Annotated in this window: 54 protein-coding genes, 3 pseudogenes and 1 riboswitch (1 of these 58 only partly in view); of the genes and pseudogenes, 25 read left to right on the top strand and 32 right to left on the bottom strand. The window is 73.5% G+C overall.

Features of this window, described 5'->3' with window-relative positions; translation table 11 throughout:
* Positions 1-1,170, bottom strand: partial view of an MFS transporter gene (locus BU52_RS17110; RefSeq protein ID WP_037935038.1) — the 5' portion only. 132 nt of this gene lie to the left of the window's left edge; the window shows 1,170 of its 1,302 coding nt (coding positions 1-1,170); it begins with the start codon at positions 1,168-1,170; its stop codon lies off the left edge, out of view.
* 60 nt (positions 1,171-1,230) lie between these two features.
* Positions 1,231-2,238 carry a hypothetical protein gene (locus tag BU52_RS17105; protein WP_037935035.1) on the bottom strand — a complete coding sequence of 336 codons (1,008 nt, stop codon included), beginning with the start codon at positions 2,236-2,238 and terminating at the stop codon, positions 1,231-1,233.
* A gap of 133 nt (positions 2,239-2,371) precedes the next feature.
* Between BU52_RS17105 and BU52_RS17100 the strand changes: the two genes are divergently transcribed.
* The 4 genes from BU52_RS17100 to BU52_RS17085 all read left to right on the top strand — a co-directional run bounded on the left by BU52_RS17100 (position 2,372) and on the right by BU52_RS17085 (position 7,271).
* On the top strand, positions 2,372-2,809 hold the full coding sequence (locus BU52_RS17100) for a DUF4442 domain-containing protein (RefSeq protein ID WP_037935032.1): 438 nt from the start codon (positions 2,372-2,374) through the stop codon (positions 2,807-2,809).
* Between the two features lie 200 nt (positions 2,810-3,009).
* Positions 3,010-3,915, top strand: a complete 906-nt coding sequence (locus tag BU52_RS17095) for a universal stress protein (RefSeq protein WP_037935029.1) — start codon at positions 3,010-3,012, stop codon at positions 3,913-3,915.
* A 243-nt stretch (positions 3,916-4,158) separates the two neighbouring features.
* A complete protein-coding gene (locus BU52_RS17090; RefSeq protein WP_037935025.1) occupies positions 4,159-6,537 on the top strand; it encodes a phosphoketolase family protein in 2,379 nt (792 codons plus the stop codon).
* Positions 6,538-6,641: 104 nt separating this feature from the next.
* On the top strand, positions 6,642-7,271 hold the full coding sequence (locus tag BU52_RS17085) for a DedA family protein (RefSeq protein WP_037935199.1): 630 nt from the start codon (positions 6,642-6,644) through the stop codon (positions 7,269-7,271).
* A gap of 50 nt (positions 7,272-7,321) precedes the next feature.
* Here BU52_RS17085 and BU52_RS17080 read toward each other — a convergent pair whose 3' ends face one another.
* Positions 7,322-7,852 carry a gamma carbonic anhydrase family protein gene (locus BU52_RS17080; protein WP_037935022.1) on the bottom strand — a complete coding sequence of 177 codons (531 nt, stop codon included), beginning with the start codon at positions 7,850-7,852 and terminating at the stop codon, positions 7,322-7,324.
* A 108-nt stretch (positions 7,853-7,960) separates the two neighbouring features.
* Between BU52_RS17080 and BU52_RS17075 the strand changes: the two genes are divergently transcribed.
* A complete protein-coding gene (locus tag BU52_RS17075; RefSeq protein WP_037935018.1) occupies positions 7,961-8,779 on the top strand; it encodes an acyltransferase in 819 nt (272 codons plus the stop codon).
* Between the two features lie 84 nt (positions 8,780-8,863).
* Here the strand turns inward: BU52_RS17075 and BU52_RS36385 are convergent.
* Positions 8,864-9,083: pseudogene (locus BU52_RS36385) on the bottom strand (hypothetical protein); the annotation flags it as partial.
* A 76-nt stretch (positions 9,084-9,159) separates the two neighbouring features.
* Here BU52_RS36385 and BU52_RS17070 point away from each other — a divergent pair.
* Both BU52_RS17070 and BU52_RS33700 read left to right on the top strand, forming a co-directional pair.
* Positions 9,160-9,732 (top strand): helix-turn-helix domain-containing protein, encoded by a 573-nt coding sequence (locus tag BU52_RS17070; RefSeq protein ID WP_037935196.1) that lies wholly within the window; start codon positions 9,160-9,162, stop codon positions 9,730-9,732.
* 39 nt (positions 9,733-9,771) lie between these two features.
* Positions 9,772-9,964 (top strand): annotated as a pseudogene (locus BU52_RS33700) (YbaK/EbsC family protein); the annotation flags it as partial.
* 25 nt (positions 9,965-9,989) lie between these two features.
* On the opposite strand, the gene BU52_RS17065 reads toward BU52_RS33700, so the two are convergent.
* Positions 9,990-11,027, bottom strand: coding sequence for a cation diffusion facilitator family transporter (locus BU52_RS17065; protein WP_037935015.1), 1,038 nt, complete (start codon positions 11,025-11,027; stop codon positions 9,990-9,992).
* Positions 11,028-11,097: 70 nt separating this feature from the next.
* Here BU52_RS17065 and BU52_RS17060 point away from each other — a divergent pair, with 70 nt between their 5' ends.
* On the top strand, positions 11,098-11,457 hold the full coding sequence (locus tag BU52_RS17060; protein WP_037935013.1) for an ArsR/SmtB family transcription factor: 360 nt from the start codon (positions 11,098-11,100) through the stop codon (positions 11,455-11,457).
* 51 nt (positions 11,458-11,508) lie between these two features.
* Here BU52_RS17060 and BU52_RS17055 read toward each other — a convergent pair whose 3' ends face one another.
* Positions 11,509-11,916, bottom strand: a complete 408-nt coding sequence (locus BU52_RS17055; RefSeq protein WP_037935011.1) for a CoA-binding protein — start codon at positions 11,914-11,916, stop codon at positions 11,509-11,511.
* Between the two features lie 195 nt (positions 11,917-12,111).
* On the opposite strand from BU52_RS17055, the gene BU52_RS17050 reads away from it, so the two are divergent.
* From BU52_RS17050 to BU52_RS17035, 4 genes are all read left to right on the top strand, one after another.
* Entirely contained in the window at positions 12,112-12,837 is a 726-nt protein-coding gene (locus tag BU52_RS17050; protein ID WP_200881206.1) for a hypothetical protein, read from the top strand.
* 225 nt (positions 12,838-13,062) lie between these two features.
* The gene (locus tag BU52_RS17045) at positions 13,063-13,689 is read left to right on the top strand and encodes a YigZ family protein (RefSeq protein WP_037935006.1); all 627 of its coding nucleotides are present in this window, start codon (positions 13,063-13,065) and stop codon (positions 13,687-13,689) included.
* 114 nt (positions 13,690-13,803) lie between these two features.
* Positions 13,804-14,967, top strand: a complete 1,164-nt coding sequence (locus BU52_RS17040) for an exonuclease SbcCD subunit D (RefSeq protein ID WP_037935004.1) — start codon at positions 13,804-13,806, stop codon at positions 14,965-14,967.
* Positions 14,964-17,957 (top strand): AAA family ATPase, encoded by a 2,994-nt coding sequence (locus BU52_RS17035; RefSeq protein WP_037935002.1) that lies wholly within the window; start codon positions 14,964-14,966, stop codon positions 17,955-17,957. Before BU52_RS17040 ends, BU52_RS17035 begins: the two co-directional genes overlap by 4 nt.
* Positions 17,958-17,963: 6 nt before the next feature.
* On the opposite strand, the gene BU52_RS17030 is transcribed toward BU52_RS17035, so the two are convergent.
* Positions 17,964-18,410 (bottom strand): Lrp/AsnC family transcriptional regulator, encoded by a 447-nt coding sequence (locus BU52_RS17030; protein ID WP_037935000.1) that lies wholly within the window; start codon positions 18,408-18,410, stop codon positions 17,964-17,966.
* A 94-nt stretch (positions 18,411-18,504) separates the two neighbouring features.
* Here BU52_RS17030 and BU52_RS17025 point away from each other — a divergent pair, with 94 nt between their 5' ends.
* The 3 genes and pseudogenes from BU52_RS17025 to BU52_RS33690 form a co-directional block, all read left to right on the top strand.
* Positions 18,505-18,978, top strand: a complete 474-nt coding sequence (locus BU52_RS17025) for a rhodanese-like domain-containing protein (protein ID WP_037934998.1) — start codon at positions 18,505-18,507, stop codon at positions 18,976-18,978.
* 44 nt (positions 18,979-19,022) lie between these two features.
* Positions 19,023-19,535, top strand: coding sequence for an immunity 21 family protein (locus BU52_RS17020; protein ID WP_037934995.1), 513 nt, complete (start codon positions 19,023-19,025; stop codon positions 19,533-19,535).
* Positions 19,536-19,541: 6 nt separating this feature from the next.
* Positions 19,542-19,763, top strand: a pseudogene (locus BU52_RS33690) (SDR family oxidoreductase); the annotation flags it as partial.
* 7 nt (positions 19,764-19,770) lie between these two features.
* On the opposite strand, the gene BU52_RS17015 reads toward BU52_RS33690, so the two are convergent.
* Together BU52_RS17015 and BU52_RS17010 are read right to left on the bottom strand one after the other, a co-directional pair.
* Positions 19,771-21,459 carry a DUF885 domain-containing protein gene (locus BU52_RS17015; RefSeq protein ID WP_037934992.1) on the bottom strand — a complete coding sequence of 563 codons (1,689 nt, stop codon included), beginning with the start codon at positions 21,457-21,459 and terminating at the stop codon, positions 19,771-19,773.
* 32 nt (positions 21,460-21,491) lie between these two features.
* Positions 21,492-21,983, bottom strand: coding sequence for an Lrp/AsnC family transcriptional regulator (locus tag BU52_RS17010; protein ID WP_037934991.1), 492 nt, complete (start codon positions 21,981-21,983; stop codon positions 21,492-21,494).
* Between the two features lie 72 nt (positions 21,984-22,055).
* Between BU52_RS17010 and BU52_RS17005 the strand changes: the two genes are divergently transcribed.
* A complete protein-coding gene (locus tag BU52_RS17005; RefSeq protein WP_235216363.1) occupies positions 22,056-23,237 on the top strand; it encodes a trans-sulfuration enzyme family protein in 1,182 nt (393 codons plus the stop codon).
* A 67-nt stretch (positions 23,238-23,304) separates the two neighbouring features.
* On the opposite strand, the gene BU52_RS17000 is transcribed toward BU52_RS17005, so the two are convergent.
* The 3 genes from BU52_RS17000 to BU52_RS16990 form a co-directional block, all read right to left on the bottom strand.
* Positions 23,305-24,564, bottom strand: coding sequence for a GNAT family N-acetyltransferase (locus BU52_RS17000; protein WP_037934988.1), 1,260 nt, complete (start codon positions 24,562-24,564; stop codon positions 23,305-23,307).
* A 98-nt stretch (positions 24,565-24,662) separates the two neighbouring features.
* Positions 24,663-26,249, bottom strand: a complete 1,587-nt coding sequence (locus tag BU52_RS16995) for an alkaline phosphatase D family protein (RefSeq protein WP_037934987.1) — start codon at positions 26,247-26,249, stop codon at positions 24,663-24,665.
* A gap of 311 nt (positions 26,250-26,560) precedes the next feature.
* On the bottom strand, positions 26,561-27,391 hold the full coding sequence (locus BU52_RS16990) for an alpha/beta fold hydrolase (RefSeq protein WP_037934984.1): 831 nt from the start codon (positions 27,389-27,391) through the stop codon (positions 26,561-26,563).
* Between the two features lie 166 nt (positions 27,392-27,557).
* Between BU52_RS16990 and BU52_RS16985 the strand changes: the two genes are divergently transcribed.
* The 3 genes from BU52_RS16985 to BU52_RS16975 all read left to right on the top strand — a co-directional run bounded on the left by BU52_RS16985 (position 27,558) and on the right by BU52_RS16975 (position 30,633).
* A complete protein-coding gene (locus BU52_RS16985) occupies positions 27,558-28,445 on the top strand; it encodes an RNA polymerase sigma-70 factor (RefSeq protein ID WP_037934980.1) in 888 nt (295 codons plus the stop codon).
* Between the two features lie 174 nt (positions 28,446-28,619).
* Entirely contained in the window at positions 28,620-29,381 is a 762-nt protein-coding gene (locus BU52_RS16980; RefSeq protein ID WP_037934976.1) for a GntR family transcriptional regulator, read from the top strand.
* Positions 29,382-30,135: 754 nt separating this feature from the next.
* Positions 30,136-30,633, top strand: a complete 498-nt coding sequence (locus tag BU52_RS16975; protein ID WP_037934972.1) for an allene oxide cyclase barrel-like domain-containing protein — start codon at positions 30,136-30,138, stop codon at positions 30,631-30,633.
* A gap of 296 nt (positions 30,634-30,929) precedes the next feature.
* Here BU52_RS16975 and BU52_RS16970 read toward each other — a convergent pair whose 3' ends face one another.
* From BU52_RS16970 to BU52_RS16960, 3 genes are all read right to left on the bottom strand, one after another.
* Positions 30,930-32,102 carry an ROK family transcriptional regulator gene (locus BU52_RS16970; protein ID WP_037934966.1) on the bottom strand — a complete coding sequence of 391 codons (1,173 nt, stop codon included), beginning with the start codon at positions 32,100-32,102 and terminating at the stop codon, positions 30,930-30,932.
* A 107-nt stretch (positions 32,103-32,209) separates the two neighbouring features.
* Complete coding sequence (locus tag BU52_RS16965) at positions 32,210-32,872, bottom strand: response regulator transcription factor (protein ID WP_037934963.1); 663 nt, start codon at positions 32,870-32,872, stop codon at positions 32,210-32,212.
* Between the two features lie 14 nt (positions 32,873-32,886).
* Positions 32,887-34,050 (bottom strand): sensor histidine kinase, encoded by a 1,164-nt coding sequence (locus tag BU52_RS16960; protein WP_037934960.1) that lies wholly within the window; start codon positions 34,048-34,050, stop codon positions 32,887-32,889.
* A gap of 109 nt (positions 34,051-34,159) precedes the next feature.
* On the opposite strand from BU52_RS16960, the gene BU52_RS16955 reads away from it, so the two are divergent.
* From BU52_RS16955 to BU52_RS16945, 3 genes are read left to right on the top strand one after another with little or no spacing between them, the layout of a single operon-like run.
* Positions 34,160-35,080 (top strand): ATP-binding cassette domain-containing protein, encoded by a 921-nt coding sequence (locus BU52_RS16955; protein WP_037934959.1) that lies wholly within the window; start codon positions 34,160-34,162, stop codon positions 35,078-35,080.
* Positions 35,081-35,082: 2 nt separating this feature from the next.
* Positions 35,083-35,808, top strand: a complete 726-nt coding sequence (locus BU52_RS16950) for an ABC transporter permease (RefSeq protein ID WP_037934956.1) — start codon at positions 35,083-35,085, stop codon at positions 35,806-35,808.
* 56 nt (positions 35,809-35,864) lie between these two features.
* A complete protein-coding gene (locus BU52_RS16945) occupies positions 35,865-36,305 on the top strand; it encodes a hypothetical protein (RefSeq protein WP_037934953.1) in 441 nt (146 codons plus the stop codon).
* Between the two features lie 10 nt (positions 36,306-36,315).
* Here BU52_RS16945 and mug read toward each other — a convergent pair whose 3' ends face one another.
* The 12 genes from mug to bioB all read right to left on the bottom strand — a co-directional run bounded on the left by mug (position 36,316) and on the right by bioB (position 49,752).
* On the bottom strand, positions 36,316-36,864 hold the full coding sequence (gene mug, locus BU52_RS16940) for a G/U mismatch-specific DNA glycosylase (protein ID WP_078903288.1): 549 nt from the start codon (positions 36,862-36,864) through the stop codon (positions 36,316-36,318).
* Positions 36,861-38,303: an adenylosuccinate lyase gene (gene purB / locus BU52_RS16935; RefSeq protein ID WP_037934948.1), complete on the bottom strand. Its 1,443-nt coding sequence runs from the start codon at positions 38,301-38,303 to the stop codon at positions 36,861-36,863. Before purB ends, mug begins: the two co-directional genes overlap by 4 nt.
* 71 nt (positions 38,304-38,374) lie before the next feature.
* A complete protein-coding gene (locus tag BU52_RS16930; RefSeq protein WP_037934945.1) occupies positions 38,375-39,151 on the bottom strand; it encodes an SGNH/GDSL hydrolase family protein in 777 nt (258 codons plus the stop codon).
* Positions 39,152-39,210: 59 nt separating this feature from the next.
* Positions 39,211-40,224 carry a hemolysin family protein gene (locus tag BU52_RS16925; RefSeq protein ID WP_037934942.1) on the bottom strand — a complete coding sequence of 338 codons (1,014 nt, stop codon included), beginning with the start codon at positions 40,222-40,224 and terminating at the stop codon, positions 39,211-39,213.
* Positions 40,221-41,588, bottom strand: a complete 1,368-nt coding sequence (locus tag BU52_RS16920; protein ID WP_037934939.1) for a hemolysin family protein — start codon at positions 41,586-41,588, stop codon at positions 40,221-40,223. Before BU52_RS16920 ends, BU52_RS16925 begins: the two co-directional genes overlap by 4 nt.
* A gap of 159 nt (positions 41,589-41,747) precedes the next feature.
* A complete protein-coding gene (locus BU52_RS16915; RefSeq protein WP_037934936.1) occupies positions 41,748-42,173 on the bottom strand; it encodes a GNAT family N-acetyltransferase in 426 nt (141 codons plus the stop codon).
* Positions 42,174-42,243: 70 nt separating this feature from the next.
* Positions 42,244-44,811: an ABC transporter permease gene (locus BU52_RS16910; RefSeq protein ID WP_037934933.1), complete on the bottom strand. Its 2,568-nt coding sequence runs from the start codon at positions 44,809-44,811 to the stop codon at positions 42,244-42,246.
* A 3-nt stretch (positions 44,812-44,814) separates the two neighbouring features.
* The gene (locus BU52_RS16905; RefSeq protein WP_037934931.1) at positions 44,815-45,648 is read right to left on the bottom strand and encodes an ABC transporter ATP-binding protein; all 834 of its coding nucleotides are present in this window, start codon (positions 45,646-45,648) and stop codon (positions 44,815-44,817) included.
* A 191-nt stretch (positions 45,649-45,839) separates the two neighbouring features.
* The gene (locus BU52_RS16900) at positions 45,840-46,541 is read right to left on the bottom strand and encodes a class I SAM-dependent methyltransferase (RefSeq protein ID WP_037934930.1); all 702 of its coding nucleotides are present in this window, start codon (positions 46,539-46,541) and stop codon (positions 45,840-45,842) included.
* A 68-nt stretch (positions 46,542-46,609) separates the two neighbouring features.
* Entirely contained in the window at positions 46,610-47,326 is a 717-nt protein-coding gene (bioD, locus tag BU52_RS16895; RefSeq protein ID WP_037934926.1) for a dethiobiotin synthase, read from the bottom strand.
* Between the two features lies 1 nt (position 47,327).
* On the bottom strand, positions 47,328-48,608 hold the full coding sequence (locus BU52_RS16890) for an adenosylmethionine--8-amino-7-oxononanoate transaminase (protein WP_037934924.1): 1,281 nt from the start codon (positions 48,606-48,608) through the stop codon (positions 47,328-47,330).
* Positions 48,601-49,752: a biotin synthase BioB gene (bioB, locus tag BU52_RS16885; protein WP_037934922.1), complete on the bottom strand. Its 1,152-nt coding sequence runs from the start codon at positions 49,750-49,752 to the stop codon at positions 48,601-48,603. Before bioB ends, BU52_RS16890 begins: the two co-directional genes overlap by 8 nt.
* A gap of 147 nt (positions 49,753-49,899) precedes the next feature.
* On the opposite strand from bioB, the gene BU52_RS16880 reads away from it, so the two are divergent.
* Positions 49,900-51,027 (top strand): 8-amino-7-oxononanoate synthase, encoded by a 1,128-nt coding sequence (locus BU52_RS16880; protein WP_037934919.1) that lies wholly within the window; start codon positions 49,900-49,902, stop codon positions 51,025-51,027.
* 66 nt (positions 51,028-51,093) lie between these two features.
* On the opposite strand, the gene BU52_RS16875 is transcribed toward BU52_RS16880, so the two are convergent.
* Both BU52_RS16875 and BU52_RS16870 read right to left on the bottom strand, forming a co-directional pair.
* Positions 51,094-51,318 (bottom strand): DUF397 domain-containing protein, encoded by a 225-nt coding sequence (locus BU52_RS16875; protein WP_037934916.1) that lies wholly within the window; start codon positions 51,316-51,318, stop codon positions 51,094-51,096.
* 9 nt (positions 51,319-51,327) lie between these two features.
* Positions 51,328-52,188 (bottom strand): helix-turn-helix domain-containing protein, encoded by an 861-nt coding sequence (locus BU52_RS16870; protein ID WP_037934914.1) that lies wholly within the window; start codon positions 52,186-52,188, stop codon positions 51,328-51,330.
* Positions 52,189-52,399: 211 nt separating this feature from the next.
* Here BU52_RS16870 and BU52_RS16865 point away from each other — a divergent pair, with 211 nt between their 5' ends.
* A complete protein-coding gene (locus BU52_RS16865; protein WP_037934909.1) occupies positions 52,400-52,867 on the top strand; it encodes an ATP-binding protein in 468 nt (155 codons plus the stop codon).
* Between the two features lie 63 nt (positions 52,868-52,930).
* Here BU52_RS16865 and BU52_RS16860 read toward each other — a convergent pair whose 3' ends face one another.
* The 3 genes from BU52_RS16860 to BU52_RS16850 all read right to left on the bottom strand — a co-directional run bounded on the left by BU52_RS16860 (position 52,931) and on the right by BU52_RS16850 (position 54,896).
* On the bottom strand, positions 52,931-53,404 hold the full coding sequence (locus BU52_RS16860; RefSeq protein ID WP_037934906.1) for a C40 family peptidase: 474 nt from the start codon (positions 53,402-53,404) through the stop codon (positions 52,931-52,933).
* A 3-nt stretch (positions 53,405-53,407) separates the two neighbouring features.
* Positions 53,408-53,594: riboswitch (cyclic di-AMP (ydaO/yuaA leader) on the bottom strand.
* 350 nt (positions 53,595-53,944) lie between these two features.
* Positions 53,945-54,253 (bottom strand): hypothetical protein, encoded by a 309-nt coding sequence (locus tag BU52_RS16855; RefSeq protein ID WP_037934902.1) that lies wholly within the window; start codon positions 54,251-54,253, stop codon positions 53,945-53,947.
* Between the two features lie 7 nt (positions 54,254-54,260).
* The gene (locus tag BU52_RS16850; protein ID WP_037934899.1) at positions 54,261-54,896 is read right to left on the bottom strand and encodes an ATP-dependent Clp protease proteolytic subunit; all 636 of its coding nucleotides are present in this window, start codon (positions 54,894-54,896) and stop codon (positions 54,261-54,263) included.
* A 68-nt stretch (positions 54,897-54,964) separates the two neighbouring features.
* Here BU52_RS16850 and BU52_RS16845 point away from each other — a divergent pair, with 68 nt between their 5' ends.
* Positions 54,965-55,255, top strand: a complete 291-nt coding sequence (locus BU52_RS16845; protein WP_037934897.1) for a type II toxin-antitoxin system Phd/YefM family antitoxin — start codon at positions 54,965-54,967, stop codon at positions 55,253-55,255.
* Positions 55,256-55,370: the final 115 nt, after the last annotated feature.

Genomic DNA, 55,370 nt, shown 5'->3' with positions numbered 1-55,370 from the left:
GACGACCACGACCAGCGCGGCGCAGCCCCACAGTGCCTCCGGGCGGCCGAACGCGGTCTCCGCCGGGCCCGCCAGCGCCATCGCCGCCGGCACCAGCGCGACCGAGCCGAACCAGTCGTAGGCGGAGACCCGGGACAGCTTCTCCTCCGGGATCTCCTGGTGCAGCGCGGTCATCCAGGACACGCCGAACACCTCCACGGACACGCCGGTCACGAACATCACCGCGCACAGCACCCCGGCCGGCACCGGAACGGCCAGCGCCGCTGACGGCAGGGCCAACGGGAACACGCACAGGGTGCCGACCAGCAGCAGACGCCGCGGCTGCCAGCGGGTCATCAGCAGCGCGCCGACGACCGTGCCCCCGCCGAAGAAGGCCAGCGCCACGCCCCACGGCGCGGCACCGCCCAGGTGGTCGCGGGCGACGAGCGGCCCGTAGACCGCGTCGGCGGCGCCGACGACCGCGTTGGCGACCGAGAACTGCACGACGATGCCCCACAGCCACGGCCGGCCGGCGAACTCCCGCCAGCCGTCCCTCAAGTCGGAGAGCAGGCCGTTCCCCTGAGCGCGCGGTGGTATGTGCTTCACGTCGAGGAACGCCCGCAGTGCCGCCGCGACCGCGAAGGCCGCCGCGTCCGCCGCCAGCACCCAGCCGGGTCCGATCGCGGCGACCATCGCGCCGCCGAGCGCGGCACCGCCGAGGGTCGCCCCGTGCATCGCCATGCGGAACACGGCGAACGCCCGGCCGGCCTGTTCGCCGTCGACCGAGGACAGCAGCATGCCCTCGGCGGCCGGGTTGAAGAACGCCTGACCGGTGCCGCCGAGCGCGCTGAGGAGCATCATCTGCCACAGCCGTGCCTCGCCCCCCAGCACGAGCGCCGCGAACGCGGCCTGCGAGACACAGTTCAGGACGTTGGCCGCGACCATCACCCGGTGCCGCGGCAGCCGGTCCGCGACGGCACCGCCGATCAGCAGGAACAGCACCAGCGGCAGGGTGCGGGCGGCGGCGACCAGACCCACGTCGCCGCCGTCGCCGCCCGTGCCCAGCACGGCGAACGCGGCGGCGATCAGCGCGCCATGACTGCCCAGGTTGGTCACCACGGCGGCGGCGGTCAGCAGGGAGTAGTTGCGGTCGGCCCAGACGGGACGGCGACGGAGGGCGGAGGTCGGCACCCCGTGACTATCCACGGGCGGGGGCCGACTTGCCAAATGGATTGCCGGCCCCCCTGCCTGCTACGACCCCGTCGGTGCCTCCTCGGTCAGGCGCACCGTGCTGAGGATCTTCTGCACGGTCGCCTCCGGGATCTCCTCGTCGACCTTCGCGGCCCCGTACAGGTTCCAGGTGACGAAGTCACCGGCGCCGTTCTTGAACGCGAAGGTGATCGCCTTGCCCTCGCTGTCGCACTTGCCCTTCTGCGGCGTGTTCTCCGAGTGCGCCGTCGCCACGTGGCCCTTGATGCCCGACGTCGTGGTGTACGCCTTCGGCGCGTCGAACTTCACGCTCTTCTTGTCGGGCTGTGTGTAGCCGCCGAAGATCCACCACGGCACCCGGGTCTCGGCCGCCTCCTTGGTGGTCTTGGCGCCGTTCTCACCGCGCGTTCCTGCGGTGGCGAGGGCGGTGTCCTCCTCGCGGCCGTCCTTCTCGTCGTCGCTGGTGCACCACTTGGACTTCAGGTACGCCGGGGCGGTGACGGTGGTCCGGCCCATCTCACCGTCCTTCTCCTCCCACTCGAAGCCCACGCTGGTGCCCGGCGTCTCGATCTCCCAGTCGCCGGGGACGTCGAACTTGGTGCCGAAGCGTGTGTTGACCACGACCTGCCAGCCCGGAATGGTCGCCTTCTCCCCGTCCCCGCCCCGCGGGTTGTTTCCCGAGGCGGAGGCGCTCGGCTCCGCGGAGGTGTCCTTGGAGGCGGTCGCGCTTGGCTTGGCGTCCTTCTTGCCGTCGGCCTCGTCGTCCTTGTCACCGCCGAGCACCAGGAACCCGGTGACGCCCGCCGCCACCACCACGGCCGTCGCCGCCACGACGGCCACCAGCTTGGTCCGGTTCCCGCCGCCCCCGCCCTGCGGCGGCTGGGGCGTGCCGACCGTGGACGAATCGCTCCACTGCGGCTGCTGGTACGGGTTCGGCTGCTGGTAGCCGGGCTGCTGGTACGGATTCGGCTGTTGGTATCCCGGCTGCTGGTACGGATTGTTCGACTGCGGGTTCTGCTCGCCCCCGGGCGGCTGCTGTCCTGGCCACATGGGCAGCAACCCTAGCCGCGCCCGGGACACGATTGGGTCACCGCCCTTTGACAGGGACGTAGCAACTCCGGCGCGGCCACCGGGAGGGCCCCGTACTACTCATGGGTAACGTGCGGTCATGAGCGCAGACCGGATGTCCGTCGGCGAGATGCTCGCCGCCACGGTGCCCATGGCCCGTACCCTCAACCTGCGGTTCCTGGAGACCACGCCCGAGCGTGCCGTGGTGGCCCTTCCGGACCAGGGCGACTACCACAACCACGTGGGCGGCCCGCACGCCGGCGCCCTGTTCACCCTCGGCGAGTCCGCGAGCGGCGCGATCGTGCTCTCCGCGTTCGGGGACCAGCTGCCCCGCGCCGTGCCGCTGGCCGTCCGCGCGGACATCGCCTACCGGAAGCCGGCGATGGGCCCGGTCACCGCCACCGCCACCCTCGGCCGCCCGGCCGCCGAGGTCGTGGCCGAACTGGACGCGGGCCGCCGGCCCGAGTTCCCCGTCTCGATCGCCATCCACCGCGAGGACGGCGCGGTCGCCGGCGAGATGACCGTGGTGTGGACCCTGCGTCCGCACGGCTGACCGCCTCACTCCTGCGCGGTGGAGCGGGGTTTCCGGCCCGCGTCGACCCCGCCGCCCCCTCCGGCCGCTCCGGCCTCCTCTCGTTTCCTCTCGTTTCCTCGCGGGCCTTTCGGCGTCGGGCCGGGACCTGCGGCCCTGTTGCGGGGACCGGCGTCCGGGCGACACTCGTGGTGATCACCAGACACCAGGAGGTCCCCACCATGACCCGCACCATCACAGTCGGACTCGACGGCTCCGCCGAGAGCAGGGCCGCCGCCGAGTGGGCGGCCCGTGAAGCGGTGCTACGCGATCTGCCGCTGAGGCTGCTCCACGTCCGGCGGCCCGACCCGGGGCCCGTGGCCGAGCCCTCGCCGCAGGCGGCCGGTTCGCGGGTGGACTGGAGCGAGCAGATGCTGCGCAGGACCGCCGAGGGCCTGCGCCTGCGCCACCCCGGTGTCCAGGTCACCCACGAGCGGATCGACGGCATGCCGTACGAGGTGCTGACCGAAGCGGCGGAGGACGCCGAACTGCTGGTGCTCGGCTCCCGGGGCCTCGGCGGCCTCGGCGGGTTCCTGGTGGGCTCGGTCGGATTCGTCGTCGTCGCCCACGCCGAGCAGCCCGTGGTCCTCGTCCGGGCCGGCGCGCAGGCCGCCGACGAGCACGAACCGGACCCCGCCGGCATCCCGTCCGCCGCCACGCACTACCGGCCCGTGCTCCTCGGCCTGGACGCGGACCGGCCCCACGCGTCGGTCATCGAGTTCGCCTTCGCGGAGGCGGCGCGGCGGGCCACCACCTTGCGGGTCGTCCACGGCTGGGCGCTGCCCCCGTACTACGTCTACGGCCTCGCGGCCGCCCCGGAGGCCTACCACGACGTGTCCCAGGAGGAAGCCGGCAAGCTGACCCAGGTGCTCGCCCCCTGGCGTGAGAAGTTCCCGCAGGTGGAGGTCGTCGAGGAGTCCTTCGGCGGCAGCCCGTCCATCCGCCTGGTCGAGGCCTCCGCGGAGTCCTCGCTCGTGGTCGTGGGACGGCGGGCCCGCCGCAACCCGCTCGGCGCGCACATCGGTTCCGTCGCGCACGCGGTCATGCACCACGGCACCGCACCGGTCGCCGTCGTCGCACACGACTGAGGGCGACGAAAGCGGGCCGGCCCCTCGGGCCGGCCCGAGCCCGCTCGCGACGGGTGCCGAGTTCCGCCACGCCACGTACCGGCGCGCGCATTGCGCCACATGGCGCCGTCCGGCCGCGCGAGGGGCATCGAAGCCCGGGAAACTGGTACCCCGCTCCCGAACCCGCACGGAGCGCCGCCCTCGGCCCCTCCGCCCGCCGACACCGCCCGGCCCACCCGGGCCGACCACTCGACGGAGTCATCCATGCCTGAGGACCAGGACACCCGGACCGTACTGAGCGACGAGGAACTGCGCACCCTGGACGCCCACTGGCGGGCGGCCAACTACCTTGCGGCGGGACAGATCTACCTGCTCGCCAACCCGCTGCTCACCGAGCCCCTGCGGCCCGAGCACATCAAGCCCCGGCTGCTCGGTCACTGGGGCACCTCACCCGGACTGAACCTGGTGTACACCCACCTCAACCGGGCGATCTCGGCCCGTGGACTGGACGCGCTGTGCGTCTGGGGGCCCGGCCACGGCGGCCCCTCCGTGCTGGCCAACTCCTGGCTGGAAGGCAGCTACAGCGAGACCTACCCGGACGTCGGCCGTGACGCGGAGGGCATGGGACGGCTGTTCCGGCAGTTCTCGTTCCCCGGTGGCGTGCCCAGCCACGTCGCGCCCGATGTGCCCGGCTCCATCCACGAGGGCGGCGAGCTCGGCTACTCCCTCGCCCACGCCTACGGCGCCGCCCTGGACAACCCCGGACTGCTCGTCGCCTGCGTGATCGGTGACGGGGAGGCGGAGACCGGGCCGCTGGCCGCGTCCTGGCACTCCAACAAGCTCCTCGACCCGGTCCACGACGGTGCCGTCCTGCCGATCCTGCACCTCAACGGATACAAGATCGCCAACCCGACCGTCCTGGCCCGCCTGCCCGAACCCGAACTCGACGCGCTGCTGCGCGGCTACGGCCACGAACCCCTCCACGTGAGCGGCGACGACCCGGCCGTCGTTCACCGCGCGCTGGCGCGGGCCATGGACACCGCCCTGGACCGCATCACCGAGGCCCAGCGCGCCGCCCGCGACGACGGCGCCACCGAGCGGGTGCGCTGGCCGGTGATCGTGCTGCGCACCCCGAAGGGCTGGACCGGCCCCGCCGAGGTGGACGGAAAGCCCGTCGAGGGCACCTGGCGCGCCCACCAGGTGCCGCTCTCCGGTGTCCGTGACAACCCCGGGCACCTGCGGCAACTGGAAGCGTGGCTGAAGTCGTACCGGCCCGAAGAGCTGTTCGACGACTCCGGCCGGCCCGTCGCCGACGTGCTCGCCTGTGTTCCCGAGGGCGCCCGTCGCCTCGGCTCCACCCCGCGTGCCAACGGCGGACTGCTGCTGCGCGAACTCCCCATGCCCTCGCTCGACGACTTCGCCGTGCCCGTCGACAAGCCCGGCACCACCCTCCACGAGCCCACCCGGGTTCTCGGCGACCTCCTCGAACGGATCATGCGGGACACCGCGGACCGACGGGACTTCCGGCTCGTGGGCCCCGACGAGACCGCCTCCAACCGGCTGGGGGCCGTCTACGATGCCACCGGCAAGGCCTGGCAGGCCGCCGTCCTCGACCTCGACGAACATCTCGACCGGCACGGCAGGGTGATGGAGATCCTCTCCGAACACCTCTGCCAGGGCTGGCTCGAGGGATACCTTCTCACCGGCAGGCACGGACTGTTCTCCTGCTACGAGGCGTTCGTGCACATCGTCGACTCGATGGTCAACCAGCACATCAAGTGGCTCAGGACCTCGCGCGAGCTGTCCTGGCGGGCGCCCGTCGCCTCGCTCAACTACCTGCTCACCTCGCACGTCTGGCGCCAGGACCACAACGGCTTCTCCCACCAGGACCCCGGCTTCGTCGACCACGTGCTCAACAAGAGCACCGACGTCGTACGGGTCTACCTCCCGCCGGACGCCAACACCCTGCTGTCCGTGGCGGACCACGCCCTGCGCAGCCGCGACTACGTCAACGTGATCGTGGCCGGGAAGCAGCCCTGCCACGACTGGCTGTCGATGGACGAGGCGCGCGTGCACTGCGCACGGGGTGCCGGGATATGGGAGTGGGCCGGCACCGAGAACGGCGGTGAACCCGACGTGGTGCTCGGCTGCGCCGGTGACGTGCCGACCCAGGAGGTGCTGGCCGCGGCGCAGCTGCTGCGCCGTCACCTGCCCGAGCTGGCGGTCCGCGTGGTGAACGTCGTCGACATCGCCCGGCTGCTGCCCCACGGGGAGCACCCGCACGGTATGACCGACTTCGAGTACGACGGCCTGTTCACCGCCGACAAGCCGGTGATCTTCGCCTACCACGGCTATCCGTGGCTGATCCACCGCCTCGCCTACCGCCGCAACGGCCACCCGCACCTGCACGTGCGCGGCTACAAGGAGTCCGGCACCACGACGACACCGTTCGACATGGTCGTCCGCAACGACCTGGACCGCTACCGGCTGGTCATGGACGTCATCGACCGTGTCCCGGGCCTGGCCGTGCGGGCCGCCGCCGTGCGGCAGCGGATGGCCGACGCGCGCAGCCGGCACCACGCCTGGATCCGCGAGTACGGCACCGACCTGCCCGAGGTGGCGGAGTGGAGCTGGAACGCGTGAGCACCGGTCGCCGCCTCCCCGCCCTGTAGGCTTCGCCCCCTGCGTGTGCCGTGTCCGCGCGCACGCAGGGGAACGCAGGACCGGTGGACCGGGAGGGAACGGCGTTGCACGTCCAGGAGTGGCTCGAGACCGTGCCGGCGGTCGCCGTGTACGCGCTGGTGGGTCTGGTCATCGGGCTGGAGAGTCTGGGTATCCCGCTGCCGGGCGAGATCATCCTGGTCTCGTCCGCGCTGCTCGCCTCCCAGCACGGCGACATCGATCCGCTGGTCCTCGGGGTCTGCGCCACCGCCGGCGCGATCATCGGCGACTCGATCGGCTACGCCATCGGCCGCAAGGGCGGCCGGCCGTTGCTGGCCTGGCTGGGCGCGAAGTTCCCCCGGCACTTCGGCGAGGGGCACATCGCGACCGCCGAGCGGTCGTTCCAGAAGTGGGGCATGTGGGCCGTCTTCTTCGGCCGGTTCGTCGCCCTGCTGCGCATCTTCGCCGGGCCGCTCGCGGGCGTGCTGCGGATGCCGTACTGGAAGTTCCTCACCGCCAACGTCCTCGGCGGCATCCTCTGGGCGGGCGGCACCACGGCCGTCATCTACTACGTCGGCATCGTCGCCGAGTCCTGGCTGAAGCGCTTCTCGTGGCTGGGTCTTGTCCTGGCCGTGCTGATCGGCGTGACGTCGGTGCTGGTCCTCAAGAGGAAGGCGAACAAGGCGGCACCCGCGCCCGTGACGGCGGGCGACTGAACGCCCCGCGGGCGCGGGGAACAACGTCCGCCGGCGGACCGCTCGTGCCCCTATCCCTCGTGCTGTTCCCGGTGTGCCTTCGCCAGCTCCGCGTACATCGTGCCGTTGAGCGTGAGCCCCTCCCGTTCCTCGGGGCTGAGCTCCCGCCGCACCTTCGCGGGCACCCCCGCGACCAGCGACCCGGGCGGCACCCGCATGCCCTGCGGCACCAGCGCCTGGGCGGCGACCAGCGACCCCGCGCCGATCACGGCGCCGTTCAGCACCGTCGCCCCCATGCCGATCAGACAGTCGTCCTCGACGGTCGCCCCGTGCACCACGGCGTTGTGCCCGATCGAGACCCGCTCGCCCACGCCGACCGGAAACCCCGGGTCGGCGTGCAGGGTGCAGTTGTCCTGCACGTTGCTGTGCGCGCCGACGGAGATCCGCTCCACGTCGCCGCGCAGCACCGCCCCGTACCAGACGCTCGCGCCGGCGCGCAGCGTCACGTCCCCGATCACGGAGGCCGTGGGCGCCACGAACGCCTCCGGGTCCACCTGCGGCTCCTTGCCGCCGATGCCGCTGATCAGCGCCTGGTGGGTCATCGTCGCCTCCTCGTCGGGTGATGGGGGAACGGTACGCCACACCCGGTGGGGTGAAGATCACAGGGTCACCGGCCCGTCGGCGCGGCGCCCGCCGACTACCGTGAGCGGGTGCCGAAGCGCAAGAACACGTTCTCGTCCTGGCCGCGCCGCCTCGCTCAGCGCGTGGTCCACGCGGGCTGGGCCTGGGTGCAGCGCACGGGCTCGGTGACCGCCGAGCACCCGGGCCGCTTCCGCTTCGCGGCGATGGGAACGGGTACCAGGCTCGCCTTCCCGCTCGGCACGGTGTTCGGCGAGTCGTGGATCCGGATCGGCGCGCACTGCATCGTCGGCGAACAGGTCACCCTCACGGCCGGTCTGATGCCCGGCCTCGACCTCGGTCCTGAGCCGATCCTGCGCATCGGCGACGGGGTCGTCCTGGGCCGCGGCAGCCATGTCATCGCCGACACGACGATCACCATCGGCAGCGACTGCTACTTCGGGCCGTACGTCTACGTCACCTCCACCAATCACTCCTACGACGATCCGCACGAGCCCATCGGCAAGCAGTGGCCGCGGATGGAGCCCGTGGAGATCGGCCCGGGCTGCTGGATCGGCACCGGCGCGGTGATCCTGCCGGGGGCGCGCGTCGGCCGGAACGTGGTGGTGGCAGCGGGCGCGGTGGTCCGGGGCACGGTGCCCGACCACGCCGTGGTCGCGGGAGCCCCGGCCCGGGTGGTGCGCCGCTGGACCCCCGACGACGGCTGGCAGCCGCCGCTGCGCACCCCGGCGCCCGTACCGATCCCTGAGGGCGTCACCCCGGAGCAGTTGCGGGCGTTGTCGTTGCTGGACGAGGAGGGTGTGGCCCGGCTCGCCGAACTGGACGAGGACGGCGCTCACCGGCTCGCGGACGGCACCGCCCGGCTCGCGGAACTGGAACCGGGGGGCTGACCGGAACTCACCCCGTGGCCGGCGGCACCGACCCCACCAGGGCCCGCCCGGCCGCCCGCACCGCGCCGAGACATCGAGCCGAGCGGGGGGGACGACCCCCATCGGGCCCGGGGCGAGCGCCCTGTGGAACGCGAGCACCGCCACCGGGCCGACCGGACCGGCGGCGACCGCGAACCACGGCCACCGAGACGGACTGCGAGACCACGACGACGGTGAGCGCGGGGGTGCGCCGGGTCGGCACCCCGCCGCCGAAGTCGGCCGTACCCCACAGCAGGCTGGTGGCCAGGGCGAAGAGTGCTGTCACGGCGGGCCCCGCAGTACAGTGCGGTGAACGAACGGGTGCACCACACCGTAGTCAAATGAAGCGGAACGGACGGAATGTGTCGGACCTCGACCTGCTGACCCAGTCCCTGGCGCGCAACGTCAAGCGCTGGCGCGCCGAGCGTGGCTTCACCCTGGACGCGCTCGCGGCCCGGGCGGGGGTCAGCCGCGGCATGCTCATCCAGATCGAGCAGGCCCGCACCAACCCGAGCATCGGCACGGTCGTCAAGATCGGCGACGCGCTCGGGGTCAGTGTCACCACCCTGCTCGACTACGAGCGGGGCCCCCAGGTCCGGATCGTTCCCGCCGATCAGGCCGTGCGGCTGTGGCACACCGGGGGCGGCAGCTACAACCGGCTGCTCGCCGGCGCCGAGGCCCCCGGCCCGCTGGAGATGTGGGACTGGCGGCTCATGCCGGGTGAGAGCAGCGACTCCGATCCGCACCCCGCCGGCACGGTCGAACTCCTGCACGTCACCACCGGAGAGCTGACACTCACCGTCGACGGGGCCGAGCACCGGGTGCCGGCCGGCGCCAGCGCCTCCTTCGAGGCCGACGTGCCCCACACGTACGGCAATCGGGGAGACGCTCCGACGAAGATGATCATGGCCGTCTCGGTGCCGCCCGTGCGCTGAGAACACTTCGGCCACGCCACGCCCGCTCCGCACTGCCTCATGGAGTACGGCGGCATCGCCCCGATCGGACTGTCCGACGACTGGCCGTTGCCGGTCGACGCGGCCGTCGTGGACCTGCCGTACGTGCTCGTGGGCAGCGGTCGGCGGGCGCGGCAAGCTGCTGGTGCCCGGCAAGGCGTTCGCGGAGCTTTCGGGAGCGGTCGTACTCGAGGGCCTGGGCGTGGCCGCCTGAGGCCACCCGGGACCGCGCGACCGGGTCAGAGGGGGCCCGCCGCGTGGTGGGCCAGCGGCAGATGCGGGTCCGCCGCGCCCGGCACGGGTTCGGGGTCGGCGTGGACCAGGGCGGCGGTCAGCCGGGGAACGGCGTGCAGCAGTGCGTGCTCGGCATCCACGGCGATGCGGTGGGCCTCGCGCACGGTGGCGTCGCCGTCCACCACGACCGCCACCTCCGCCCGCAGCCGGTGGCCGATCCAGCGCAGCCGCAGCTCACCCACCGAGCGCACGCCCGGAACCCCTGTCAGGGCCTGCTCGGCCCGGTCCACCAGCGCCGGGTCCACGGCGTCCATCACCCGCCGGAACACCTCCCGTGCGGCGTCCCGCAGGACCAGGGCGATCGCCACCGTGATCGCCAGTCCGACCGCCGGGTCCGCGTACCGCCACCCCAGGGCGGCGCCGCCCGCGCTCAGCAGCACCGCCAGCGAGGTGAACGCGTCCGTCCGCGCGTGCAGCCCGTCGGCGACCAGCGCCGCCGAGCCGATGGCCCGCCCGACGCGGATGCGGTAGCGGGCCACCCACTCGTTCCCCGCGAACCCGACGACGGCCGCGACGGCGACTACCGGGACGTGTTGCACGGGGCGCGGGTCCAGCAGCCGGCCGACCGCGGTCCAGCCGGCGAAGGCCGCGGACGCGGCGATCGTCAGCACGATCACGATGCCGGCCACATCCTCGGCCCGCCCGTAGCCGTAGGTGAACCGGCGGGTGGCGGCGCGCCGCCCCAGGACGAAGGCGATGCCCAGCGGTACGGCGGTCAGCGCGTCCGCCGCGTTGTGCACCGTGTCGCCGAGCAGCGCCACCGAGCCCGAGAGGAGCACCACGACCGCCTGCGCCAGTGCCGTCGCCCCCAGTACCGCCAGGGAGATCCACAGCGCGCGCATGCCCCGGGCCGACGACTCCAGCGCGGGGTCGACCTTGTCGGCGGTCTCGTGGGAGTGGGGGGCGAGGAGGTGGGTGAGGCGGTGGAGCAGGGAAATGTGAGGGCGGTGCTCGTGATGGGCGTGGTGGTGCCGGTCGGTCACGATCGTCCCCTTCCGGTGCGTACGGCCGTCGAGGTGGACGCGGCGGCGCCCACGGAGCCATTATGTGCGTATGAGCGCACGCATGCACCTGTCACCTGCGCACGATGCGCACCCCCACACTCCGGGCGAGGAGCAGTTCGCGCTGGCCGCGGAGCTTCTCGCGCTGCTCGGCGACCGCACCCGGCTGGCCCTGCTGCACGCCCTGAGCGGCGGCGAGGCAGATGTCACCACGCTCACCGAGGCGTGCGGGGCGGCGCGCCCGGCGGTCAGCCAGCACCTCGCACGGCTGCGCCTCGCGGGGCTTGTGGACACCCGCAAGGAGGGCCGCCGGGTGATCTACTCCCTGCGCGACGGCCACCTGCGGCGGCTGGTGGACGAGGCGCTGAACGTGGCCGACCACCGCTTGGGCGACCAGCCACCGCACGACTGACGGGTTGAACGGGCATCGGGGCGCTTCGGAGCCGGACCTCCGGGGGAGCGGTCAGCCGAGCCGGGGTATCTCGATCGCCGGGCAGCGGTCCATCACCATGTCGAGGCCGGCCGCACGGGTCCGCCCGTAGGCCGCCTCGTCCACGACGTCGAGCTGGAACCACACCGCCTTCGCGCCCTTGGCCACCGCCTCGTCCGCGACGGCACCGGCGAGGTCGCTGTTGACGAACACGTCCACGACGTCCACCGCGAAGGGAATGTCGGCGAGCGAGGCGTACCCGCGCTCGCCGTGCACCGTCTCGGCCTTCGGGTGCACCGGCACCACGCGCTTGCCGTACCGCTGGAGCACCTGGGCGACGCCGTACGCCGCGCGCCGCCGGTTCGACGACAGGCCCACCACGGCCCAGGTGTCACCGAGCCCGGTGAGGATCTTGCGGACCGTCGCCTCGTCGCCGTACACCGTGGGCCTCCCGAAGGTCGTCGAAAGCTGTTGCTCCGGACAACGAAGCAGGGCACACGGTGATTCCCGGCGCCGCCGGCCCGGGCACGGCAGACTGTAGCGGCCGCCGCGACGCGCGGTGCCGGAATCGGGCACGGCGACCCGAAAAGCGTGCGAGAGCCTGCGTACGTCCGCTCGCACGCCTACGCTCGCCTCGTGCTGCGCATCACCGACGCCCGAACCGGCGAGCCCGTGGACGCCGCCCCCGCCCGGCGGGGCCTGACCCGGGTCGAGGCCCACGCGCGGGGGTCCGGCCCGACGGACCTGCGTGTACTGCTCGTCGCCGATCTGCTCGTGCGTGCCCTGGAACTCGGCGGCACGCCCGTGTGGGCGCTGCTCACCGGTGAGGGGCAGCAGGCGGAGCTCCGCGCGGCGGGCGCGGCCCTCGGTGTCCGCCCCTTCGAGGACGGCCGGGACTCCGGAGCCGGTCTGGGCGAGGCGCAGGTGCTGCACGTCGTGAGCGAGGGCGGTGAGGCTCCCGACGGGGTGCGCCTCACCGTGGCACCCGTGCACTGGGAGGCGCCCGGCCCGCCGGGCGACACCGACCCCGCCGTCCTGCGCCTGGCCCTCCTCGCGCATCCCCGGAGCACACCCGTGACGGTCGGCCCGGCCGCCCTGGGCGACGCAGGGGACACCCTCGGACGCTGGCGCCGCGCGGTCGCCGCCTGGGCGCACCGGCCCTCGCGTCCCGTCCCCGACCCGGTGCGGGCGGACCTGCGCGCGGCGTGGGAGGACGACCTGGACACCGCCGGTGTGCTGAACGTGCTCCGCGCGGTGGAGACGGACCCGGACATGGCGGACGGCGCCCGCTTCGAGACCTACGCCTACGCCGACCGCATGCTCGGCCTCGACCTCACCCGCGACCTGGGAAGCCCGCCGTGACCGCACGTGCCGGCGCGTGGCCCCCGCGCCGTCCGGCCGTCCCGCGCCACGCCACGTCCGGCCGGCGGGCGTGACCGACCACGCACGCCCCCGCGCGCCCCGGCCCGTCCGGGCGACGGGCCGGACGACACGCCGGACCGGGTCCGCGCGCCCTTCCCGGCCGCCCCGGTGCGGCGAGCGGCAGCCGCGGCGTCCCGCCCGTACGGCGGCGCATAGGCTGGCCGGATGCAGGACGAGTACCGCACCGTCGCGCGCGCGGGTGTGCACGAGACCGAGATCAACCGCTCCCGCTTCCTGTGCGCCCTCGCCCCGGCGGCCACCGAGCGGGAGGCGCAGGACTTCATCGCCGGCGTCCGCAAGGAGCACGCCGACGCCACCCACAACTGCTGGGCCTACGTGATCGGCGCCGACGCCTCCGTCCAGAAGGCCAGCGACGACGGCGAGCCCGGCGGCACCGCCGGCGTCCCCATGCTGCAGATGCTCCTGCGCCGTGACATGCGGTACGTCGTCGCCGTCGTCACCCGCTACTACGGCGGCGTCAAGCTCGGCGCGGGCGGCCTCATCCGCGCCTACGGCGGCGCCGTGGGGGAGGCGCTGGACACGGTCGGCACCCGCACCCGGCGCCGGTTCCGGCTGGCCACGGTGACCGTCGACCACCAGCGCGCCGGCAAGGTGCAGAACGACCTGCGCGCCACCGGACGCCAGGTGCGCGACGTGCACTACGGCGAGGAGGTCACGATCGAGATCGCTCTCCCGGACGCCGACGTGCCCGCCTTCCGCGCCTGGCTCGCCGACGCGACCGCGGGGACGGCCGGTTTCGAACTCGGCGGTGAGGCGTACGGGGACGTCTGACGCCACCGAGCGCCGCTTACGGTCCATAACGGGCGAATACGGACCGGGTCGTGACGGAGCGATACGGGAGTAACCGCCCGTGCTGTCGTACCCTCCGGTTACGCTGCGGCCATCATGAGACTGCTGCACACTTCCGACTGGCACCTCGGCCGGCCCTTCCACCGGGTCGGCATGCTCGGTGCCCAGGCCGAGTTCATCGGCCACCTCGTCACCACCGCGCGCGAACGCGACGTGGACGCGGTGGTCGTGTCGGGAGACGTGTACGACCGCGCGGTACCGCCGCTCGCCGCGGTCGAGCTGTTCGACGACGCCCTGCACCGCCTCGCCGCCCTCGGTGTGCCCACGGTCATGATCTCCGGCAACCACGACTCGGCCCGCCGCCTGGGCGTCGGCGCCGGGCTCATGGAGCGGGCCGGCATCCATCTGCGCACCGAACCGTCCGCGTGCGGCACCCCCGTGCTGCTGTCCGACGCCCACGGGGACGTCGCCTTCTACGGGCTGCCCTATCTGGAACCGGCCCTGGTGAGGGACGAGTTCGCGGTGGAGAAAGCCGGTCACGAGGCGGTGCTCGCCGCCGCCATGGACCGCGTCCGCGCCGATCTCGCCGGCCGCGCGCCCGGCACCCGCTCCGTGGTCCTCGCCCACGCCTTCGTCACCGGCGGCGAACCCAGCGACAGCGAGCGGGACATCACCGTCGGCGGGGTGGCGGCCGTGCCCGCCGGGGTGTTCGACGGCGTCGACTACGCGGCGCTCGGCCATCTGCACGGCTGCCAGACCATCACCGAACGCGTCCGCTACTCCGGCTCCCCGCTGCCGTACTCCTTCTCGGAGGCCGCCCACCGCAAGACCATGTGGCTCGTCGACCTGGCCGCCGACGGAGCCGTCACCGCGGAGCGCGTCGACTGCCCGGTGCCGCGCGCTCTGGCCCGGATCCGCGGCACCCTGGAGGACCTGCTCGCCGACCCCGCGCTGGTGCGCCACGAGGAGGCGTGGGTCGAGGCGACGCTCACCGACCCGGTCCGCCCGGCCGACCCCATGGCCCGGCTCGCCGAGCGCTTCCCGCACACCCTCAGCCTCGCCTTCGACCCGGCCCGCACCACGGACGACCCCGACGTCTCCTACGCCCGCCGCCTCGCCGGCCGCGACGACCGGCGGATCGCCGAGGACTTCGTCACCCACGTGCGCGGCACCGGCCCCGACGCGCACGAACGGGCCGTCCTGCGCGACGCCTTCGACGCCGTCCGGGCGGACGACTCGGTACGGGAGGCGGCGCGATGAGACTGCACCGGCTGGACATCACCGCCTTCGGGCCCTTCGGGGGCACTCAGAGCGTCGACTTCGACGAGCTGTCCGCGGCGGGGCTCTTCCTGCTGCACGGTCCCACGGGCGCCGGCAAGACCTCCGTGCTGGACGCCGTCTGCTACGCGCTCTACGGCTCCGTCCCCGGGGCCCGGCAGAGCGGTCAGGGCACGGCGCTGCGCAGCGACCACGCCGCCCCGGCCACCCGGACCTCGGTCACGCTCGAGCTCACCGTCGCCGGACGGCGGCTGGAGATCACCCGGCAGCCGCCCTGGGAACGTCCCAAGAAGCGCGGCACCGGCACCACCCTGGACAAGGCCCAGACCTGGCTGCGGGAACGCGTCGCCGTCTCGGGCGCCTGGAAGGACCTCAGCCGTTCGCACCAGGAGATCGGCGAGGAGATCACCCAGCTCCTCGGCATGAGCCGGGAGCAGTTCTGCCAGGTCGTGCTGCTGCCCCAGGGCGACTTCGCCCGCTTCCTGCGCGCCGACGCCGAGGCCCGGGGCAAGCTGCTGGGCCGCCTCTTCGACACGCGCCGCTTCGCCGACGTGGAGAAGCGCCTCGCCGAACGGAGGCGCGCCACCGAGTCCCTGGTGCGCGACGGCGACGCCGACCTGCTGGCCGACGCCCACCGGATGCAGCAGGCCGCGGGCGGCACCATGGAGCTGCCCGGGCCGGCGCCCGGCGAACCGGGGCTGGCCGAGGCCGTGCTGAGCGCCGCCGCCGTCGCCCGCAGCACCGCGCGGGAACAGCTCACCGCCGCCCGGTGCCGGCTCACCGCCGCCGAGTCCGCCCTGGCCGACGCCGGCCGGGGTCTGGACGAGGAACGCGAACGGGACCGGCTGCAGAGGCGGTTCGCCGAGGCGCGGGAACGGGCGGCGCGGCTCGAGGAGGAGACCGGCGCCCACCGGGAGGCGCGGACCCGCATGGAGCGGGCACGCAAGGCCGAGACCGTCGCCCCCGCGCTGGACCTGCGGGACTCCGCCGAGACCGAGCACCGGCGGGCGGCCGCCGCCGAACTGCGCGCGCGAGCCCTCCTCCCGGCGTCCCTGGCGGACGCGGGAGCGGACGGACTCGCGGTCGCCGCCCGCAGGGCCGCCGAGGAACTGGGCGGGCTGGCGTCGGCCCGCCGCGCCGAGCGGCGCCTGACGGATCTCCTCGGCGAGCGGGCCGGCCTGGACCGGCAGGAACGCGCCGACGAGGAGGCCCTCCAGGACGCGGAGTCCTGGCTCGCGGACTGGGAGGAGTCCCGGACCGGTCTGCAGAGCCGCATCGAGTCCGCGCAGCAGGCCGCGGCCAGGGCAGGTGAACTGGCCGTGCGGCGGGACCCCGCGCGGCAGCGGCTGAACGCCGCGCGCCTGCGCGACCGGCTCGCCGAGGACGCGGACACGGCCGACGACGAGGCCCGCGCCGCCCGGGAGCGCGCGCTCACGGCCAGGCAGCGGTGGCTCGATCTCAAGGAACAGCGGCTGAACGGCATCGCCGCCGAACTGGCCGCCGGCCTCACCGACGGCGACCCCTGCGCCGTCTGTGGTGCCACCGAGCACCCCGCCCCCGCCCGCAGGGTCGACGGGCACGTCGACCGCGAGACGGAGGAGCGCGCCCTCGCCGAGCACCAGAGCGCTGACGAGCGCCGCGCGGAGGCCGAGCGGCGGCTCGGCGCCGCCCGGGAGGCACTGGCCGCCGCGAGCGCCGAGGCCGGGGACGGCGCCACCGAACAACTCTCCCGCGCGGTGGACGAGTTGGAGCAGGAGTACGCGCGGGCGCGGGAGGCCGCCTCCGTACTGCACTCCGCGCAGGAGCAACTGCGCCACGCGGAGCACGAGTACGAACTGCGGGTCGCCGCCCAGCGCGAGGCGGCCGTCCGGGCCGCCTCCCGGGTGGGCCACCGTGAGCGGCTGGACCGGGAACGCGAGACCCTGGAAGCGGAGTTGGCGCAGGCCCGTGGGGACGCCGCCAGCGTGACCGCGCGCGCCGCGCAGCTCGAACGGAGCGTCGCGCTGCTCACCGACGCCGCCGACACCGTCCGCACCGCCGAGAACGCGGCCCGGCGGCTCAAGGAGGCCGACGCCCGGCTGGCCGACGCCGCCTTCCGGGCGGGCTTCGACACCCCGCAGGCCGCGGCCGACGCGCTCCTCGACGACGCCGCCCACCGCGCACTGCAACGGCGCCTGGACGCCCGGCAGCAGGAGGAGGCGGCCGTACGGGCCGTCCTTGCCGAGCCGGAGACCGCTGCCGCCGCGGGGCGGCCGCCCGCCGACCTCGCCTCCGCGCGGCGGGCCGCCGAGGAAGCCGGCCGCAGGGCGCGTGAGGCGGCCTCCGCCCTTGACGCCGCCGTCCGGCGCTGCGCCGAGCTCGACCGGCTCTCCGCCCGGGCCGCCGCCTCGGTACGCCGGCTGGGACCGCTGCGCGAGGAGTACGACCGGGTGGCCCGTCTGGCCGGTCTCGCGGCCGGCACCTCGGCGGACAACGAGCGGCGGATGCGCCTGGAGTCGTACGTCCTCGCCGCCCGGCTGGAACAGGTCGCCGCCGCCGCGACCGTGCGGCTGCACCGCATGTCGTCCGGCCGCTACGCCCTCGTCCACTCCGACGACCGCACCGGCCGCGGCCGCAGCGGCCTCGGACTGCACGTCGTGGACGCCTGGACCGGGCGGGAGCGCGACACCGCCACCCTCTCGGGCGGCGAGACCTTCTTCGCCTCCCTCGCTCTCGCGCTGGGCCTCGCCGACGTCGTCACGGACGAGGCCGGCGGGGTCCGGCTGGACACCCTCTTCATCGACGAGGGCTTCGGCAGCCTCGACGACCAGACCCTCGACGAGGTCCTGGACGTTCTGGACTCCCTGCGCGAGCGCGACCGCAGCGTGGGCATCGTCAGCCACGTCGCCGATCTCCGCCGGCGGATACACGCCCAGCTGGAGGTCGTGAAGGGGCGCTCGGGTTCGCAGCTGCGGCAGTGCGGGACGCGGTGAGGACGGTCACCGCCCCAGCGGGCGGCGCGGCAGGGGCGAGGAGTACACGACGCTGGTGGTCACCGAGCCGAGCGTGCCGATCCGGCCCGACACCTCCTCCAGGTGCCGCATCGAACGGGCGGCGACCTTGATGACGAAGCAGTCGTCGCCCGTCACGTGGTGCGCCTCCAGGATCTCGGGCGTCGCGGCGACGAGGTCGTGGAACGGCTTGTAGTTCCCGGTCGGATAGCGCAACCGTACGAAGGCCAGGATCGGCAGACCGAGCCGCTCAGGGTCCACCACCGCCGCATAACCCCGGATGACGCCTGCCTCCTCCATCCGGCGCACCCGCTCGGTGACCGCGCTGGCGGACATCGAGACGGCACGGGCGAGTTCGGCGAAGCTGGCCCGTCCCTCGCGCTGGAGGACGTCGAGAATGCGCCAGTCCGTGGCGTCCGGTGAATACGCGGTCATCCCCGAGAAGTAGCAGGGGATCCCCCGGCCGATCAACCCGAAGGCCGGGAATCGTCACTTCAGGCCCGCACGCCGTGACCGTAGTTTCTCTCCCATGACCACCACCGTGAACCCCGTCCTGCGTGTCGCCCCCGCCTCCCCGGCCGAGGCCGCCGCCCACTTCCGCGCGAGCCTCGCCCTCCACACCGACGTCTCCGACGTGGCGGCCGCGCTCGCGGCGGACGGCGACCCCGGGTTCGTCCTGCTGGACTCGCGCTCCACCGAGGCCTGGGACCAGGGCCACGTCCCCGGTGCGGTGCACCTGCCCACCGCGCTCGTTCCCGAGCGGGCCGGGCGGCTCCTGGACCCGTCGGTGCCGGTCGTGACGTACTGCTGGGGCCCCGGCTGCGACGGCGCCGCCCGCGCCGCGCTCGCCCTCGCCGGACTCGGCTACCGGGTCAAGGAGATGCTCGGCGGGTTCGAGTACTGGGTCCGCGAGGGCCTGGAGTTCGAGACGCGGTGGGGCCGCGAGCGCCGTGTCCCCGACCCGCTGACCGCAGCCGTGGGCGCAGACGACTGCGGATGCTGAACCCCCGGGCCGGGCAGGGGAGCGGACCCGGTAGGTTCTGCGCCATGGTGCGATACGCGGAGCCGTGCACGGCCGAGTGGGTGGAGTCGGGCGGCGGGCCGCTCATCGCGGTACCGGAGACGGTGCTGCCGTTCTGGACGGGGGCCGACGGCGAGGAGACGGCCTCGGACTACGACCGGGCCTGCGAGGTGGACGGACTTGTCGGGCTCCTCCCGGTCGGCGACGCCGCGGCCCTCGTCCTGGGCGACGAGCCCGCAGCCACGGCCTTCCTCCCCGAGCACGGCACCTTCGTCCGGTGGGTCGCCGGACACGCGGAGGCGGAACTGCTGGCGAGCGTCCCTGCCGCCCTGCAGGCCGCGCGGTGGCAGGCCGAGGTGCACTGGAACGTGCCGGGCACGGTCGTGCTGTTCGACGCGGCCTGGCCCGGCGCCCACTCCACGGGCACCGGCCACGTACGTCTCACCCTCACCCCCGGCCGCTACGCGGTCCGCGCCGCGCAGGCGCAGCCGGGCCCCGAGACCTGGCTGATCCTCGTGCAGCTCAGGCCGCTGCCCTGATCGGCCGCTCCGGCCGGGCACGCGGTCACCGTGAACATTGTCAACCCCGGCCCGGTGGACACCGACCACCTGAGCCGTGAGACGTACGACGCCGTCGCCGCCCTCTTCCCCGCCGGCCGCTGGGGCATGCCCGACGACCCCGCCCGCCTCATCGCGTGGCTGGCCACGGACGAGGCGGACTGGATCACAGGTCAGGTCATCGACTCGGAGGGCGGCTTCCGGCGCTGACCCCGGCTCACAGCGCCGACAGTTCGTCCACCAGGTCGTCCAGACCCAGCGACCCCTGGGACAGCGCGGCCATGTGCCAGGCCTTGAGATCGAAAGCGTCTCCGTGCCGCCTGCGCGCGTTCTCCCGGCCCAGCAGCCACGCCCGCTCGCCCAGCTTGTAACCGATCGCCTGGCCCGGGATCGTCAGATAGCGGGTCAGCTCGCTCTCCACGAAGTCCGCCGGGCGGCTGCTGTGCGCCCCGAAGAACTCCTCGGCCAGTTCCGGCGTCCACCGCTCACCCGGGTGGAACGGCGAGTCCGCCGGGATCTCCAGCTCCAGGTGCATGCCGATGTCGACGATGACCCGGGCCGCCCGCATCATCTGCGCGTCCAGGTAGCCCAGCCGCTCCTCCGCGTCCGTGAGGAAACCGAGTTCGTCCATCAGCCGCTCCGCGTACAGCGCCCAGCCCTCGGCGTTGGCGCTCACCATGCCCACCGAGGCCTGGTAGCGGGAGAGGTCCTCGGCCACGTGCACCCACTGCGCGAGCTGGAGGTGATGGCCGGGGACGCCCTCGTGGTACCAGGTCGAGACCAGGTCGTAGACGGGGAAGCGGGTCAGTCCCATCGTGGGCAGCCAGGTGCAGCCCGGCCGGGAGAAGTCCTCCGACGGTGGCGTGTAGTACGGGGCCGCCGCGCTGCCGGCGGGAGCGATCCGCGACTCCACCCTGCGCACCCGCTCGGCGAGGTCGAAGTGCGTGCCGTCCAGGGCCTCGACGGCCCGGTCCATCACGCCCTGCAGCCAGTCGCGGACCTCGTCGACGCCCTCGATGTGCCGGCCGTGCTCGTCGAGGTGGGCCAGCGCCACCCACGGCGTCGCGGCACCGGGCAGGATCTTCTCGGCCTCCTTCCTCATCTCGCCGAGCAGGGAGTGGTACTCGGACCAGCCGTACGCGTACGCCTCGTCCAGATCCAGGTCCGTGCCGTTGTAGTAGCGGGACCAGCGGGCGTAGCGCTCGCGGCCCACCGTGTTCGGCGCGCCCTCGATCGCCGGCGCGTACACGTCGCGCATCCAGTCCCGCAGGTCCACGACGGCCGCGGTGGCCGCGCGGGCAGCCTCGTCCAGCTCGGTGCGCAGCGCGTCCGGTCCCGCGGCCGCGAAGTCCTCGAACCAGCCGCGGCCCCCGCCCGTGTCCGCCCACTCGGTGAGCTGCCCGGTGAACGTCTCCGTCGGGCGCGGCGCCGCGTACAGCGCGCGCTCCAGGCCCAGCGCGAGGGACTCCCGGTAGCCCGCCAGCGCGGCAGGGACCGCGCGCAGCCGCTCGGCGATCGCCGCCCAGTCCTCCTCCGTCGCGGCCGGCGTCACGGTGAACACCTCGCGCACCGAGTGGGCGACCGTGCCCAGGTTGCCGACCTCTCGCAGCCCTTCGCCGGCCTCGTGCACGGCCAGGTGCGCGGTGAGCCGTTCGCGGAGCAGGCGCGCACAGCGGCGCTCGACGTCGCTGTCCGCGCCGGGCAGCCGCTCGGCCTCGTCGAGCTGCGCGAGGGTCGCACGCTGAAGCTCGGCGACGGCTTCCTGGCCGGCGGGTGAGAGGTCGGGCAGCAGGGAGGAGCTCTCCTGCACGCCGAGGAACGTCCCGGTGACCGGATCGAGGGCGATGAGCTCGTCGACGTAGGCGTCGGCGACCTGACGGGGGAGCGCGCTGTTGGTCTGTGACATGCGGACCATCCTGGTACGCGGCCCGCCGCGCGTCACCCGGATTGAGCCGAGGGCGAAGTGGGCAGCAGCGGCCCGCAGTCCCACTGCTGGAAGATCAGCCGCGTCTCCACCCGCGCCACCTCCCGCCGGGACGTGAACTCGTCGAGCACCAGCCGCTGGAGATCCGTCATGTCGGCGACCGCGACATGCACCAGATAGTCGTCGGGCCCGGTCAGATGGAACACGGTCAGCGACTCCGGAAGCGCCCGGATCCGCTCCACGAACGGCCCCACCAGTTCCCGCCGGTGGGGTCTGACCTGCACCGACAGCAGGGCCTGCAGACCCCGGCCCAGTTTCGCCGGGTCCAGTTTCAGCCGGTGCCCGAGGATCACACCGGAACGGCGCAGCCGGGTCACCCGGTCCAGACAGGTCGACGGAGCGACCCCGACCTGTGCGGCGAGGTCCCGGTACGTCGTCCGGGCGTCGTTCTGCAACAGCCGCAGGAGATGGAGGTCCACCGGATCGAGTACGACGGATTCGGACACTGGCCGAACGTAGCACGGAAACCGGCCCCCGATCCCCGGCCGGTGTTCACCCTTCCGTACATGGACCTGGGCATGGACACGCGACGCACCACCAGAGCACTCGCCACCGAGGCCGTGCACGCCGGCCGGGACGACCTCGCCGGACTCGGACTGCACGCCCCGCCGATCGACCTGTCCACCACCTACCCCTCGTACGACAGCCGCGCGGAGGCCGCCCGCATCGACGCCTTCGCCACCAGCGGAGCCGAACCGGACGGCCCGCCCGTCTACGGGCGGCTCGGCAACCCCACCGTCGCCCGCTTCGAGACCGCCCTCGCGCGGCTGGAGGGCACCGAGTCGGCCGTCGCGTTCGCCAGCGGCATGGCCGCGCTCAGCGCCGTGCTCCTGGTCCGCGGCTCGATGGGACTGCGGCACGTCGTCGCGGTGCGCCCGCTGTACGGGTGCAGTGACCACCTGCTGACCGCCGGGCTCCTCGGCTCCGAGGTGACCTGGACCGACCCGGCCGGGGTCGCCGACGCGCTGCGCCCGGACACGGGTCTGGTGCTGGTGGAGTCCCCGGCCAACCCCACGCTCGCCGAGATCGACCTGCGGGCCGTGGCCCACGCCTGCGGTTCCGTGCCGCTGCTCGTCGACAACACCTTCGCCACGCCGGTCCTGCAGCGCCCGGCCGAAGACGGGGCCCGGCTGGTGCTGCACAGCGCCACCAAGTACCTCGGCGGTCACGGGGACGTCCTGGCGGGCGTGGTGGCCTGCGACGAGGAGTTCGCCGGACGGCTGCGCCAGGTGCGGTTCGCCACCGGCGGCGTGCTGCACCCGCTGGCCGGCTACCTGCTGCTGCGGGGACTGTCGACGCTGCCGGTACGGGTGCGGGCCGCGTCCGCGAACGCCGCGGAACTCGCCGCCCGGCTCGCCGACGACCCGCGCGTGGACCGCGTGCACTACCCGGCCATCGGCGGCGCCATGGTCTCCTTCGAGGTGCACGGCGACCCGCACGAGGTGATCGCCGGCGTGCGGCTGATCACCCCGGCGGTGAGCCTCGGCAGCGTGGACTCCCTCATCCAGCACCCGGCGTCCATCAGCCACCGCATCGTCGACGCCGGTGACCGCAGGGACGCCGGGGTCGGCGACCGGCTGCTGCGGCTCTCGGTCGGCCTGGAGGACGTCGAGGACCTGTGGGCCGACCTGGACTCGGCCCTGGGGGAGCGGGCCGGTACGCCCGCCCGCCCGGAGGAACTGGCCGGGGCTGAGGGCTGAGGGCTGAGGGCTGAGGCCCACCGGCCACGGGGGGAACGGCCCGGCGGAAGGCGCCGGGCCGTTCCCCCTACGCCCGGCCGATGTGCTCGCCCGACTGTCGTACCCGGTGGGCCGGTACGGCGTCCGGACGGGCCGTGACGACCAGGGTGCCCTCCTCCACCTGGTAGTCGAGCGGCAGGCCGAGGCCGCGCATGGCGGCGACCATGCCGGTGTTGGACGCCTGCGTCACGGCGTACACCTGGGCGCATCCCGCCTCGGCCGCCAGCGCCACCAGCCGGTTGAGCAGCCGGCCGCCCACCCCCCGGCGCTGCCACGCGTCCTCCACGATCAGCGCGACCTCGGTCTCGTCCCCGTCCCACAGCAGATGGCCCAGGGCGACGATGCGGCCCGAAGCGGTCTGCGCGGCGAGCGTCCGCCCGAAGCGCGGGCTGAGCAGGTGGTTCAGATAGCGGTCCGCGTCGCCGACCGGCCCGTGGTAGCGCATGCGCAGGGTCTCTGCGGAGCACCGCTCGTGCATCTCCCGTGCGGCGGCCAGGTCACCGGTGTCCGCCCGGCGCACGGAGATGTCGCTGCCCTCCGGCAATGTGAGCACGTCACGGCCGCGCGGGATCCGCGGGCCCAGCCGGGCGTCCAGTTCCACCAGGGCCCGGGCCCTGGCGAACTCGGTGGGGGTGAACGGCGGATACGGCCGCTCGACGGTGAGGACCCCGCCCTCCGGGTCGCGCAGCCGGATCACGGTCTGCTCCAGGGAGCCCTCCGCCGGCACGGTCACGGCCCCGGCCCGTCCGGAGAGCGGAGCGGGCCGGGAGCGGATCGTGCACCGGCCCAGCAACTCACGCAGGGCCAGGGGAAGTTCCGCGGCGTCCGTGGCGGTGCGGGCGGCCAGCCCCAGCACCCGGGTGGGTGCGTCCACCAGGTCGTGGGCGTCGGCCCGCTCGGTCCAGGTCTCCGCGCCCCCGGCGAGCGACACCGCGCCGGTGAGATCCGTTCCCGCCGGCGCCCGCAGCAGGAACTCGTCGACGGTGCCCGCACCCAGCGGGTGCGTCTGCAGGCTCAGGATGTCGACCCCCCGCTCGGCCAGCGCGGTGCACACCGCGGCCAGCGCGCCCGGTTCGTCCTTCACCGTCGTCCGCATCCGCCACAGCACGCTCTCCCCGGCCGGGGCGGAGGGCGGCGGGGCATCGCCGGTATCGTGCGCGGGCGGTGCGTGGCCGTGGCGGCGTACCCGCCATGCGCGGTAGGCCGCCGTGCACCGCGCGGCGAGCCCGGCCGGGTTCCACCGGCGGTGCGCTGAACCTCCGTGCGGGGTGTTCATCTCGTCAGACATGTCTCGACTCATGCAGCCACTGTGAAGGGATCGTGTTTCCTGGTCACGAACGCACTGTGACTGATGGGTAAAGGCGTACTTCTGTCCTGTTTGCCGCGTTACTGACCGACCAGGCCCGGCTGGAGCGTCTTGGTGAACAGTACGGTGCCGTCCTGCTCCCGCATCCGCACCGTCAACTCGCCGCTGTCCCCGTCGATGTCGACCTCGCCGAAGTACTGGTGGCCGCCGGCGGGCGAGACGTTCGAAGCGGTCGGTGCCTTCACCCACACCCGCTCCGGGCCGAAGGTGGCGTCGAGCGCGACGGCCGGGAAGGCGCCCGCGTTGAGCGGGCCGGAGACGAACTCCCAGAACGGCTCGAAGTCGCCGAACGCGGCACGCGCGGGCTGGTAGTGCTGGGCCGAGGTGTGGTGCACGTCGGCCGTCAGCCACACCGTGCCGGTGATCCGCCGGTGCTTGACGAACCGCAGCAGCTCCGCGATCTGCAGCTCCCGCCCCAGGGGCGCCCCCGGGTCGCCCTGGGCGACCGCCTCGACGTTCTTCCGCCCCTCGGTGGTGTCCGGCACGACCAGGCCGATGGGCATGTCGGCCGCGATCACCTTCCACACGGCGCGCGACCGCGCCAGTTCCCGCTTGAGCCAGTCCAGTTGCTCCCGTCCGAGGATGCCCTGCGGGTCCACGGTCTGGTCTCCGGAGGAGTTGGCGGCCCGGTACGTCCGCATGTCCAGTACGAACAGGTCCAGCAGCGGGCCCTGCCGCAGCACCCGGTACACCCGGCCCTCCCGGGCGCCCGGCCGCAGTGTCGACATCGGGAAGTACTCACCGAACGCGCGCCGCGCCCTGGCCGCCAGGACGTCGACGCTCTTCTCCGTGTAGCGGGTGTCGGTGTCCGCGATCCGCTGGCCGGGATACCAGTTGTTGCGCACCTCGTGGTCGTCCCACTGCACGACGGACGGCACCCGGGCGTTGAACCGGCGCAGGTTCTCGTCGAGCAGGTTGTAGCGGAAATTGCCCCGGAACTCGGCGAGGGTCTCGGCGACCTTCGACTTCTCCTCGGTCGTGACGTTCCGCCAGATGCCGCCGTCCGGGAGGGTGGCGGTCGGGGCGATGGGGCCGTCGGCGTAGACGGTGTCGCCGCTGAACAGGAAGAAGTCCGGGTCCAGCCGCGCCATCGCGTCGAAGATGCGGTAGCCGCCGAGGTCGGGGTTGATGCCCCAGCCCTGCCCGGCCAGGTCGCCGGACCACAGGAAGCGCACGCCGTCCCGCCGCCGGGCCGGCACGGTGCGGAAGGTGCCGGTCACCGGTTCACCGGTGCGGCGCGGGTCGTCGGGGTCGGCGAGCAGCACCCGGTAGTGGATCTGCTCGCCGGGCGGCAGCCCGTGCAGCCGGGTGGTGCCGGTGAAGTCGGTGCCCGGGCCGAGCAGCGGGCCACGCAGGCTGCGCGTATGCCGGAACGACTCGGTCGTGGACGTCTCGACGATCATCCGGGCCGGACGGTCGGACCGCACCCACACCAGCCCGGAGTCACGGGTCACGTCACCGGTCTGCACGCCCCAGCCGGCCTCCGGTCGTCCGGAGCGGGCGAAGGCGGGCGCCGTGCCGGGCACGGCGGGCAGCGTCAGGGCCGCCGAGGCCGCGAGCGAGCCGCGCAGCACGGCGCGGCGGCCGGGGAACGGACGGTGTGACATGGAGACGCCTCCAGGGACGGGATCCGGCCGGTGTGCGCTGCCACACTTACGCGGCCGGCGCGGCTCGCGCACGAACAACGAGTGAACAACCGATCGCGCCCGCGCGGGAGCAGGCGGGCGGCGCGTCGCGACCCGAACCGGCGGAGACCTCCGGCCGTCATCCCGCGGAGCCGCGCGCCCGCGTGCCCCGCGGGGACGGCGGGCAGTGGCGCCACCCGGGCGGAGGGGGAGCGCCCGGAGGGCCGCGGTGCCGCCGTCACCGGGCCGGGGCGGTGGGCGGTACGCACCGTCGCCGTGCGGCCCCGGACCGTTCAGCGGCTGCCGTCGAGGATGACGCGGGCGACCAGCGCGGGGTCGTCGTTCATCGGGACGTGACCGCAGCCGGGCAGCCGGACCAGCCGCGCCCCGGGGATGGTCCGCTTGGCGCGCACTCCCTGGCGGCGGAGGAGCAGCCGGTCCCGTGCGCCCCAGGCGACGGTCACGGGAATGCCGGGCACGTCGTCGGTGAAGCGTACGGCGGTGCCCGCGCGGAGGGTCTCGGTGAAACCGGTGGCCTCGGCGAGCGCGAGCGTCTCGGCGACGACGGCCTCCGGGGAACGGCGCCCCGGACGGGCGTAGATGGTGCTCGTCAGCGCCGCCCGGCCGGCCGCGGAACGGGAGAGGCGCTCGACGAGCGGCAGCGGCATCCGCTCGGCGAGCCGTCGCATGCCGAGCAGCACGGCGAAGGCGTACCGCCGCTCCGCCTGCGTCCAGAAGCCGGCGGGGGAGAGGGCGGTGACGGACCGGACGCGTCGCGCGCGGCCGAGCTCCAGGGCCAGCAGACCGCCGAGCGAGTTCCCCGCGACGTGCGGCCGGTCCAGCTCCAGCGCCTCGCACAGGGCGCCGAGGGCGGCGTTCATGGTGGGCAGGTCGTGGACGAGGCCGTCGGGCAGCGAGGGGGAGGTGCCGAATCCGGGCAGGTCCACGGCGATCACCTCGCGCTCGGTCGCCAGGATGTCCACCACCGGGTCCCAGGCCTGGCGGTGATGACCGATGCCGTGCAGCAGGAGCAGCGGCTCGCCGCGGCCCAGGCGTGCGTAGGACACCGTCACGGTCTGCGGGCCGAGGGGAGAGGTGACCTTGAAGGAGACGGTCGCGGACATGGGGGTGCTCCTCGTCTGGGACTCGCGGAAACGGACGCCGCCCGGCGCCGTGGACAGCTTGTCAGCAATTGCTACCGACAGGTAGCCCCTTCCTCCCGGCCGGCGCACCGCCGCCCCGGGGCGGCGGCGCCTGGACACGACCGCGCGGGTCGGCTGGGATGGTGGCGTGACCACCGACACCCCGACCGACGTCTTCGAAGAGCACCGTCCCGTTCTCCTGGGCGTCGCCTACCGCATGCTGGGCCGGGTGGCCGACGCGGAGGACGTGGTCCAGGACGCGTGGCTGCGCTGGTCGGGCGGCGACCGGACCGCGGTGCGCGAGCCGCGCGGCTACCTGGTGCGCGTCACCACCCGTCTCGCCGTCGACCGGCTGCGCCAGATCAAGGCGCGGCGCGAGACCTATGTGGGCCCCTGGCTGCCCGAACCGTACGCGACCGACTTCGGCGACACCGCTCCGGACACCGCCGAGCGGGCCGAACTCGCCGACTCCGTCTCCCTCGCCGTCCTCGTCGTCATGGAGTCCCTGTCACCGCTGGAACGCGCGGTCTTCGTCCTGCGGGAGGCGTTCGGCTACCCGTACGCCGACATCGCGGCCATGCTCGACCGCGGCGAACCGGCCGTGCGCCAACTCGCCGGACGCGCCCGCAGGCACGTCGAGGAGCGGCGCCCGCGCTACGACGTCGACCCCGTCCGGCGACGCGCCCTCACGGAGCGCTTCCTGGCCGCGGCGGCCGGCGGAGACCTGGCGGGACTGATCGAACTGCTCGCACCGGACGTGCGTCTCGTCGGGGACAGCGGCGGCAAGGCGCGCGGCCCGCTGCGGGTCCTGGAGAGCGCCGACCACGTGGGGCGTTTCCTCGTCGGGGTGGCCGGCAAGGGGGTGCCGGACGCGGCCGTGCGCTTCCTGGAGCTCAACGGGGGCCCCGCGGTGCTCGTCCTGTCCGGAGGCAAGCCCGACTCCGTCTTCCAGCTCGACGTCGCCGACGGGCGCATCCGGACGGTGTACGTCCTGCGCAACCCCGACAAGCTCCGCTCGCTCCCCGCGGTGCGGTAGCGGTCCCGCCCTCCGCCCCCGAGGCCCCCGTCACGCCGTGACGGGGGCCTCCTCGTCGTGCCGATTGGTATTGACCAAGGGTGACGGCCGCCCTATCGTCGCAGACAAGTGAAACAACCTTTAATAAACAAGGGCGCTGAAACGCGGCCGGACTCGGCGATCGTGGAGGACAGGGTGGGGACCACGCAGCTGGAAACGGTGCCGGAACCGAAGTACTGGCATCTCAAGACCGTGCTCAGCGAGGCGCTGGACTCGGAGTTCTCGGTGGGCGAGATCCTGCCCAACGAGCGCGATCTGGCCGCCCGCTTCGGTGTCGCCCGTGCCACGCTCCGGCAGGCCCTGGAACAGCTCGAACTGGAAGGCCGGCTGCAGCGCCGCCGCGGCGTGGGCACCACCGTCGCCCCGCCGCGCGTGGGCGTCGCCGTCGGCACGGCACAGCACGCCTGGCCCGGCGGGCCGAACGACGCCTGGCAGACGCTCGACTGCGCGCTCGAGGTGCCGCCCGCCGCCGTGGCCGAGGCCCTGGTCACCGGCCGTGACGAGCCCGTGCACATCGTGCGCCGCTCCCGCGTCTCCCACGGCCGGCCCGTCGCCGCCGAACTGCTGTACATCCCCGCCGACTCGGTGCCCGACCTGTCCGGCATCGACGCTCCCTCCGGCACGGCACGCGCGCGTGCGGTGCTGCGGGAACTGCAGCGCCTGGAGCTGGAACGGCAGGAGAACGCCGTGGAGCTCGGTTCCGCCCGCGCGGACGACGCCCGCGAACTGGACCGTCTGCCGGGCGCACCCGTCCTCGTCGTCACCACGCGCTTCGTCGCCCGCGGACGGACCGCGGCGCTCTCCGTCGCCACGTACCGGGCGGACACCTGCCGGCTCACGTTCGGCGACTCCGGCGGCGTGGAGATCCACCACGGCCCGGAGCGCCAGGCCTCCTGACAGCACGTCACGCGCCCCCGCGCCGCCGCCCCGGTCCCTTCCACGGGCCGGCGGCGCGGCGCCGTGCGAGGACGGCGCGCACACGGACCGGGGTGGCGGCGCGGCGCGCGGAGGGCCGGCCCGGCATAACGTTCGTCGACTCCCAGGCCGACCTCCTGCACGCCTGCGTCCCCCGGACGCCTGCCTCGCCGCCGTGTGGGCCGTCATGTACTGGACCGGCTCCGACGTCCGCAACCACGCCTCCACGAGCCGGCGTCCCGCCCGGACCTTCATGGTCCTTACCGAACGGCACGCCCGGATCCGCTCCTGGATCCGCTCCTGGAGCGACGCGCCGAGTCCCCGCAGGCGCTCGGCCAGCCGCTGGGTGACCAGTTCCTCGTGCACACCGGTGACGGGCTCCCCCAGCCCGTCGTTGCGTATCGCTCCGCGGGAAGAGCCTGCCGGTTCGGGGGCCGGGCGTCGGGAGGGCGCAGAGGGCGGGGACGGCACAGGCCAGGAGGCGCGAACGCCGGGACGGGGGCGTCACGCCCGCCGACGGTTCGTGACGCCGGGGGAGCGGGCCCGAGCGGTGCCCGCGGGCTCTGGCCGCCGTCGCCCGGAAAGGCGTGCGGGAGGGTCCGAACGGGCGGTCGTCCTCGCCCGGGTGGCGGGCGGTCAGCTGCGCCGCGCGCGCCGCAGCGGGCCGGGAGGGCGATGGTGGCTGTCCTGTGGTGCGAAGCCATGGAACCGTCATCGCCGTCCGAGAGAGGCACACATGCATCACGCCAAACGTATGGGTCTGGGCGCGGTCAGCACCGCCCTCGTCACGCTCCTGTGCGCTCCCGTGGCTTCGGCCACGACCACGCAATTCGTCGGTCCGGACCACGGGAGGGAGCAGATCATCCGCGCCGTCGCGCGACTGGTCCAGGTCGAGAACATCGACCGGGGCCCGTCCGGGCCCAGCCTCGGCGACGAGATCGTCTCCAGCGGAGTCCTGGTCCGCGGGGACACGCAGGTGGGCACCTACGGCCAGGTCTGTACGGTGACCCGCGCCGGCGCGGACGAAGACACCGGCGATGTGCAGTGCGTGGCGACCGTGGCGCTGCCCAAGGGGCAGATCACCTTGCAGGGGCTGTCCCTCCTGCCCCGCACCGACCCCGTCATCACCGCGATCACCGGCGGCACGGGCGCCTACCGCACGGCACATGGCTACCTGCGCTCCGTGGAGATCAGCGACACCGAGGCGCAGGTCACCTTCCACATCATCCCCTGAGAGCGCCAGGGCGCCAGGGCGCCCCGACGAGCCCGCCATGCGGCCGCACGCGTGCCACACCCCGGGAACGGCCCCGCGCAGCCACCGCGGGCGCTCCGCGGCAACCCTCCGCCCACCCGCATCAGACGGCGGGTGGGCGCAGGCGGCGGCTACGCGTCGGCCCCCGCGTCGTCGAACGCGCCATCTCCACGTACCAGGCCCGCGGCCCCCGCATCGACCGGACCAGCTACACAGCCACCACCAGCATCAGCAACCTCGCATCCGCGAGCCTTGACGACGCGCCCCACCCGCAAACCTCACGGCCTTGCCGCCAGCCGGCGGGCCGTCACCGTGCCCTCCACCGCGAACAGCTGTTCCTCCACGTGGTCGAGAGCGAGCCGTACGGCGCCCGTGGCGACCGCCGCCTCGCCCAGCAGGGACAGGGCGACCCTCGGCGGGCGCAGACAGTAGCGGGCCAGCTCCCCGCGCAGCGGTTCCAGCACGCCGTCCAGGCCGGCCGCCCAGCCGCCGATCACGACCAGCTCCGGGTCGAGGGCCAGCACCAGCGCCGCCACGTCGTGCACCAGCCGGTGGAGGAAACGGTCCATGGCCGCCAGTGCCCGCTGGTCGCCCTCGCGTGCCTGGGCGAAGACAGCCGCGACCGCCTGCTCGTCGAGCGGGTGCAGCGGCTCGTCCGTGGTGGACAGCAACGCCTCGGGGGTCGCCTCCCGGCCCAGCAGGTGCAGCGCCCCGATCTCCCCGGCAGCCCCGCCGTAACCCCGGTGCAGCCGTCCGCCGATCAGTGATCCGGCGCCCGGGCTCAGCCCGGCCAGCACGAACACCACGTCGTCGGTCTCCTTGGCGACGCCCTTCCAGTGCTCGGCGACGACCGCCGCGTTGGCGTCGTTCTCCACCAGCACCGGACATTTGAAGGACCGGCTCAGCCGCTCGCCGAGTCCCAGTCCGGTCCAGCCGGGCAGCGCCGTGCCCAGCCGCACCGTGCCGTCCGCCTCGACGATCCCGGGGGTGCCCACGCCGACGGCCCGCAGGGAGCCGCGCGGGACACCGGCCCGGCGCAGCAGCTCCGCGACGGCCGCGCGGATCCGCTCCAGACGCTCGTCGGCGTCGACCGTCTCGTCGACGTCCCTCACCTGGGCGCCGATCACCCGGCCGTCCAGATCGGCCAGCAGCGCGGCCACCCGGTGCACGCCGATCTCCAGGCCGAGCAGATGCCCGGCCTCCGCCCGGAACCGGAACCGCCGCGCCGGCCGGCCCTGCCGCCGCGCCGCGCCCTCCTCGGCCGCCGTCTCCACGACGAGACCCGCCTCGATGAGCCCCTCCACGACGCCCTCGACGGTCGGCCGGGACAACCCCGTGACCCGGGTGACCTCGGTCAGCGTCGCGCAGTCCGTGGCGCGCAACGCGTGCAGCACCACCGCGGAGTTGATCCTTCGCAGCAGCGACGGGTCCCCGCCGGTCAGCCGAGCCACCGTACGTCCTCCCAGCTCGTGCGCGTGTTGGGCGGATCGTACTCGGCGCCGCGGACCCGGGCGACCTCAGGGCTGGGGGCACCCCTGGCGCACCGCGCCGGCACGGATCAGCCCGGCGCCACGAAGCCCGACTCGTACGCCGCGATCACCGCCTGGGTGCGGTCGCGCGCCCCGAGCTTCGCCAGCACGGCACTCACATGGCTCTTCACGGTCTCCGTCCCCACCACGAGCCGGGCGGCGATCTCGGCGTTGGTCATACCCCGCGCCATCAGCCGCAGCACCTCCCCCTCCCGGTCGGTCAGCCGCGCCCGCTCCAGCCGCGCCCGCGCGGCACGGTTGCCGTCGTCGTCGCCGTACTCGGCCGCGAGCCGGCGTACCGAGGCGGGGAACAGCAGCGACTCGCCCTCGGCGACCAGCCGTACGGCATGCACGATCTCCGCCGGCCGCGCACGCTTCAGCAGGAACCCGTCGGCTCCCGCGCGCAGCGCCCCGTACACGTACTCGTCGTTCTCGAACGTCGTCACCACGAGGATCTTCGGTGGCGCCCCGACCGTCCGCAGCAGCGCGCGCGTCGCCTCGATCCCGTCCAGCAGCGGCATGCGCACGTCCATGGCGACCACGTCGGGCCGCAACCGCCGCACCAGCGGGATCACCGCGGCACCGTCGGCGGCCTCCCCGACGACCTCGATGTCCGGCTGCGCCTCCAGCACGGCCCGCAGACCCGCGCGGACGAGAGGCTCGTCGTCGACGAGCAGGACGGTCACCGGCATCCCGCCAGCCTAGATCAGCCCAGCGGCAGCTCGGCGCGCACCCGCCAGTCGCCCGCGTCCGGACCCGTCCACGCCCGGCCGCCCAGCAGCGCAGCACGCTCGCGTATGCCGCGCAGGCCACTGCCGCGCCCGGGGCCGGGCACGCCGTCCGTGAGCGGGTTGCGGACCTCCAGCAGCAGCGTCGCGCCGGCCACGCCGACCCGGACCGTCACGGGGACCGCCCCCGCGTGCCGCAGCGCGTTGGTCAGCGACTCCTGCAGGATGCGGTAGCCCTCGCGGGACACGGGGCCCGGCACGGTGTCCAGGGCGCCGTTCACCTCGGCGTCCACCGTCGCCCCGGATGCCCGCGCGGACTCCAGCAGACGGCCGGCGTCCACCAGCGTCGGACGGCCGGCGACGGGCCTGTCGGGCTCGCGCAGGATGCCCAGGACCCGCTCCAGGTCCTCCAGCGCCGCCCGGCCGGTCTCCTCGATGGCGTCGAGCGCCCGCTCGGTGAAGGCGGGATCGCCCGCGGCCCGCGCGGCACCCGCCTGCACCACCGCCACGGTGAGGGCGTGACCGATCGAGTCGTGCAGCTCGTGGGCGATGCGGTTGCGTTCCAGGAGCTGGTCGGTGCGCGCCTCGAGCGCGGCCAGGCGCTCGGCCGGGGAAGGACCGAGCAGCCGCCGGGCGAGGGCGGTGATCAGGTTCCCCACCAGGACGACCACCGCGGCGAGGACGAGCAACGGGACCGGCACCAGCAGCGCGTGCCACCAGTGCTGCCCGGGGACCCGCACGAACGTCGCGGGGTCCGCCCCGCCGCCGCGCGCCGTGCTCGCCAGATCCATGGCGAGCATGGGCAGTTGAATTGTCAGGAAGGCGACGCCGCCGCCGAGGAACAGCCGGCACTCCAGCCAGACCACGGTCCGCCCGCGATCGGCCCAGGTGGACGATGGCGCCGGCACGATCTCCGCGTCCCGCTCGTCGTACCGCCGCCCCAGCAGCAGTCCGGTGGCCTGCACCCCCTCCACCGTGCGCATCGCCGGCACGAGTCCCGCGACCGCGAGCAGCACCGCGGCCAGGTACATCCGGGTGTTGTCGATGAGATACCACATGACCGGCCACACGACGGCGACGAACAGATGCAGCCAGCGTGTGTACGTCACCGCCCGCCGGAACGGGCACAGCAGGCGAACCATCCCGTCATCGTGCCAGCGCCCCCCGGCCGCCCGCCTCCCCCGCACGGGGGAGGACGTCTCCCCGGCCGGGGGAGGACCCGGCCCCCGCCCTGCGGTCAGGCTGTGCCGCATGACCAGCATCGACGTGCAGGACCTCACCAAGGAGTACGGCCCCCGGCGAGCCGTGGACCACCTCACCTTCCGCGTCCTCCCCGGCCGCGTCACGGGCTTCCTCGGCCCCAACGGCGCCGGCAAGTCCACCACCATGCGCCTGGTGCTCGGCCTCGACCGCCCGACGTCCGGCTCGGCCACCCTCGGCGGCCGGGACTACGCCACCCTGCCCCAGCCCCTGCGCGAGGTGGGCGCCCTGCTCGACGCGCAGGCCGCGCACGGCTCCCGCACCGGCCGTGACCATCTGCGCGTCCTCGCCGCGAGCCACCGGATCCCGGACCGCCGGGTCGACGAGGTGCTGGAGGAGACAGGACTGGGTCCGGCCGGGCGCCGCCGGGTGCGGACCTACTCGCTGGGCATGCGCCAGCGGCTGGGCATCGCCGCCGCGCTGCTCGGCGACCCGCGGGTGATCATGTTCGACGAGCCTTCCAACGGCCTGGACCCGGACGGCATCGTGTGGATCCGCACACTGCTGCGCCGGCTCGCGGACGAGGGACGGACCGTCCTGGTCTCCAGCCATCTCATGAACGAGACCGCCTCCTTCGCCGACCACCTCGTCGTCCTCGGACGCGGCCGGCTGCTCGCCGACACCCCGGTGCGGGAGTTCATCGACGCCCGCGTGCGCCCCGCCGTCCGCATCCGCACCTCTGACCCCGCTGTCCTCGTCAGCGCCCTCGCCGCGCACGGTCACGACGCCGTGGAACACCCGGACGGACACTGGACCGTGGCCGACGCGCGCGTGGAGGAGATCGGACGCCTCGTCTCCGGCGCGGGCGTGCCGATCCTCGAACTCGCGGCGGACGAGGGCACGCTGGAACAGGCCTATCTGGACCTGACCGCCACCGAGACCGAGTTCGCCGCGCACCACCAGGAGGCCTGACCATGCCGTTCGCACCCGTGCTCCGCGCCGAGTGGCTGAAGATCCGCACCGTCCGCCCGCTCCCGGCGACCCTGCTCGCGCTGTTCGCCGCGACGACGGCGTTCTCCGCGATCGCCGGGGTCTCGGACACGTCGGACCCCGAGTCCGACCCCCTCTTCATGGCCCTCTCCGGTGTCGCTCCCGGCCAGATCGCCGCCCTCTCCTTCGGCGCCATGGCCGTATCGGCGGAGTACCACAACGGAGCCCTGCGGCTCTCCCTGGCCGCGGTCCCGCGACGCGGACTCTGGTACGCCGCGAAGCTCACGGCGATCGCCGTCCCGACGCTGCTCACCGGCCTGCTCACCGCCCTGGCCGCTCTCCTCGTGGCGCGGGCGGGGCTCGGCCCGGAGGCGGCCGGCCTGTCCCTGGCCGAGCAGACCCGCGGTGTCGTGGGCTGCGGCCTCTACCTCACGCTGATGGCCCTGTTCGCCGCGGGCCTGACGACCCTGCTGCGCAGCGCGGTGGCCACCCTGTCCGTGCTGGTCCCGTTCATCCTCGTGGTGTCCTTCGTGATCGGCGACGCGGCCGGCACCGCCGTCGAGTTCATGCCCGACCGGGCCGGACAGGTGGTCCTGCTGGAGACACCCGACGGAATCCTGGGCCCCTGGACGGGACTTGCGGTGACGGCGCTGTGGACGGCCGCCGCCCTTTTGGCCGGTGCGTGGAGCCTGCGCCGCAGGGACGCCTGACCGGGTACCGGACTGACGCACCGCCAAGTGTCAGTGGCGGCGGGTTTACTGGACGCATGGACATCGCACAGCACATCGCCCTCATCGACGAGCTGTGCTTCCGCCCCTTCCCGGCGGAGCACGGCCCGTCGGACGTCGGCTTCGGCGGGCCGGGCCATCACGTGGCGGTCCTGCGGAGCGGACCCGGTCCGCGCGGCGGCGACCCCGCCGAATGGGCGGTCACGGTGGACCAGTTCGAGAAGGACCGCGACGCCGTCTACGAGGTGCTGGCCTCACGCTGGGGCGACGTCGCGCCCTGGAACCTGCAGACGGTCCTGCTGCGCACCGAGCACGAGGAGATACCCGAGCCCTGGGCCTGGCTCGGCGCACGCGCGGCTGTCGCGTGGCTGTGGGAGGTCCGGGGCACCGGCCGCTGGGTCGCGGTGGCGGTCGCCGACCGTGACGCGGGTGACGACGTGCAGCTCCTGGCGGTGGTCACGGAGACCGCCCCGCCCTGACCGCCGGGCGTCACCCCTCCTCCGCGGCCTCCCGCAGCCGGGCGAACTCCTCGGCCAGCGTGGCCGGCGTCCAGTGCGCGTTCAGCCCGCTCGGGTTGGGCAGCACCCACACCCGCGTCCCGCCGATGGTCCGCACCTGCGGCCCCACCCGCGCCTTCCTGTCGTCGAACGCCGCCCGGTACGCGGTGACCCCCAGCACGGCCAGCCACCGCGGACGCAGCCTGGCCACCTTCACGGCGAGCAGCCGCCCGCCCTCCCGGTACTCCCTTGCGCTCAGTTCGTCGGCACGCGCGGTCGCCCGCGCCACCACGTTGGTGATGCCTAGCCCGTACGACAGCAGCTCCCGCTGCTCCGAGGGCGGCAGCAGCACGGGAGTGAATCCGGAGCGGTGCAGCGCCGGCCAGAAGCGATTGCCGGGGCGCGCGAAATGGTGGCCGGTCGCGGCCGTCATCAGACCCGGGTTGATGCCGCAGAACAGCACACGCAGGCCGTCCGCGACCACGTCCGGTACGAGGCGGTCGCGGGCGGCCTGGAGCTCCTGCTGGGTGAAGCGCGTCAGAGGATCGCCCCGGGGGTGTAGCCGGCGGCCTGCGGGTGCTGCTTCACGATCTCCTCGATGCGGCCGGCCACGGTCGTGACCTGGTCGCTCGCGGCACCGGTGAAGGACAGCTTGTCCGCCATCAGCGCCTGGAGTTCGTCCCGGCCGAGCGGCAGCCGCTCGTCGGCCGCGAGCTTGTCGAGGAGGTCGTTGCGCTCGGCGCCCCGCTCGCGCATGGCCAGGGCCGTGGCGACGGCGTTCTCCTTGATCGCCTCGTGCGCGACCTCCCGCCCGACGCCCGCGCGCACCGCTCCCATCAGCACCTTGGTGGTGGCGAGGAACGGCAGGTAGCGGTCCAGCTCCCGGGCGACGACCGCGGGGAACGCACCGAACTCGTCGAGCACCGTCAGGAACGTCTCCAGCAGGCCGTCGAGCGCGAAGAAGGCGTCCGGCAGCGCGACCCGGCGCACCACCGAGCAGGACACGTCACCCTCGTTCCACTGGTCGCCGGCGAGTTCCCCGGTCATCGAGGCGTAGCCGCGCAGGATCACCATCAGGCCGTTGACGCGCTCGCAGGAGCGGGTGTTCATCTTGTGCGGCATCGCGGAGGAGCCGACCTGGCCGGGCTTGAAGCCCTCGGTGACCAGTTCGTGCCCGGCCATCAGCCGGATCGTCTTCGCCAGCGACGACGGGGCGGCGGCCAGCTGCACCAGCGCGGTGACGACCTCGTAGTCGAGCGAGCGCGGGTAGACCTGGCCGACCGAGGTGAATGCCTCGGAGAAGCCCAGGTGGGCGGCGATCCGCCGCTCCAGCTCCGCGAGCCTGTCCGCGTCACCGCCGAGCAGGTCGAGCATGTCCTGCGCCGTGCCGACCGGGCCCTTGATGCCGCGCAGCGGGTAACGTCCCAGCAACTCCTCCACCCGGCCGTACGCGACGAGCAGTTCGTCGGCGGCCGTGGCGAAGCGCTTGCCGAGGGTGGTGGCCTGAGCGGCCACATTGTGGGAGCGGCCGGCCATGACCAGCTCGCCGTACTCGGCGGCCAGCCTGCCGAGGCGCGCCAGCACGGCGACCGTGCGGTCGCGCATCAGCTCCAGCGAGAGGCGGATCTGCAGCTGCTCGACGTTCTCGGTGAGGTCGCGCGAGGTCATGCCCTTGTGCACGTGCTCGTGCCCGGCGAGGTCGTTGAACTCCTCGATCCGTGCCTTCACGTCATGGCGGGTGACCTTCTCGCGCTCGGCGATCGAGACCAGGTCGACCTGGTCGAGGACACGCTCGTAGTCGGTGATCGCCGCGTCGGGCACCTCGATCCCGAGGTCCTTCTGGGCCCGCAGCACGGCGAGCCAGAGCCGGCGCTCCAGCCTCACCTTCTGCTCGGGGGACCAGAGCGTGGCGAGCTCGGCGGAGGCGTAGCGTCCGGCGAGGACGTTCGGGATACGGGGCTTGGCGGGCGCAGCAGTCACGTACAGGGATTCTACTGGCGATTCCTGCAGGCCGGTGCCCCGGGGTGACTTGGAGGAAACCACAAGGCGTGTCACAGATCCTCGTAGGGCAGCAGCTCGGGCCGCTTCGGCGGCAGGCCGTCGCCCGACGAACGGCCGGTGAGCCGGCGGCCGATCCACGGCAGGAGGTGCTGCCGGGCGAACCGCGCGTCGGCGGCCCGACGCGCCACCCAGTGCGGCGGCAGCGTCGCCTCCGGCGGCAGGTGCCACTCGGGGTCCTCCGGCGGATGGCCGAGCGCCTGCCAGACCGCCTCCGCGACTCTGCGGTGCCCCTCGGCGGTCAGGTGCAGCCGGTCCACGTCCCACAGGCGGGGGTCGCCGAGAGCGGGCGCCCCGTACAGATCGACGACCAGTGCGCCGTGCCGCCCGGCGAGCTCGTCGACGCAGGCGAACAACTCCTCCATGCGCGGCCGGAAGCGCTCGAGGACCGGCCCCCGGCGGCCGGGGCTGCGCATCAGCACGAGCTGCTTGCAGTGCGGGGCCAGCCGCTCCACGGCCTCCGTCAGCAGATCCCGCACCTGCCCCATGTCGCACTTGGGCCGCAGGGTGTCGTTGAGCCCGCCGACCAGGGTGACGACATCGGCCCGCATGGCCGCGGCCACCTCGACCTGCTCGTCGACGATCTGCCGGATCAGCTTTCCGCGCACCGCGAGGTTCGCGTACTGGAAGCCGGGAGCGGTGGCCGCCATCCGGGCGGCGAGGAGGTCGGCCCAGCCGCGGTACGTGCCGTCGGGGAGCCGATCCGACATGCCCTCGGTGAAGGAGTCGCCCAGGGCGACGAGGCTGCTGTAGGTGGGGTTCGTCTGCATGGCGACAGAGATGGTATCCCCTGGCACATACCCAGCGGTCGGTCGGGCGGACCGCCGGGTCAGGCCCGCTGCCCGAACAGCTCCCGCAGGACGTCCTCCATCGTCACCAGCCCCGCCAGCCGTCCGTCGGTCCCCAGGACGGCCGCCAGATGCGTACGGCTGCCGCGCATGGCGGTGAGGACGTCGTCCATCGGGGTGCTCTCCCGCACGCGCGCGATGGAGCGCATGTCCGACAGCCGGAACGGCATGTCGCGGGGTGAGGCGTCCAAGGCGTCCTTCACATGCAGATAGCCGACGATCCGGCGCTGCTCGTCCACCACCGGGAAGCGGGAGAACCCGAACTCCGCCGACAGCTGCTCCAGACCTTCCGGGGTGACGCCCACGCGCGCGTAGATCACGCGTTTCAACGGCATCACCACGTCCCGCACCGGCCGTCGGCCCAGCTCCAGCGCGTCGTGCAGCCGCTCCCGCGCACGGTCGTCGATGAGTCCGGCCTCACCGGAGTCCTTCACGATCTGGGCCAGTTCGGCGTCCGAGAACGACGCGACGACCTCGTTGCGCGCCTCGACGCGCAACAGTTTCAGCAGCGTGTTGGCGAAGGCGTTGATCGTGAAGATCACCGGTCGCAGCGCTCGGGACAGCGCCACCAGAGGCGGCCCCAGGACGAGCGCGCTGCGGACCGGCTCGGCGAGCGCGACGTTCTTCGGCACCATCTCGCCGAGCAGCATGTGCAGATACGTCGCGAGGACCAGTGCGATCACGAAGGACACGGCGTGCCCCGCGCCGGCGGGGACGCCCACCGCGTGGAACACCGGTTCCAGCAGATGCGCGATCGCCGGCTCGGCGACGATGCCGAGGACCAGCGTGCTCAGCGTGATGCCGAGCTGCGCGGCGGCCATCAGCGCGGACACATGCTCAAGGCCCCAGAGCACGCTCCTGGCACGACGCTCGCCCCGGTCGGCGTACGGCTCGATCTGGCTGCGGCGGACCGAGATGAGAGCGAACTCGGCGCCGACGAAGAAGGCGTTGACGACCAGCGTCGCCAGACCGATCAGCAGTTGTACGACGGTCATCGCCGCGCTCCCTCGTCGTCCGCGGTCGGTTCCGTGCGCCGCTCCGTGCCGGTCCGGTCACCGGGGGGCGCATGCAGCAGGACGCGTGCCGCGCGGTGGCCGGAGGCGTCCACGACCTCCAGCCGCCAGCCCGCGACCTGAAGGGTGTCGCCGACGTCCGGGATCCGGCCCAGTGTGGCGGCCACCAGCCCGGCGAGGGTCTCGTAGGGCCCTTCCGGCGCGCGCAGCCCGACCCGGGCGAGCTGGTCCACGCGCGCGGCGCCGTCGGCGGAGAACAACGTGCGCCCGTCCTCGTCGGTGCCGGCCCGGTCCAGGTCGGGGGTCTCGTGCGGGTCGTGCTCGTCGCGGACCTCGCCGACGACCTCCTCGACGATGTCCTCCAGAGTGGCCACCCCCGCCGTGCCGCCGTACTCGTCGATCACGACGGCCATGGTGCGCCGCCCGGAGAGCCGGTCGAGGAGCCGGTCGACGGTGAGCGATCCGGGGACCAGGAGCGGTTCGCGCATCAGGTCCGACACCGGGGTCCGGGCACGCCGCTCCGCGGGCAGCGCCAGTACGTCCTTGACGTGAGCGGTACCGACGACGGCGTCGAGGGTCTCGCGGTAGACGGGGAACCGGGACAGCCCGGTCGCCCGGGTCACGTTCGCCACGTCCTCGCAGGTCGCCCGCACCTCCAGGGCGATCACCTGGACACGCGGGGTCATCACGTTCTCCGCGGTGAGGTCCGCGAGGTTCAGCGTGCGCACGAACAGCTCGGCGGTGTCCGGCTCCAGGGCGCCCTCCCTGGCGGAGTGCCGGGCGAGCGCCGCCAGTTCCTGGGGCCCGCGCGCGGACTCCAGTTCCTCCGCCGGTTCCACACCGATGCGGCGCACGATGCGGTTGGCCGTGTTGTTCAGGTGGGTGATGAACGGGCGGAACGCGGTGCTGAACCAGCGCTGCACGTTGCCCGCCCGCTTCGCCACGGCCAGCGGTGACGAGATCGCCCAGTTCTTCGGCACCAGCTCGCCCACCACCATCAGGAAGACGGTCGACAGCGCCGTGCCGATCACCAGTGCCAGGGAGCGGGCCACCGAGCCGGACACGCCGACGTCCTCCAGCGGGCCCGCGATCAGTGCCGCGATCGACGGCTCGGCGAGCATGCCGACCACCAGGTTGGTGACCGTGATGCCGAGCTGCGCGCCGGAGAGCTGGAAGGTCAGATTCCGTACGGCCTCGAGCGCGCCCGTGGCGCCCCGCTCGCCGCGTTCGACGGCTCGTTCCAGCTCCGCCCGTTCGACCGTGGTGAGGGAGAACTCGGCCGCCACGAACACGCCGCAGGCGAGTGAGAGCAGGATCGCCGCCAGAAGGAGGAGCACTTCGGTCATCGGGTCACCTCTGTCCCATGGTCGGACAGGACGGGAACGGATGCGCGGTGTCGCGGACCGGGAGGCTCGCCCATGGGGGGACGCACACAACCTTTCATGGAGGGCCGGGTGGCCATCCGAGGGTAAAAGATGGGCAAAGAATGGCCGTCGGGTCGTGGATCAGCCGGTGAGGGGCTTCACCCAGCGCCGCCAGCGTTCCTCCGGCGCATACCCCGCGGCGCCCCACGCATGATGCGCGGTTTCGTTGCGCTGGAGCACCATCGCGTCCGCCCGGCGCCCGCCGAGACGCAGAAACCTCTCCTCCGCGGCGCTCAGCAGCGCGGAGGCGACGCCCCGACGACGGCGGTCCGGGTGCACCGCCAGCCGGTAGAGGTGGCACCGCCAGCCGTCGAAGCCCGCGATCACCGTGCCGGCCAGTCCACCGTCGGTCTCGGCGAGAAGCAGTGCCCCGGGATCACGGGCGACCAGCCGTTCCACCCCGGCCCGGTCGTCGCTGATGCTCGTGCCCTCGGCGGCCACCTTCCAGAACGCCAGCACGTCGTCGAGATCCTGGGGCCCGGCGGCCCGTATCCGCAGCTCACTCATGCGCCGATTCTCGCCACCCAGTGGTGCGGCCGGCGCGGAATTCCATGATCCGGACCGGCCGCCGCGCGGCTCACTCGTGGGCGATCGCCTCCAGCACGTTCATCCGCGACGCGCGCAGCGCCGGCAGCAGAGCCGCCGCGATGCCCACCACGGCCGCCCCGATCACCACCGCGGCGACGGTGCCCCACGGGATCGCGAGGGCGGTCATGCCCTGGAGAGCCAGCACCTGCTGGATGCACAGCCCCCACACCAGCCCCAGGCCGAGGCCCAGAATCGCGCCGAACACCGCGATCACCACCGACTCCAGCCGGATCATCCGCCGCAGCTGCCGCCGGGACAGGCCGATCGCCCGCAGCAGACCGATCTCACGGGTGCGCTCCACCACCGACAGCGCCAGGGTGTTGACCACGCCCAGCACCGCGATGATGATCGCCAGCCCCAGCAGGGCGTAGACGAGGTACAGCAGGACGGCGATCTGGTCGTGCACCAGTTCCTTGTAGTCGGCCTGGTCGCGGGCCTGCACCTGGGGGTACGGGTCGAGCGCCGTGTCCAGCCGCTCCCGCAGGTCGTCCACGCTCGTCCCGTCGGCCGCGTTGACGTACAGCGCGGAGTCCTGCCCGTCCGGCACGTACTCCTCGACCGTCGCGATGCCGAAGACCAGCCCGCCCCGCGTCCCGAAGCCCTCGCCGCCCTCGAGGTCGGTGAGGGCGGCCACCGTCAGCTCGGTGCTCCTGCCGCCGGGGAACTCGACCGGGACCGTGCCGCCCATGCGGACGCCGTGCTCCGCCGCGAAGCCCGCGTCCATGGAGATGTTGCCGTCCGCCAGGGCGGCCGCCGTGTCGCCGGCGGCGTACCTCACGCGCGCGACGTCGTCGACCCGGTCGTCGTACCCGGCCGCGGTGGTCTCGACCCGTTCGCCGTCCGGCAGCCGCACCGCCACCGGCGCGAACCGCTGCCGTACGACCAGCCCCACGCCGTCCGTGTCCCGCACCCGGTCGGTGACCTCCTGGGAGAACGGCAGGAAGTTGGCGTTCTGGATCACGAAGTCCGCGCCCAGCGTCCTGTCGATCTGCTCGTCGAAGGACCGGGACATCGACGCGCTGGCCACCGACATCCCGCCGACCAGAGCGAGCCCCACCATCAGCGCGGCGGCCGTGGCGCCGGTACGGCGCGGATTGCGCAGGGCGTTGCGCTGGCTCATCCGGCCGACCGAGCCGAACAGCGCGGGGAAGGCCGAGCCCAGCACCCGGATCACCGGCCGCACCAGCAGCGGACCCGCGACGACGGTCGCGATCAGCGTGAGGACGACCCCGAGCCCCAGCAGCGAGGCGGCGGAGGCGGTCTCGCCGGAGAGCACGCAGCCCACCAGCGCGGCCGCGCCGAGCGCGCCCACCACGGAACCCGTCACCGCGCGGGCCCGCAGCGGCCGCCCCGTACCGGCGACGTCCGCGTCGGCCAGCGCGGCCATCGGTGACACGCCCGCCGCGCGGCGGGCCGGGAGGTACGCGGCGACGAAGGTGACGCCCACGCCGACGGCGTACGCCGTGACGGGCGTGACCCAGCCGACGACCATCTCCGTGGTCCTCAGATTCATGCCGAACGCGCTCATCAGCCGGATCAGACCGAAGGCGAGCCCGATACCGGCGGCCAGGCCCAGCGTCGAACCGACCACACCGAGCAGCACCGCCTCGGTGAGCACCGACCGGCGCACCTGCCTGCGGTCGGCGCCGAGCGCACGGAGCAGGCCGAGTTCGCGGGTGCGCTGGGCGATCAGCATCGAGAAGGTGTTGACGATCAGGAAGACGCCGACGAGCACGGCGATCCCGGCGAAGCCGAGCATCACGTACTTGATCACGTCGAGGAACCCGCCGAGCTCCTCGGTGGCCGTGGCCGCCGTCTCGTCGGCCGTCCGCACCTCGTAGGCACCGGCGCCGAGTTCCTCGGTGACGCGCCGCTTCAGCTGCTCGTCGGAGACGCCCGGACCGGCGGTGAGCGAGATGCCGGTCGCCCGGTCCGCGGAGCCGAGCAGCTCGGTGGCGGCGACCGCCGGGTCGAGGTAGACCAGTGCCGCGCCCGGGTTGGTGGTGGTGAACGTGGCGATGCCGACGACCTCCACCCGGAAGGTGCCGGGCCGGGCCTGCACCGACAGCGTGTCGCCGATCTCCACGCCCCTGCTGTCGGCGGTGTCCGCGTCCAGGACGGCCTCGCCCGCTCCGCGGGGGGCGCTGCCGGAGGTCAGTTCGACGACGCTGCGCTCGGTGACATGCCAGTCCACCGCCAGGGTGGGCGCGCCGGTGGTCGGCCCCACCGACTCGTTCCCGCTGTCGACGACCGTGACGTTGTCGACCTCGACGTCCGGGTGCGCCGCCTCGACGCCCTCGACCCCCGCCAGCCGCTCGGCGAGCGAGGCCGGGACGGTCCGGACGGCTCCCGTCGGCACCGACGACTCCAGGTCCTCCCGGGGCGCCACGGTGACGTCGGCGGACGAGGAGGCGAACAGCCGGTCGAAGGTGCGGGAGACGGTGTCGGAGAAGATCAGACTGCCGGCCACGAACGCCACCGACAGCACGACGGCCAGCGCGGACAGCAGCAGCCGGCCCTTGTGGGCGAGGAAGCTCCTCAGGGTCGCCTTCAGCACGTCTCAGTCCTCGCCGGACATCGCCGGATCCGCCGGGACGTTCCCGCCGTCGTCCGACGGGGCGCGGATCACGTCGAAGCGCTTCATCCGCTCCAGCACCGACTCCGCCGTGGGCTGCCGCATCTCGTCCACGATCCTGCCGTCCGCCAGGAAGAGCACCAGGTCGGAGTGGGCGGCGGCGCCCGGGTCGTGGGTGACCATGACCACGGTCTGCCCGAGCGTGTCCACGGCCTCGCGCAGGAAGCCGAGCACCTCCAGACCCGCGCGGGAGTCGAGGTTGCCGGTCGGCTCGTCCGCGAAGATGAGCTCCGGCCGGGAGGCCAGCGCCCGCGCGCAGGCCACCCGTTGCTGCTGCCCGCCGGACAGCTGAGCGGGCCGGTGCCCCAGCCGGTCCCGAAGGCCCAGCGTGTCGATGACCCGGTCCAGCCACTTCTCGTCGGGTTTCCGGCCCGCGATGTCCATGGGCAGGGTGATGTTCTCCCGCGCGTTCAGCGTCGGGATGAGATTGAACGACTGGAACATGAACCCGATCCGGTCCCGGCGCAGCCGGGTCAGTTCACGGTCCTTCAGGCCTGTGATCTCGGTGTCTCCGAGCCACACCTGTCCTGCGGACACGCTGTCGAGCCCCGCCAGGCAGTGCATCATCGTGGACTTCCCGGATCCCGACGGCCCCATGACCGCCGTGAACCCTCCCCGCACGATGTCCACGTCCACCGAGTCCAGGGCGAGCACCGTCGTCTCGCCCGAGCCGTACGCCTTGGTCAGGCCGCGGGCGCGGGCCGCGATCCCGTCGGCCGACGCGAGGCCGGGGGCGTGCTCCGCAGCAGGTGTGGACAAGGCCGCCTCCTCCGCATGGACATCCGGTCGTGCCCGTCGCGCAAGGGTAGTGCGATCCGGTCCACAGCCGGTATCCCCCGGGGGTGCGGGGCCGTCTCCACCCCAGGTCCGGTCACCGATGCGGATGTAAGGGGCACACTCCTCGTCCGGCACGCCTGGACGACATCGCGGCCGGGCCGACTGAGCGGGCGTCAGCCGCCGGTGGTCACCGCGTCGTCCACCGGCCGCCACGCGGTCCCGATGACGCAGTACGACGGGGGGAGTGCCGGTCCCTTCTCCGGCATCATCACGCGCCGGTAGGGGCCGAGGTCGAAGCCCGCCTCCCGCAGCGCGCCGACCGGGTCCCGCGCCACGTGGCAGCCACCGGCCAGCGGCGGCCACACGGTGCGGTCCAGCGCCCGCTGGGTGAGCCGCATGACGCGGCCTCCGCCCCGGCCGTGCTCGAAGAACCGCACCTCTCCGCCCGGCCGCAGCACACGCCTGACCTCCGTCAGGGCCCGGGGCACGTCCCGGACACTGCACAGCACCAGGGACAGCACCACCGCGTCGAAGGCCTCGCTCTTGACCGGCAGCGCCTCCGCCACCCCCGGCGCGACGTCCACCGGCACCTGGGAACGCAGCGCGGCCTCCACGGCCAGCGCCCGCAGCGCCCGCTCCGGCTCGATGGCGACGACCTCGGAGACGGCGCCCGGGTAGTGCGCGAAGTTCAGGCCGTTGCCCGCGCCGACCTCGATCACCCGGCCGGACAGCCCGCGGAGCAGCGTGTCCCGCACCGTCGCCATCCCCGCCCGGGTCTCGGCGGCGACACTGGCCCGGGCGTAGTAGCGGGCGAACACGGGGTGGTGCACGGGATCCCGCGGCACCTTCGTGGAGCGGGCGGACCACAGCTGCATGACGACCTCCCCCGGGACGGGCCTACGGGGATTCTCCCCCGGACGGGCCGCCCGCACCCCCACCGCCGTCAAGGAGACTCGCGCACCCGGAACGCCTCCGCGTCCCAGACCCCCTCCAGGCGGGGAGCCAGCCACCGGGGTGCCGACGTCCGGAAAGCGGCGGGGTCGAGAGCACCCGCTCCGGCCTGCACGGCGCCCAGCAGCGGGGCCCCGGTCACGTCCGGCAGGTCCAGCAGGTTGCAGCGCGCCGCCAGGTCGGGCTCGCCGGGCCAGCTGCCGATCACGACGCCTGCCAGGTCCAGCCCCCGCCCGCGCAGTTCCCGCGCCGTCAGCTCGGTCGCGTTCAGGGTGCCGAGCCCGGCCGGCGCCACCACCAGCACCGGCGCGGTGAGCAGCGCCGCCGCGTCCGCCAGTGTACCGCCGGCCGCGTCGAACCGGACGAGCAACCCGCCCGCGCCCTCCACCAGCACCAGATCGTGGTCGGTGGCGAGCTTGGCCGCCCGCTCCGCGACCTCGTGCGGATGCACCGGCGGCCGGCCGGCCCGGCGGGCCGCCGTGGCGGGAGCCAGCGGATCGGGATAACGGGCGAGTTCGGCCGTCGTCACCGCGCCCGCGAGCCGTGCGACCTCCTGCGCGTCCCCGGGTTCGTCCGGCCGTACCCCCGTCTGCGCCGCCTTCAGCACGGCCACCGACCGGCCGGCGGCCAGCGCCGTCGCGGCGACCGCGGCCGTCACCACCGTCTTGCCGACCTCGGTGCCCGTGCCCGTGATCACCAGTACAGGCATGTCATCCCTCCTCGGCCGCCGCGCACACCGCACGGGTGATGCGCGCCACGTCCGCGTCACCCGTGACATACGGCGGCATGGTGTAGATCAGGTCGCGGAACGGCCGCAGCCACACCCCCTCGCGCACCGCCGCCCGGGTGGCCGCCTCCACGTCGACGGCGTGACCGAGCTGCACGACCCCGATGGCGCCGAGCACCCGCACGTCCCTGACACCGGGCAGCCCGGCCGCCGGGGCCAGTCCCTCCCGCAGGCCCGTCTCGATCCGCTTGACCTCCGCGAGCCAGTCCTGCCCGAGCAGCAGCCCGAGGGAGGCGCAGGCCACGGCCGCCGCCAGCGGATTGGCCATGAACGTCGGACCGTGCGCCAGCACGGGTACCTCACCGCGGGAGATGCCCTCGGCCACCCGCGCGGTGCACAGCGTCGCCGCCATTGTCAGATAACCGCCGGTCAGGGCCTTGCCCACGCACATGACATCCGGCGTGACCGCCGCGTGCCCCGCCGCGAACAACGCGCCCGTGCGGCCGAACCCCGTCGCGATCTCGTCGAACACCAGCAGCACGTCGTGCGCGTCGCACGCCTCGCGCAGCACCCGCAGGTACGCGGGGGAGTGGAACCGCATCCCGCCCGCCCCCTGCACCACCGGCTCCACGATCACCGCGGCGAGTTCTCCCGCGTGCCGTTCGACCGTCTCCCGCAGATGGTCCGCGTAGGACTCCTCGTACCCCTCGGGCGGCGCCTCGGCGAACACCTGGCGCGGCAGCACCCCGGACCACAGCTCGTGCATCCCGCCCTCGGGGTCGCACACCGACATCGGCTGCCACGTGTCACCGTGGTAACCGCCCCGCCAGGTCAGCAGCCGCCGCTTCTCCGGCCGGCCCAGCGAACGCCAGTACTGCAGGCACATCTTCACCGCGACCTCGACCGACACCGACCCGGAGTCGGCGAGGAACACGTGCTCGAGACCGTCCGGCGACATGTCGACAAGCAGCTTCGCCAGCCGCACGGCGGGCTCGTGGGTGAGCCCGCCGAACATCACATGGCTCATCCGCCCGAGCTGGTCGCGCGCGGCCTCGTTGAGCACCGGGTGGTTGTAGCCGTGGATCGCCGACCACCAGGACGACATCCCGTCGACCAGTTCCCCCGAGCCGTCGGCGAGCCGCAGCCGTACCCCGCTCGCCGACTCCACGACGAGCGGTTCCTGACGGCCCGGCATGGGCCCGTACGGGTGCCAGACGTGCCGCCGGTCCAGTTCCAGCAGTTCGGCGACGGACCGCTCAGGCATTGGGCGCGAGGTCCGTTCCGGCGCCCCGGCGGCGCACGGCGACCAGATCCGGGCGCGGCTCATCGGCCGCGCTCCCGCAGGAACCCGCGGCCGCCGGACCGCACGCCCCGCCGCCCTCGTGGGACCCGCAGCCGCCACCCACGCGGTGTTCGGGCAACGTCACCCGGTCGGTGCCCTCCACCTCGAACCCGGCGTCCGCGATCATCTCCAGGTCCGCCCTGCCGGCCTGGCCCTCGCTGGTCAGGTAGTCGCCGAGGAAGATCGAGTTGGCGAGGTGCAGCGCGAGCGGCTGCATCGTGCGCAGATGGACCTCACGGCCGCCGGCGATCCGCACCTCGACGTCCGGGCAGACGAACCGCACCATCGCCAGGATGCGCAGACACCGCTGCGGGGTCAGGTTCCACTCCTTCGCGAGCGGCGTCCCCTCGAACGGGATCAGGAAGTTGACCGGGACCGAGTCCGGGTCCAGCTCGCGCAGCGCGAAGACCACGTCGACCAGGTCCTCGTCGGACTCGCCCATGCCGGCGATCAGCCCCGAGCAGGCGGACAGGCCGGCCGCGTGTGCCTTGTGCACCGTGTCCACCCGGTCGGCGTACGTGTGCGTGGTCGTGATGTCCCCGTACGTCGACTCGGAGGTGTTGAGGTTGTGGTTGTAGGCGTCCGCTCCCGCCTCGCGCAGCCGTTCGGCCTGGCCGTCGGAGAGCAGGCCCAGACAGGCGCACACCTCGACGCCCTCGTTCTGTTCCTTGATCGCCTTGATGGTGTCGGAGACCCGGTCCACGTCACGGTCGGTCGGGCCCCGGCCGCTGGCCACCAGGCACACCCGCTTGGCACCGCCCGCGAGACCGGCGGCGGCGGCCTGTGACGCCTCGTCCGGCTTGAGCCAGGTGTACTTCAGGATGTCGGCCCTGGAGCCGAGCCGCTGGGAGCAGTACGAGCAGTCCTCGGGGCACAGGCCGGACTTGAGGTTGACGAGATAGTTCAGTTTCACCCGGCGGCCGAACCAGTGCCGGCGCACCCTTCCGGCCGCCGCCACCACATCGAGCAGGTCGTCGTCGGACGTCGCGAGGACGGCCAGCGCTTCCGCGCGGGTCGGCGTCTCGCGCCGAAGCCCCTTGTCCACCAGCGTGTTCAGCAGGTCCATGAGAGCCGATCCTGTCGTATCCGACCCACTCGGGCCAAGGAGAGTTCGTACAACAGAGGCGCTCGGAGGTGTGGGTATCACCACACAGTGGTCCGCCCGGCCTCCCGCTAGTGTCTGTGCACTGCCTACAAAACGACCGGAGGACCCATGGCGTTCGGCTGGATCGACGAGCAGGCGGAACTGCGCCGCCGGGCCGGACTGGTCCGCATCCTGCGCCCCCGGGCCGCCGGCACGCCGCTGCTCGATCTGGCGAGCAACGACTACCTGGGGCTGGCCCGCCACCCCGAGGTCACCGAGGGGGCCGCGCGGGCCGCGCGGACCTGGGGCGGCGGCGCGACCGGCTCCCGGCTCGTCACCGGCACCACCGAACTCCACACCGAACTGGAACGTGAGCTGGCCGGATTCTGCGGCTTCGAGGCGGCCCTGGTCTTCTCCTCCGGCTATGCGGCCAACCTCGCCGCCGTCACCGCGCTGGCCCCGCACGGCTCCCTGATCGTCTCCGACGCGGGCAACCACGCCTCCCTGATCGACGGCTGCCGGCTGGCCCGCGGGACGACCCAGGTCGTGGCGCACTCCGACCCCGACGCGGTGCGCCAGGCGCTCGTCGGGCACGACGGACCCGCGGTGGCCGTCTCCGACACGGTCTTCTCGGTGGACGGGGACGCCGCCCCGCTCACGGGACTGGCCGAGGCGTGCCGCGAGCACGGCGCGGGTCTGGTGCTGGACGACGCGCACGGGCTCGGCGTACTGGGCGACGGCGGCCGCGGGGCCCCGCACGCGGCGGGCGTCGCGGGCGCCGAGGACGTCGTGGTGACGGTGACGCTGTCCAAGTCGCTCGGCAGCCAGGGCGGAGCGGTGCTCGGACCGGCCCGGGTGATCGAGCATCTGGTCAACGCGGCACGGACGTTCATCTTCGACACGGGTCTCGCTCCGGCGGCGGCGGGTGCGGCACTGGCGGCCCTCCGGCTGCTGCGCCGGGAGCCCGCCCGTGCGGCACGGGCGGGCGCGGTGGCGCGTGAGCTGTACGACCGGCTGACGGCCGCGGGTCTGGAGGCGGTGCCCCCGGACGCCGCGGTCGTCTCCGTACGCGCCCCCTCCCCGGAGCAGGCCGTGCGATGGGCGGCCGACTGCCGGGCGGCCGGCCTGTCCGTGGGCTGTTTCCGTCCTCCTTCCGTGCCCGACGGCATCTCACGGCTCAGACTGACCGCCCGCACGGACCTGTCCGGGGCAGAGATCGAACGCGCTGTACGGGTGATCGGCGAAACGCGGCCATGAGTCGGCGGGGCACGGCCGTGCGTCGCACGAACGGTTGACCGGTGGGACCGGTGAACGGGGGCCGGGTCAGCCGACGGCGGCCGTGAACTCCGCCCAGCTCGCTGGGGAGAAGAGCAGCGCCGGTCCGTCCGGGGTCTTGGAGTCGCGCACGGCGAGGAGCCCGGCCAGGGGGCCTGTGGCCGGCCGGGCCGTCTCGACGCAGTTGTTGGCGCCCGTGCTGTAGCTGCTGCGCAGCCAGCGCACGTCGCCCAGATCAAGGCTGGAAGGGATGGTCCGAGGCGGTGCGGGCATCGTGCCTCCTTACGCGCCGGCTGCTGCGCCGGCGATGAAATCCAACGAGTCCTCGGGTGAAAGGGCGTGGACCGAAAGGGCGTTGAAGGCCTCCACATAGGCCCGGAGGTCTTCTTTCCGCTCCAGATGGTGGCTACTCGTCAAGTGGTCGAGAACAACCACGTCGAGATCAGAAGTGCGCGAAAATGAAAAAATGACGAAAGGGCCGGTGACGCCGATGTGCGCCCCGGCGGAGAACGGCAGGACCTGCAACCGTACGTGCGGCAGCCGGGCCGCCTCGACCAGCCGGCCGAGCTGGCGGCTCATCACCCCCGGACCGCCGACCTCCCGGCGCAGCACCGCCTCGTCCAGGACCGCGCTGAGCTCCAGAGGAGGCTCGGTCCGCAGCACGTCCTGGCGGGCCAGCCGCACCTCCACCAGGGCGTCCAGCCGCTCCGCCGAAGTGCCCTCAAGGGCCGCCTCGGTCACCGCCCGCGCGTACTCCGGCGTCTGCAGCAGCCCCGGGATCACCGTGGTCTCCAGGGTGCGCATCGCGCTCGCCTGCGACTCCAGGCTGATGAAGTCCCGGTAGGTGGGCGGCAGGACACCGCGGTAGGCGTGCCACCAGTGGTGCCGGCCACCGTCGTCACTGCTGCCCGACAGCACCAGCAGCAACTCCCGCAACTGCCGGTCGGCCACCCCGTAGACGTCGAGCAGCAGGCGCACATCGGCCGGTTTCACCCCGCTCGTGCCCGTCTCGATCCGGCTCACCTTCGACTGGTGCCAGCCCGCCAGCCGGGCCGCCTCACCGCTGGTGAGTCCCGCCGAGGTGCGCAGCGCGCGCAATTCGGCGCCCAGTTTCCGGCGGCGCACCGCGGGGCCGTGCTGCATGGGCTTCTCCTTACTCCTTCCGAGCCGCCCGTATACGGTCTCCCGTCGCAGAGTTCACCGCATTGAGCGACAGATATATGCATATCCTGGTGGATCGCCGCTCTGTGCCGTGCGGTGATGGCAGTCTGGCGGCGAAGCACCAGTGCGGGACCGTACTCGAACCAACCGCTCCGTGTCGGACTGCGGTCCCGTGGGAAAGGGACGACTCGCCATGGCAGACCACCTGGAAGCATCCATCACTCTGCCGAGCGATCCCGCCTCGGTCTCCGCCGCACGGGCCCACGTGGTGGGCACGCTGGTGGAATGGGGCATGCCGGCGGGGACGGAGCTGTCCGACACCGTGCGGCTGATCGTCTCCGAACTCGCCACGAACGCCGTGCAGCACACGTTCGGGCAGTCACCCACGTTCACGGTGGACGTCGCCCTGGTCCGCGACGAACGGGTGTACATCGGGGTGACGGACAGTCACCCCCGTCTCCCCAAGCGGCTGCCCGCCGCCGTCCAGCAGGACAACGGACGCGGGCTCGTCATCATCCGATGGCTGATGGCGGAGTGCGGGGGAGGGCTCAGGATCCGCTCCACGCGTGAGGGCGGCAAGACCGTCTCGGTCCACCTCCCCTGGACCTGGACCGCCCAGGCCGGCGAAGCGGTCACGGCGGCGGGACAGCAGGAACCGTAGGGACCACGCGTGGTCGAGCAGGTGGGGGCGGCGGTACTCGCCGGGTGCCGCCGCCCCGCCTGCTCACCCGACCCGGCCGTACGAGACGCTCCGGGTCCAGATCTTCTGCAGACGCACCACGTCTCCGGTCTTGGGGGCGTGCCAGATCTTGCCCTTACCGGCGTAGATGCCGACGTGGTAGACGTAGCCGCCCGAGTGGAAGAACACCAGGTCTCCGGCCCTGCGGCTGCCCGCGGAGATGTGACGCGTCTTGTTGTACTGCTGGGCGGCGGTGCGCGGCAGCTTCTTGCCCGCCTTCTTGAACGAGTAGAGCGTCAGACCCGAGCAGTCGAAACGGTGCGGTCCGATGGCGCCCCACTGGTACGGCGCGCCCTCCTTGGAGGCGGCGACGCGCAGTGCCTTGGTGGCGGAGCTCGCGGCGGCCGCCTCCGAGGCGGTGCCGGGGACCACGACGGAGGCGCCCACGGCGGCCAGGGTGAGGGCCGAGGCCGTACCGGCGCGGGCCATGAGAGACGGGACACGATTGAGCGCAGTCATGCGCAACCCTTCGTCAGCCGCCTGTGAAGGATGACCTGTCGGATTCGGGCTGGCGAAGTTGCCCGGCCGCACGAGTGCGGCTTCACCCCAAGGGCTGCTCGGAACGGACGTTCCGGCGACCCGTCGTGCTTGGGTCCTCCACTCCTGCCGATCCACTCCTGTCGACCGGTCATCCGGGCGGCGGCAGGACTCGGCGTCCGCCCGGATCGCCCCGCCGCGGCGGCGGGGTCTTGTCGTCAGTCAGGGATCTTGGCTCATGACGCGATCGAAAACCCAACGGAACGTGGGGTTTGTGTTGTTACTCACCAATCACCCGTTCGGGTGGACACTGCCCTGTTCGATCCTCCGTCCAGGGCAGGGAGGAGCCCCGGACCAGCAGCGGAATGCGCCATTCCGCCCTCGGGGCGCGTGGGTTGTGCAACTCGAACCGCCCGAAAACAGGAGGTTCGTCTACGCCGGATGGGGGTACGCCGTTCGGGCCGTTTCAACCCCCGGCGTGGCGGCCCGCCGTCCGGTCCGTCGTCCGCGCGCGTGCCGGTGTCAACTCCCCGGCTCCGGAGGCAGCGTGACCCGCGCCGTGCGCCGCTCGCCGTCCAGCACCCGCAGCGCCCGGGCCAGGGTGGCGGAGTGCAGGTCGGTCTCGCCGCGGCGGTGCATCACGGTCAGCGCGTCACGCAGCGCGACGGCCTTGCCGACCAGGGCCTGGGCCGCGCGCAACCCGCCGTAGGTGTCGCCGGCCGCGGCCGGGTTGATCCGGCCGAGCAGGTCCACGACCTCCAGGTAACGGTCGATCAGCTCGGCCTCCGCGCGGGTCAGCGCGGGCAGGGGAGGCAGTTCCGGGGGAAGCATGCGTGGCTCACCTCGCGCCGGTGGCCGGGTGCACGGCCCTGCGGTGGGGCACGATGCGGTCCGCCAGGCCGTGGTCCACCGCACCCTGCGCGTCGAGGACCGTGTCCCGCTCGACGTCGGCCCGGACCTGCGCCGCGGTGCGACCCGTGTACCGGACGAGCATCTCCTCCATCCGGGCCCGGATCCGGGACAACTCCTGCGACTGGATGGTCAGATCGCTCGTCTGCCCCTCGACCGGCTTCGGGAGGGCGGGCTGGCGGAGCACCACGCGGGAGCCGGGCAGCACGAACCGCTTGCCCGGGGTGCCGGCGGCCAGCAGCAGCGCGGCGGCTCCCTCCGCCCGGCCCAGGCAGATCGTCTCCACGTCGCAGGTGACGAAGCGCAGCGTGTCGTGGATCGCCGACATGGCGGGGAAGGAGCCGCCGGGGGAGTTGACGTAGAGCGAGATGTCCCGGTCGGGGGCGTGGTGCTCGAGGTACATGAACTGGGCCATCACGTCGTTCGCGGACGTCTCGTCGATCTGCGTCCCGAGGATGACGATCCGCTCCTGGAGCAGCTTCGCGTAGGGGTCCGTCGTCCGTTGGCCGGATGTCGTGCGTTCGGTGAACTCGGGCAGGACGTAGCGGGCGGACGGTCGGGTCATGAGAGCCCCTCCTGTCTGGTGGCGTCTGTAAAAAATGTACAGGACGTACATCACGTTATGATGGACCCATGGCCTACGAGATTCCGGTGACCCAAGCGAGGGCCGAGCTGGCCGATCTGATCAACCGTGTGGTGTACGGCGGCGAACGGGTCGTCGTCACCCGGCACGGCAAGCCCCTGGTCGCTCTCGTGTCCGCCGATGACCTGCGACGACTCGAGGAGCTCCAGCAGCAGGAGGAGGAGTCCGCGGGGGAGCGGGTGATCAGCACGGTGGCCGGCGTGCGCGAGGTCGCGTCCGCTCCCCGCGAACACCGGCGGTTCGGCATCGCCGCCGAGCACCGGGGGCCGGCCACCTCGTAGGCGTGGCGGGGCGTACCGCGCGGTCGACGTCCCGGAACGCCGCCCGGCCGCCCTCCGGGTCCCCGTGGCCGGGACCTGTCCCGGGGGCCCGGGCCCCTCGCCCGCCCCGTGCCCA

Origin of the sequence: Streptomyces toyocaensis (assembly GCF_000725125.1) — a bacterium.
GTDB lineage: Bacteria > Actinomycetota > Actinomycetes > Streptomycetales > Streptomycetaceae > Streptomyces > Streptomyces toyocaensis.
The sequence above is the reverse complement of the archived record's forward strand: the minus strand, read 5'-3'. Positions and strand labels throughout refer to the sequence as shown.

Excerpts from the sequence above, each read along its gene's own strand:
- BU52_RS16900 (WP_037934930.1), bottom strand. The coding sequence starts at position 46,541 with ATGCAGCTGTGGTCCGCCCGCTCCACGAAGGTGCCGCGGGATCCCGTG.
- BU52_RS16955 (WP_037934959.1), top strand. The coding sequence starts at position 34,160 with ATGACCAGCATCGACGTGCAGGACCTCACCAAGGAGTACGGCCCCCGG.
- BU52_RS16875 (WP_037934916.1), bottom strand. The coding sequence starts at position 51,318 with ATGCCCGCACCGCCTCGGACCATCCCTTCCAGCCTTGATCTGGGCGAC.
- BU52_RS17030 (WP_037935000.1), bottom strand. The coding sequence starts at position 18,410 with ATGACCGCGTATTCACCGGACGCCACGGACTGGCGCATTCTCGACGTC.
- BU52_RS16850 (WP_037934899.1), bottom strand. The coding sequence starts at position 54,896 with ATGACCCGACCGTCCGCCCGCTACGTCCTGCCCGAGTTCACCGAACGC.
- BU52_RS17035 (WP_037935002.1), top strand. The coding sequence starts at position 14,964 with ATGAGACTGCACCGGCTGGACATCACCGCCTTCGGGCCCTTCGGGGGC.
- BU52_RS16920 (WP_037934939.1), bottom strand. The coding sequence starts at position 41,588 with ATGACCGAAGTGCTCCTCCTTCTGGCGGCGATCCTGCTCTCACTCGCC.
- BU52_RS17060 (WP_037935013.1), top strand. The coding sequence starts at position 11,098 with ATGAGCGCACGCATGCACCTGTCACCTGCGCACGATGCGCACCCCCAC.
- BU52_RS16860 (WP_037934906.1), bottom strand. The coding sequence starts at position 53,404 with ATGACTGCGCTCAATCGTGTCCCGTCTCTCATGGCCCGCGCCGGTACG.
- BU52_RS17040 (WP_037935004.1), top strand. The coding sequence starts at position 13,804 with ATGAGACTGCTGCACACTTCCGACTGGCACCTCGGCCGGCCCTTCCAC.
- BU52_RS17000 (WP_037934988.1), bottom strand. The coding sequence starts at position 24,564 with ATGTCTGACGAGATGAACACCCCGCACGGAGGTTCAGCGCACCGCCGG.
- BU52_RS16995 (WP_037934987.1), bottom strand. The coding sequence starts at position 26,249 with ATGTCACACCGTCCGTTCCCCGGCCGCCGCGCCGTGCTGCGCGGCTCG.
- BU52_RS17090 (WP_037935025.1), top strand. The coding sequence starts at position 4,159 with ATGCCTGAGGACCAGGACACCCGGACCGTACTGAGCGACGAGGAACTG.
- BU52_RS17005 (WP_235216363.1), top strand. The coding sequence starts at position 22,056 with ATGGACACGCGACGCACCACCAGAGCACTCGCCACCGAGGCCGTGCAC.
- BU52_RS16870 (WP_037934914.1), bottom strand. The coding sequence starts at position 52,188 with ATGCAGCACGGCCCCGCGGTGCGCCGCCGGAAACTGGGCGCCGAATTG.
- BU52_RS16965 (WP_037934963.1), bottom strand. The coding sequence starts at position 32,872 with ATGCCGGTGACCGTCCTGCTCGTCGACGACGAGCCTCTCGTCCGCGCG.
- BU52_RS17045 (WP_037935006.1), top strand. The coding sequence starts at position 13,063 with ATGCAGGACGAGTACCGCACCGTCGCGCGCGCGGGTGTGCACGAGACC.
- BU52_RS17095 (WP_037935029.1), top strand. The coding sequence starts at position 3,010 with ATGACCCGCACCATCACAGTCGGACTCGACGGCTCCGCCGAGAGCAGG.
- BU52_RS16950 (WP_037934956.1), top strand. The coding sequence starts at position 35,083 with ATGCCGTTCGCACCCGTGCTCCGCGCCGAGTGGCTGAAGATCCGCACC.
- BU52_RS17020 (WP_037934995.1), top strand. The coding sequence starts at position 19,023 with ATGGTGCGATACGCGGAGCCGTGCACGGCCGAGTGGGTGGAGTCGGGC.
- BU52_RS16925 (WP_037934942.1), bottom strand. The coding sequence starts at position 40,224 with ATGACCGTCGTACAACTGCTGATCGGTCTGGCGACGCTGGTCGTCAAC.
- BU52_RS17105 (WP_037935035.1), bottom strand. The coding sequence starts at position 2,238 with ATGTGGCCAGGACAGCAGCCGCCCGGGGGCGAGCAGAACCCGCAGTCG.
- BU52_RS16890 (WP_037934924.1), bottom strand. The coding sequence starts at position 48,608 with ATGCCTGAGCGGTCCGTCGCCGAACTGCTGGAACTGGACCGGCGGCAC.
- BU52_RS17025 (WP_037934998.1), top strand. The coding sequence starts at position 18,505 with ATGACCACCACCGTGAACCCCGTCCTGCGTGTCGCCCCCGCCTCCCCG.
- BU52_RS16960 (WP_037934960.1), bottom strand. The coding sequence starts at position 34,050 with ATGGTTCGCCTGCTGTGCCCGTTCCGGCGGGCGGTGACGTACACACGC.
- BU52_RS17015 (WP_037934992.1), bottom strand. The coding sequence starts at position 21,459 with ATGTCACAGACCAACAGCGCGCTCCCCCGTCAGGTCGCCGACGCCTAC.
- BU52_RS16930 (WP_037934945.1), bottom strand. The coding sequence starts at position 39,151 with ATGCAGACGAACCCCACCTACAGCAGCCTCGTCGCCCTGGGCGACTCC.
- BU52_RS16915 (WP_037934936.1), bottom strand. The coding sequence starts at position 42,173 with ATGAGTGAGCTGCGGATACGGGCCGCCGGGCCCCAGGATCTCGACGAC.
- BU52_RS16880 (WP_037934919.1), top strand. The coding sequence starts at position 49,900 with ATGGCGTTCGGCTGGATCGACGAGCAGGCGGAACTGCGCCGCCGGGCC.
- BU52_RS16945 (WP_037934953.1), top strand. The coding sequence starts at position 35,865 with ATGGACATCGCACAGCACATCGCCCTCATCGACGAGCTGTGCTTCCGC.
- BU52_RS16975 (WP_037934972.1), top strand. The coding sequence starts at position 30,136 with ATGCATCACGCCAAACGTATGGGTCTGGGCGCGGTCAGCACCGCCCTC.
- BU52_RS17080 (WP_037935022.1), bottom strand. The coding sequence starts at position 7,852 with ATGACCCACCAGGCGCTGATCAGCGGCATCGGCGGCAAGGAGCCGCAG.
- BU52_RS16865 (WP_037934909.1), top strand. The coding sequence starts at position 52,400 with ATGGCAGACCACCTGGAAGCATCCATCACTCTGCCGAGCGATCCCGCC.
- bioD (WP_037934926.1), bottom strand. The coding sequence starts at position 47,326 with ATGCCTGTACTGGTGATCACGGGCACGGGCACCGAGGTCGGCAAGACG.
- BU52_RS16855 (WP_037934902.1), bottom strand. The coding sequence starts at position 54,253 with ATGCTTCCCCCGGAACTGCCTCCCCTGCCCGCGCTGACCCGCGCGGAG.
- BU52_RS17100 (WP_037935032.1), top strand. The coding sequence starts at position 2,372 with ATGTCCGTCGGCGAGATGCTCGCCGCCACGGTGCCCATGGCCCGTACC.
- bioB (WP_037934922.1), bottom strand. The coding sequence starts at position 49,752 with ATGGACCTGCTGAACACGCTGGTGGACAAGGGGCTTCGGCGCGAGACG.
- BU52_RS16845 (WP_037934897.1), top strand. The coding sequence starts at position 54,965 with ATGGCCTACGAGATTCCGGTGACCCAAGCGAGGGCCGAGCTGGCCGAT.
- BU52_RS16990 (WP_037934984.1), bottom strand. The coding sequence starts at position 27,391 with ATGTCCGCGACCGTCTCCTTCAAGGTCACCTCTCCCCTCGGCCCGCAG.